Origin of the sequence: Halomonas gemina, from assembly GCF_023554995.1 — a bacterium.
In the GTDB taxonomy this organism is placed as follows: Bacteria; Pseudomonadota; Gammaproteobacteria; order Pseudomonadales; family Halomonadaceae; genus Halomonas; species Halomonas gemina.
In genome coordinates, this window is the sequence record NZ_JAMJPK010000001.1 from 219,448 (window position 1) to 275,979 (window position 56,532).

General features: G+C 68.8%; 50 protein-coding genes (2 of these 50 cut by a window edge). 22 read left to right on the forward strand and 28 right to left on the reverse strand.

Going from position 1 to position 56,532, the window contains the following annotated elements:
• Both M8009_RS01155 and M8009_RS01160 read left to right on the forward strand, forming a co-directional pair.
• Positions 1–351 carry the 3' portion of a MiaE family protein gene (locus tag M8009_RS01155; RefSeq protein WP_250058932.1) on the forward strand. The gene continues 294 nt to the left of window position 1, outside the view, so the window shows 351 of its 645 coding nt (coding positions 295–645); its start codon lies beyond the left edge, outside the window; the stop codon is at positions 349–351.
• A gap of 33 nt (positions 352–384) precedes the next feature.
• Positions 385–4,299: an ATP-binding protein gene (locus M8009_RS01160; RefSeq protein WP_250058933.1), complete on the forward strand. Its 3,915-nt coding sequence runs from the start codon at positions 385–387 to the stop codon at positions 4,297–4,299.
• Between the two features lie 71 nt (positions 4,300–4,370).
• Here M8009_RS01160 and M8009_RS01165 read toward each other — a convergent pair whose 3' ends face one another.
• The 4 genes from M8009_RS01165 to queC are packed head-to-tail and all read right to left on the reverse strand — an operon-like array spanning position 4,371 to position 6,854.
• Positions 4,371–4,646 carry a YkgJ family cysteine cluster protein gene (locus M8009_RS01165; RefSeq protein WP_250058934.1) on the reverse strand — a complete coding sequence of 92 codons (276 nt, stop codon included), beginning with the start codon at positions 4,644–4,646 and terminating at the stop codon, positions 4,371–4,373.
• On the reverse strand, positions 4,643–5,488 hold the full coding sequence (locus tag M8009_RS01170; RefSeq protein WP_250058935.1) for a 6-carboxytetrahydropterin synthase: 846 nt from the start codon (positions 5,486–5,488) through the stop codon (positions 4,643–4,645). The genes M8009_RS01165 and M8009_RS01170 overlap by 4 nt, the downstream gene beginning before the upstream one ends.
• Positions 5,488–6,156 carry a 7-carboxy-7-deazaguanine synthase gene (gene queE, locus M8009_RS01175; protein ID WP_250058936.1) on the reverse strand — a complete coding sequence of 223 codons (669 nt, stop codon included), beginning with the start codon at positions 6,154–6,156 and terminating at the stop codon, positions 5,488–5,490. The genes M8009_RS01170 and queE overlap by 1 nt, the downstream gene beginning before the upstream one ends.
• Positions 6,156–6,854, reverse strand: coding sequence for a 7-cyano-7-deazaguanine synthase QueC (queC, locus tag M8009_RS01180; RefSeq protein WP_250058937.1), 699 nt, complete (start codon positions 6,852–6,854; stop codon positions 6,156–6,158). Before queC ends, queE begins: the two co-directional genes overlap by 1 nt.
• A 216-nt stretch (positions 6,855–7,070) precedes the next feature.
• On the opposite strand from queC, the gene trhP reads away from it, so the two are divergent.
• The 3 genes from trhP (at position 7,071) to M8009_RS01195 (ending at position 9,256) form a co-directional block, all read left to right on the forward strand.
• Positions 7,071–8,507 (forward strand): prephenate-dependent tRNA uridine(34) hydroxylase TrhP, encoded by a 1,437-nt coding sequence (gene trhP, locus M8009_RS01185; protein ID WP_250058938.1) that lies wholly within the window; start codon positions 7,071–7,073, stop codon positions 8,505–8,507.
• A gap of 74 nt (positions 8,508–8,581) precedes the next feature.
• A complete protein-coding gene (locus tag M8009_RS01190) occupies positions 8,582–8,992 on the forward strand; it encodes an SRPBCC family protein (RefSeq protein WP_250058939.1) in 411 nt (136 codons plus the stop codon).
• A 108-nt stretch (positions 8,993–9,100) separates the two neighbouring features.
• The gene (locus tag M8009_RS01195) at positions 9,101–9,256 is read left to right on the forward strand and encodes a hypothetical protein (RefSeq protein ID WP_250058940.1); all 156 of its coding nucleotides are present in this window, start codon (positions 9,101–9,103) and stop codon (positions 9,254–9,256) included.
• Between the two features lie 14 nt (positions 9,257–9,270).
• Here M8009_RS01195 and M8009_RS01200 read toward each other — a convergent pair whose 3' ends face one another.
• The 8 genes from M8009_RS01200 to M8009_RS01235 form a co-directional block, all read right to left on the reverse strand.
• The gene (locus M8009_RS01200) at positions 9,271–9,507 is read right to left on the reverse strand and encodes a DUF2789 domain-containing protein (protein ID WP_250058941.1); all 237 of its coding nucleotides are present in this window, start codon (positions 9,505–9,507) and stop codon (positions 9,271–9,273) included.
• A gap of 91 nt (positions 9,508–9,598) precedes the next feature.
• Positions 9,599–10,651 (reverse strand): asparaginase, encoded by a 1,053-nt coding sequence (locus tag M8009_RS01205; RefSeq protein ID WP_250058942.1) that lies wholly within the window; start codon positions 10,649–10,651, stop codon positions 9,599–9,601.
• 106 nt (positions 10,652–10,757) lie between these two features.
• Positions 10,758–11,981 (reverse strand): MFS transporter, encoded by a 1,224-nt coding sequence (locus M8009_RS01210; protein ID WP_250058943.1) that lies wholly within the window; start codon positions 11,979–11,981, stop codon positions 10,758–10,760.
• Between the two features lie 15 nt (positions 11,982–11,996).
• A complete protein-coding gene (locus M8009_RS01215) occupies positions 11,997–12,494 on the reverse strand; it encodes a hypothetical protein (protein WP_250058944.1) in 498 nt (165 codons plus the stop codon).
• Positions 12,495–12,581: 87 nt separating this feature from the next.
• Positions 12,582–13,892, reverse strand: a complete 1,311-nt coding sequence (locus M8009_RS01220; protein WP_250058945.1) for a DEAD/DEAH box helicase — start codon at positions 13,890–13,892, stop codon at positions 12,582–12,584.
• A gap of 141 nt (positions 13,893–14,033) precedes the next feature.
• Positions 14,034–14,627 (reverse strand): PqiC family protein, encoded by a 594-nt coding sequence (locus tag M8009_RS01225; protein ID WP_250058946.1) that lies wholly within the window; start codon positions 14,625–14,627, stop codon positions 14,034–14,036.
• Entirely contained in the window at positions 14,624–16,312 is a 1,689-nt protein-coding gene (pqiB, locus tag M8009_RS01230) for an intermembrane transport protein PqiB (RefSeq protein ID WP_250058947.1), read from the reverse strand. Before pqiB ends, M8009_RS01225 begins: the two co-directional genes overlap by 4 nt.
• Positions 16,309–17,658, reverse strand: a complete 1,350-nt coding sequence (locus M8009_RS01235; RefSeq protein ID WP_250058948.1) for a PqiA/YebS family transporter subunit — start codon at positions 17,656–17,658, stop codon at positions 16,309–16,311. Before M8009_RS01235 ends, pqiB begins: the two co-directional genes overlap by 4 nt.
• Before the next feature lie 109 nt (positions 17,659–17,767).
• On the opposite strand from M8009_RS01235, the gene M8009_RS01240 reads away from it, so the two are divergent.
• From M8009_RS01240 to M8009_RS01270, 7 genes are all read left to right on the forward strand, one after another.
• Positions 17,768–18,754: a calcium/sodium antiporter gene (locus M8009_RS01240; RefSeq protein ID WP_250058949.1), complete on the forward strand. Its 987-nt coding sequence runs from the start codon at positions 17,768–17,770 to the stop codon at positions 18,752–18,754.
• 314 nt (positions 18,755–19,068) lie between these two features.
• On the forward strand, positions 19,069–20,478 hold the full coding sequence (locus M8009_RS01245; protein WP_250058950.1) for a cytochrome ubiquinol oxidase subunit I: 1,410 nt from the start codon (positions 19,069–19,071) through the stop codon (positions 20,476–20,478).
• A 3-nt stretch (positions 20,479–20,481) separates the two neighbouring features.
• On the forward strand, positions 20,482–21,483 hold the full coding sequence (gene cydB, locus M8009_RS01250; protein ID WP_250058951.1) for a cytochrome d ubiquinol oxidase subunit II: 1,002 nt from the start codon (positions 20,482–20,484) through the stop codon (positions 21,481–21,483).
• A gap of 4 nt (positions 21,484–21,487) precedes the next feature.
• Positions 21,488–23,203, forward strand: a complete 1,716-nt coding sequence (gene cydD / locus M8009_RS01255) for a thiol reductant ABC exporter subunit CydD (protein ID WP_250058952.1) — start codon at positions 21,488–21,490, stop codon at positions 23,201–23,203.
• Positions 23,184–24,926, forward strand: coding sequence for a thiol reductant ABC exporter subunit CydC (cydC, locus tag M8009_RS01260; RefSeq protein WP_250058953.1), 1,743 nt, complete (start codon positions 23,184–23,186; stop codon positions 24,924–24,926). Before cydD ends, cydC begins: the two co-directional genes overlap by 20 nt.
• A gap of 30 nt (positions 24,927–24,956) precedes the next feature.
• The gene (locus M8009_RS01265) at positions 24,957–25,952 is read left to right on the forward strand and encodes an adenosine deaminase (RefSeq protein ID WP_250058954.1); all 996 of its coding nucleotides are present in this window, start codon (positions 24,957–24,959) and stop codon (positions 25,950–25,952) included.
• 160 nt (positions 25,953–26,112) lie between these two features.
• A complete protein-coding gene (locus M8009_RS01270; RefSeq protein ID WP_250058955.1) occupies positions 26,113–27,801 on the forward strand; it encodes a GGDEF domain-containing protein in 1,689 nt (562 codons plus the stop codon).
• A 12-nt stretch (positions 27,802–27,813) separates the two neighbouring features.
• Here the strand turns inward: M8009_RS01270 and guaD are convergent, their stop codons facing one another.
• The 4 genes from guaD to xdhA all read right to left on the reverse strand — a co-directional run bounded on the left by guaD (position 27,814) and on the right by xdhA (position 34,184).
• On the reverse strand, positions 27,814–29,130 hold the full coding sequence (guaD, locus tag M8009_RS01275) for a guanine deaminase (protein WP_250058956.1): 1,317 nt from the start codon (positions 29,128–29,130) through the stop codon (positions 27,814–27,816).
• A gap of 170 nt (positions 29,131–29,300) precedes the next feature.
• Positions 29,301–30,155, reverse strand: coding sequence for a xanthine dehydrogenase accessory protein XdhC (gene xdhC, locus M8009_RS01280; RefSeq protein ID WP_250058957.1), 855 nt, complete (start codon positions 30,153–30,155; stop codon positions 29,301–29,303).
• Positions 30,152–32,704, reverse strand: a complete 2,553-nt coding sequence (gene xdhB, locus M8009_RS01285; RefSeq protein ID WP_250058958.1) for a xanthine dehydrogenase molybdopterin binding subunit — start codon at positions 32,702–32,704, stop codon at positions 30,152–30,154. Before xdhB ends, xdhC begins: the two co-directional genes overlap by 4 nt.
• Entirely contained in the window at positions 32,688–34,184 is a 1,497-nt protein-coding gene (gene xdhA, locus M8009_RS01290) for a xanthine dehydrogenase small subunit (protein ID WP_250058959.1), read from the reverse strand. Before xdhA ends, xdhB begins: the two co-directional genes overlap by 17 nt.
• A 193-nt stretch (positions 34,185–34,377) precedes the next feature.
• Between xdhA and M8009_RS01295 the strand changes: the two genes are divergently transcribed.
• Both M8009_RS01295 and hrpB read left to right on the forward strand, forming a co-directional pair.
• The gene (locus M8009_RS01295) at positions 34,378–35,061 is read left to right on the forward strand and encodes a TetR/AcrR family transcriptional regulator (protein ID WP_250058960.1); all 684 of its coding nucleotides are present in this window, start codon (positions 34,378–34,380) and stop codon (positions 35,059–35,061) included.
• A gap of 7 nt (positions 35,062–35,068) precedes the next feature.
• Complete coding sequence (gene hrpB / locus M8009_RS01300) at positions 35,069–37,504, forward strand: ATP-dependent helicase HrpB (RefSeq protein ID WP_250058961.1); 2,436 nt, start codon at positions 35,069–35,071, stop codon at positions 37,502–37,504.
• Positions 37,505–37,519: 15 nt separating this feature from the next.
• Here the strand turns inward: hrpB and M8009_RS01305 are convergent, their stop codons facing one another.
• Positions 37,520–40,288: a cation-translocating P-type ATPase gene (locus tag M8009_RS01305; protein WP_250058962.1), complete on the reverse strand. Its 2,769-nt coding sequence runs from the start codon at positions 40,286–40,288 to the stop codon at positions 37,520–37,522.
• A 186-nt stretch (positions 40,289–40,474) separates the two neighbouring features.
• On the opposite strand from M8009_RS01305, the gene M8009_RS19295 reads away from it, so the two are divergent.
• The 3 genes from M8009_RS19295 (at position 40,475) to M8009_RS01315 (ending at position 42,286) form a co-directional block, all read left to right on the forward strand.
• Complete coding sequence (locus M8009_RS19295) at positions 40,475–40,552, forward strand: SEC-C metal-binding domain-containing protein (RefSeq protein WP_430886885.1); 78 nt, start codon at positions 40,475–40,477, stop codon at positions 40,550–40,552.
• An 88-nt stretch (positions 40,553–40,640) separates the two neighbouring features.
• Positions 40,641–41,657 (forward strand): 23S rRNA pseudouridine(2604) synthase RluF, encoded by a 1,017-nt coding sequence (gene rluF / locus M8009_RS01310; protein WP_250058963.1) that lies wholly within the window; start codon positions 40,641–40,643, stop codon positions 41,655–41,657.
• Positions 41,658–41,689: 32 nt separating this feature from the next.
• A complete protein-coding gene (locus M8009_RS01315) occupies positions 41,690–42,286 on the forward strand; it encodes a DUF938 domain-containing protein (protein ID WP_250058964.1) in 597 nt (198 codons plus the stop codon).
• Between the two features lie 54 nt (positions 42,287–42,340).
• On the opposite strand, the gene M8009_RS01320 is transcribed toward M8009_RS01315, so the two are convergent.
• The 9 genes from M8009_RS01320 to M8009_RS01360 all read right to left on the reverse strand — a co-directional run bounded on the left by M8009_RS01320 (position 42,341) and on the right by M8009_RS01360 (position 48,592).
• Positions 42,341–43,162 carry a TlpA disulfide reductase family protein gene (locus M8009_RS01320; RefSeq protein WP_250058965.1) on the reverse strand — a complete coding sequence of 274 codons (822 nt, stop codon included), beginning with the start codon at positions 43,160–43,162 and terminating at the stop codon, positions 42,341–42,343.
• A gap of 71 nt (positions 43,163–43,233) precedes the next feature.
• On the reverse strand, positions 43,234–43,425 hold the full coding sequence (locus M8009_RS01325; RefSeq protein WP_250058966.1) for a hypothetical protein: 192 nt from the start codon (positions 43,423–43,425) through the stop codon (positions 43,234–43,236).
• A gap of 59 nt (positions 43,426–43,484) precedes the next feature.
• Positions 43,485–44,744 (reverse strand): TRAP transporter large permease, encoded by a 1,260-nt coding sequence (locus M8009_RS01330; protein WP_250058967.1) that lies wholly within the window; start codon positions 44,742–44,744, stop codon positions 43,485–43,487.
• Entirely contained in the window at positions 44,741–45,265 is a 525-nt protein-coding gene (locus M8009_RS01335; RefSeq protein WP_250058968.1) for a TRAP transporter small permease, read from the reverse strand. The genes M8009_RS01330 and M8009_RS01335 overlap by 4 nt, the downstream gene beginning before the upstream one ends.
• On the reverse strand, positions 45,266–46,261 hold the full coding sequence (locus M8009_RS01340) for a TRAP transporter substrate-binding protein (RefSeq protein WP_250058969.1): 996 nt from the start codon (positions 46,259–46,261) through the stop codon (positions 45,266–45,268).
• 82 nt (positions 46,262–46,343) lie between these two features.
• Positions 46,344–46,832: a GNAT family N-acetyltransferase gene (locus tag M8009_RS01345; protein WP_250058970.1), complete on the reverse strand. Its 489-nt coding sequence runs from the start codon at positions 46,830–46,832 to the stop codon at positions 46,344–46,346.
• Positions 46,833–46,856: 24 nt separating this feature from the next.
• Positions 46,857–47,702: a deoxyribonuclease IV gene (nfo, locus tag M8009_RS01350; protein ID WP_250058971.1), complete on the reverse strand. Its 846-nt coding sequence runs from the start codon at positions 47,700–47,702 to the stop codon at positions 46,857–46,859.
• 260 nt (positions 47,703–47,962) lie between these two features.
• Positions 47,963–48,157, reverse strand: coding sequence for a DUF2188 domain-containing protein (locus tag M8009_RS01355; RefSeq protein WP_250058972.1), 195 nt, complete (start codon positions 48,155–48,157; stop codon positions 47,963–47,965).
• Positions 48,158–48,343: 186 nt separating this feature from the next.
• Positions 48,344–48,592 (reverse strand): hypothetical protein, encoded by a 249-nt coding sequence (locus M8009_RS01360; RefSeq protein WP_250058973.1) that lies wholly within the window; start codon positions 48,590–48,592, stop codon positions 48,344–48,346.
• Positions 48,593–48,850: 258 nt separating this feature from the next.
• Between M8009_RS01360 and M8009_RS01365 the strand changes: the two genes are divergently transcribed.
• The gene (locus M8009_RS01365) at positions 48,851–49,813 is read left to right on the forward strand and encodes a GlxA family transcriptional regulator (RefSeq protein ID WP_250058974.1); all 963 of its coding nucleotides are present in this window, start codon (positions 48,851–48,853) and stop codon (positions 49,811–49,813) included.
• A 2-nt stretch (positions 49,814–49,815) separates the two neighbouring features.
• On the opposite strand, the gene M8009_RS01370 is transcribed toward M8009_RS01365, so the two are convergent.
• Positions 49,816–50,490: a Fe2+-dependent dioxygenase gene (locus tag M8009_RS01370; protein WP_250058975.1), complete on the reverse strand. Its 675-nt coding sequence runs from the start codon at positions 50,488–50,490 to the stop codon at positions 49,816–49,818.
• A 150-nt stretch (positions 50,491–50,640) separates the two neighbouring features.
• Between M8009_RS01370 and M8009_RS01375 the strand changes: the two genes are divergently transcribed.
• Complete coding sequence (locus tag M8009_RS01375; RefSeq protein ID WP_250058976.1) at positions 50,641–51,636, forward strand: hypothetical protein; 996 nt, start codon at positions 50,641–50,643, stop codon at positions 51,634–51,636.
• A 161-nt stretch (positions 51,637–51,797) separates the two neighbouring features.
• Here the strand turns inward: M8009_RS01375 and M8009_RS01380 are convergent, their stop codons facing one another.
• Complete coding sequence (locus M8009_RS01380; protein WP_250058977.1) at positions 51,798–53,186, reverse strand: CHAD domain-containing protein; 1,389 nt, start codon at positions 53,184–53,186, stop codon at positions 51,798–51,800.
• A gap of 285 nt (positions 53,187–53,471) precedes the next feature.
• Here M8009_RS01380 and M8009_RS01385 point away from each other — a divergent pair, with 285 nt between their 5' ends.
• The 3 genes from M8009_RS01385 to M8009_RS01395 form a co-directional block, all read left to right on the forward strand.
• Entirely contained in the window at positions 53,472–53,732 is a 261-nt protein-coding gene (locus M8009_RS01385; RefSeq protein ID WP_250058978.1) for a hypothetical protein, read from the forward strand.
• Positions 53,733–54,189: 457 nt separating this feature from the next.
• Positions 54,190–56,160: a phage tail sheath family protein gene (locus M8009_RS01390; protein WP_250058979.1), complete on the forward strand. Its 1,971-nt coding sequence runs from the start codon at positions 54,190–54,192 to the stop codon at positions 56,158–56,160.
• 37 nt (positions 56,161–56,197) lie between these two features.
• Positions 56,198–56,532: the 5' portion of a phage tail protein gene (locus M8009_RS01395; RefSeq protein WP_250058980.1), read on the forward strand. It continues 178 nt past the right edge of the window; the window shows 335 of its 513 coding nt (coding positions 1–335); it begins with the start codon at positions 56,198–56,200; its stop codon lies off the right edge, out of view.

Consider the following 56,532-nt stretch of genomic DNA (forward strand, 5'->3'; position numbering starts at 1 on the left):
ATCGTCTATCGCCACATCAGTGCCTCGCGCTATGCCGAGGGGCTGCGTCGCCACGTCCGGAAACAGGAACCGGAGCGCCTGGTGGATATCCTGATCATCGGGGCGCTGATCGAGGCACGCAGCTGCGAGCGCTTTGCCCGCCTGATTCCGCATCTGGATGATGAACTTGCCAAGTTCTATCGCAGTCTGGTTAAGTCTGAAGGTCGTCATTTCGAGGATTACCTGATGCTGGCCCGCCGCCTGGCCACGGCGCCCATCGATGCGCGTATCGCCTTCTTCTCCGATCGCGAGGCCGAGCTGGTCACCATGCCGGACACGGCCTTTCGTTTTCACAGCGGCGTGCCGGCCTGAGGCCATCACTTCCGCCACGCAGGAATGATCACCATGCGGGATGCTGCCGACGACGTACACGACAATGACCGGGACCACCTGGCACTCTTCGGCCACTTTTCACTGAGTCTGGGCGATGATGTCCTGACCCAGTTCAGTTACGACAAGGTCAAGGCGCTGCTCGTCTACCTGCTGCTCCACGACAAGCCGGTCAGCCGCGCCACCCTGGCCGAACTGCTGTGGCCCGATCAGGGTCTGTCATCGGGGCGCACCAACCTGCGCCATGCCCTGCATTGCCTGCGTCAGTCCCTGGGCGACGAGGCCGAGCGGGTGCTGTCGGTATCCCGCCAGACCATTGCCTTCCGGCTGCCGGAGCGCTGGCACTTCGACATGCACCGGCTGCAGGCGCTGCTCGAGGGGCCCGCCGACGTGGCCACGCTCGAGGCGGTGCTGGCCTGCTACCGAGGCGATCTCGCCGAGGAGCTGCACCTCTCCAGCTGTGCCGAGTACCAGCGCTGGCTGGTCCAGGTGCGCAACGAGTGGCGCCAGCGGGTGATCCGCTTCGCCGAAAGCGTCCTGGAGCGCCAGGAGCCGCTGCCGGATGGCGTGCTGGAGTCACTGGCCAGCCGCTTTTCCGGCTATGGGCCCTTCCATGAACGCCTGGTGCGCCAGCTGGCCGAGCAGGGCCAGCTGGCCGCCGCCCACGAGCAGTACAACGCCTACCTGCAGCTGCTGGCGCTCTCCGGCCAGCAGCCGGAGCCCTCTTTCCTGCAACTGGCCCGCTACTGGTCCGATGCCCAGGCCGAGGGCGCGCACCTCGGCCCCAGCGGTGCCTTCTCGCGCACCCTGGCCATGGACAGCGCCCCCCTGCGCGAGGACGAGATCGAGCAGCGCCAGCTCTCGGTGATGGCCATTCGCCTGCGGCTCAAGGCCGACCTCTCGGCCCGCGCCGATGCCCGTGCCTGCTTGGCGCTGCAGGTCGAGCTGATGCGCTGGCTCGAGCAGCAGTGCCACCACCTCGGCGGCTTCTGGCTCCCCGGGGCGACCGGGGGCCTGGGCCTGGCGTGCTTCGGCACCCATGGTCCGGCGCACCAGCTGGCCGAGCTGGTGGCGCTCTACGAGCACTGTCGCCGGGTGCTGCCCGACGAGTCCCAGCGCCACTGGAGCGGCGAGGGCGAGCCGCCGCGCATCGAGCTGGCCGCCGGCCTTGACAGCGGCCGGGTGGTCTATCTCCCCGAGCGCCACCTGGTCGACCCGCTCGGCCAGGTGACCCAGGGCTCCCTCGACCTGATGAGCGCCGCCGAGGGCAGCGAGCTGGTCATCTCCCAGGATGCCAGCCAGCATATGCCGCCGGCGCTGGACCTCCAGCCACGGCTCTCCACGCGACTGGTGGCCAGCGACGGCCGGGTGCGCCTGCGCGCGCTCGTGCTCGGCACCAACGAGGGCGGGCGCGAGGCGCCGCCGCCCAGCCTGGTGGGTCGCGAGGGCTCCCTGCGCACCCTGCGCGATGCGCTGGCCCGGGCCGGCATCGGCCTGCGCCAGAGCGTGCTGGTGCGGGGCCCCTCGGGGCTCGGCAAGTCGGCGCTGCTGGTGGGTTTCCGCCAGCTCGAGCAGAGCCGCGAGGCGGCGATCTGCTGGCAGCCCACCACGCGACTCTCTGTCCAGGAGCCCTATGGGGTGGCGCGCCAACTGCTGCGCTGGCACCTGGGAGGGCGCATCGAGGCCGAGGCGCTGTCGCGCCTGCTGACCGCCGACGATGCCGTGGCGCCCGAGGCCGACCACCGCCTGCTGCTGGAGGAGGCCCTTGGCGTGCGCGAGCCCCGCGAGATGGCGGTGCTCGCCCAGAGCGGGGAGGCCGTCGAGCTGGTCGTGGGATTGATCCATCGCCTGATCCGCGAGTTGTCCAGCGAGCGCACCCTGGTGCTGATGATCGATGACCTGCAGTGGCTCGACGAGCCCTCCTTCAAGGTACTGGCGGGCCTCCAGGCGCGGCTGCCGATCAACACTCCCTTCCTGCTGGTGGCCAGCCACCACGGTCGCGAGGCGCTGCCGGCCAAGCTGCACTGGGACCAGCAGATCTCCCTGGGCCGGCTGGATGCGATGCAGTCCTCCCGGCTGCTCTCCCAGCTGGCGCGCCGCTACCGCATCCACCTGAGCCCGCGGCTGCGTGGCCAGATCATCGAGCGTTGCGATGGCGTCCCGCTCTACCTTCAGGAGATCTGCCGCCGGGTCGACATGGATCGCCGCGAAGGGCGCAGCGTGCAGCTCGACGAACTGCCCCGCGGCCTGCTGGGGCTGCTGGCCAGCCGCATCGACCAGCTCGACGCCGACCGCGAGGTGGCCCATGTGGCGGCGGTGCTCGGGCGCCGCTTCCGCCTCGACTTCCTGGCCGAGTGCAGTGGCTGGGAGATGAGCCGCCTGGGACCGGCGCTGGAGCAGATGCGCCGGCTGGAGATCATCGAGCCGGCCGAGGGCGAGGAGGGCGAGCGCGAATACCAGTTTACCCACCAGCTGCTGCAGGAAGCCGCCTACCTCTCCTGCCCCCGTGACGTGCGGGTGAGCATCCATCGTCAGGTGGTCAGCCTGATCGAGGAGCACTTCCCGATGTGGATCAGCCGCCACCCCGGCGACTTCGCCACCCACCTGCGGCGCAGCGGCCACTATGCCCGTGGCGCCCGCTACTTCGAGCTGGCCGCGCGGGAGGCTCTCAAGGTCAGCGCCAACCGCACGGCGCTGAAGATGGCCGACTTCGGCCTGGCCAGCCTGCGCCACGTCGAGGGGCAGGCCGAGCGCGAGATCAGCCTGCTCACCGTGCGTGGCCAAGCCGCCTTCGCCCTGGAGGGGCACGGCTCGCCCACCGCCCACGAGAGCTTCGTGCGGGCCCGGGAGCTTCTGGCCGAGGAGGAGGCCGGCCCGGATGACGCCGGGGACCTGGAGCAGGCCTTCCTGGTCCAGTGGGGGCTGTGGGTGGGCTGCAGCCAGCGCCATGCCCATGCCGACGCCTTCTCGCTGGCCTCGCGCCTGGCGGGCCTCGCCGACCGCCTCGAGGATCCGCGCTACCGGCGCCTGGCCGACTTCGCCCGGGCCAGCTGCGAGTACTGGGCCGGGCGCATCTCCCAGGCCTATGACCATCTGGAGGAGATCGACCCGCTCAACGCCCCGATGATGATCGAGTGGCTACCGTTCTCCGACCACCCCCAGGTCGCGGCCGCCTGCTTCCAGGGCTGGACGCTCTGCCTGCGCGGCGACTACCAGCGTGCCGAGCGGCAGGTAGAGTCGGCCATCCGGCTCGCCGAGCGGATCGGTCACCCCGGGAGCCTGGCCATGGCGCTGATGTATGCCGCGGCCCTCTATCGCCAGCTGGGACACGTGCACCTGGCCACCATGCGCGCCGAGCGCGCCTTCGAGCTGACCGGCACCCCCGACCTGCACCTCTGGCAGGTGGCCTCGCGCAGCGTGCTGGGCTGGCAGCGGGCCCTGGCCGGCGACCGCGATGGCCTGGGCCAGATCGAGTCGGCCCAGGAGGAGCTGGCCGAGGTGACCGGGCGCGACCCCTACCAGCGCCCGGCCCTGTGGTACGTGGATGCCTGCCTGGCCCTGGGGGAGCTCTCCCGGGCCGAGGACTACCTCGACCAGTGCCTGATGATCGCCCGCGAGCGCACCACCCTGTTCGTCCCCGAACTGGCCGTGCACCTGGCGCGCGTCCGACATCGCCTCGGGCACTCCCGCGAGGAGGTCAAGAGCCTCGCCGAGCAGGCCCTGCGCCAGGCCCAGGAGGACGGCAACCTCCACCAGCAGCTCGCCGCCCTGGAGCTCTGGCTGACCCTGATCGATCCCCGTGACGAGGTCTCCCGCGACGAATTCCGCACCCTGCTGGGCGAGGTGAGCCACAGCGATGCGCCGGTGCTGACGCGCTGGCGCACCCTGCTCGACCGGCGCCTGCCCCATGCGGCGGACCTCTCCTCCTGAGTCCCCGGTAGCCGACCCGCAGTGAACTGCGGTGCGCCCAGGGGGCGCCGTTGCCGTCGGGAAGGCAGGGCTCAGGTGGCCAGTTCCAGGGCCTCGATGCGCCTGAGCGCCTCGTCGCGTCGCGTGCCGCACAGCTCAGGGTCGTAGTCGAAACGCGCGCACACCATGGGGCGGCGCGGATCCCCGAACAGCCGGCAGAGGTTGGCGTCATCGAGCTGCACGCAGCGCACGCCCGCCGGCTTGCCGTCGGGCATGCCGGGAATCGGCGAGCTGATCGAGGGCGCGATGCAGCAGGCGCCGCACCCCGGACGGCAGCCGCCGTCCGGGGGCGCGGGGGTATCCGTCATGGCCGGGCCTCGGCGATGGCACCCTTGTCGATGCCCTCATAGGCCTGGACCCGCGTGGCCTGGCCGCTCTCCCGGGCGATGGTCCCGGCCAGCCAGGCGGCGATGTGTTCCACCGTGGTTGGCGTCGGCAGCACCGCGCAGCGGCTGCGCGGAAGCCGGAGGAAGAAGTGGCCCTGCTCGGCGCGGTAGCGGCAGGCCAGCAGGTCGCGGAAGCCCGGCGTGTCGTCGGCGACGACGTCTGCCTCGTCCACCAGGTAGCGGTCGGCCAGCCAATCGGCCCAGTGCTGCTCGAGGGCCGGAACGCGCTGCCCCTGCTGCCAGACCTCCAGGCGCGAACGATGACCATGGGCGATGCGCTGACAGTTGCCGGCATGCTGCTTCAGGCCATGGCTGTAGGTGTAGGCGGCCCCCTCGATGGCCTCCTCGCGCAGCCTCAGGCGGATGTCGCTGACCCGCGGCGGCGGTCGGCGCATCAGCTCGGCGGCCAGGTGGTCGGCCAGTCGCTCCGGGGTGATCTCGCGCCAGGGCAGCAGGCTTAGTGCCTGGCGCGGGGCACGCACCTCCAGCGGATAGGGCCGCTCGCTGCGCACGCAGAGCCCTTCCCGGCAGTCGTGGAGCTCCACCCCCGGTGCCTGGATGGGCACCAGCAGGGTGTGGTCGAGGCCGCCATCGAGCCGCGACTTGATCCAGGGCTTCACCTCGCCGAAGTCGAACAGCATGCCGTCCTCGCCGAGCTCGCCGTCGAGCTCTACATCGACCTGCCAGCTGGCACCGACCAGGCCCCGCTGCGGGCACCAGAGCGAGACGTCGAGGTGGGTGAGGCGGTTGACGAAGAGCGTCATCAGTCGATCCCCGCGATCTTGTGGGTCTGCAGCGACAGCCGCCACCGGGGATGGGCCAGGCAGTAGGCCACGGTCTCGGCCAGGGTGTCGGCAATGGCGTCGGCCGAGCCTCCGGCTGGCCCGGTAGCCATCGGCTGCAGGTAGAAATGGTCGAAGTCGAGCCGGGTGAAGCGCTCGGGCGGCGCGTCGGCTTGCGGATGGACCAGCTTCAGCTCGTCGCCTCCGGTAATGGCCAGGCGATTCTCGCCCTTGGGGCTGACGCAGAGCCAGTCAATGCCGGCGGGGGCGGGCAGGGTGCCGTTGGTCTCCACGGCGACCTCGAAGCCGCGGGCGTGCATCTCGCGGATCACTCCTTCGTCGAGCTGCAGCAGTGGCTCGCCCCCGGTGAAGACCACATAGGGGGTGGCGGCTCTCCCATTCAGGCCGTCCTGGTCGGGCCAGAGCGCGGTCAGATGCTCGGCCAGCGCCTCGGCCCTGTCGAAGCGCCCGCCGTTCTGGCCATCGGTGCCGATGAAGTCGGTGTCGCAGAAGCGACAGGCCGCCGCAGCGCGGTCCTGCTCGCGGCCGGACCAGAGGTTGCAGCCCGAGAAGCGGCAGAAGACGCTGGCGCGCCCCGCCTGGCCACCCTCGCCCTGCAGGGTGTAGAAGGCCTCCTTGACGTGATACATCAGAGGCCCCCTTCGTCATAGGCAAGGGGGTCGACGGCGCCGTTGGCAGCGAAGGCGGCCAGGCGCTCGCGGCAGCTGCCGCACCCCCCGCAGGCGAGTTCTTCACCCCGATAACAGGTCCAGGTGTCGGCGTAGTCGAGCCCCATGGCCAGCCCCTCGGCGAGGATCCGCGCCTTGCTGGCGCGCAGGTAGGGCGCATGGATCTCGACGGCCTGGAAGTTGGCGATGCCGGACACGGCGTTCATCGCCTCGACGAACTCGGGGCGGCAGTCGGGGTAGAGCACGTGGTCGCCGCCGTGGGCGCCATAGTCGACCCGTCCGGCGCCGATGTTCACCGCCTTGGCGATGGAAAGCGCAAGCAGGATCATGTTGCGATTCGGCACCACGGTGGCCGTGAGGTTGTCTTCCGCGTAGTCGCCCTCTGGCATCTCGCGGCTGGCGTCGGTCAGCGCGGAATTGTCGATCAGCCCGCGAATGGCGCGGATGTCCACCACCTGGTGGGGGACGCCGAGCGTGCGGCAGACGCGCGTGGCTACCTCGAGCTCGCGAGCGTGGCGCTGGCCGTAGTCGAAGGAGAGGGCGTGGACCTCGTTCCCCTCGCGCAGGGCGCGGTGCAGCAGGGTGTAGGAATCCATGCCGCCGGAGTAGATCACCACGGCGCCGGGGTTGGTCGCCGTGGGGGAATAAGAAAGGGTCATGAGTCGGCTCTGGTCGGAGAATTTGTCGGGCCGCTTGCGCGGCGTTCCGGGGTCCGGTCCGGAAGGGGGCATAGTCTACGTGAGCGGTGGGAGTGGAGAAAGCCTTCCCGTGGCGCAGCCGGAGCGGTCCTCGGCCCCTGGCCCTTGTCCTGCTATAATCTCGCCCCCTTCACACCATGCGCCATCGCGCGCCATCGTCCTGACAACGGTGACTCCATGAAAGCCCCCGAACTGCTCTCCCCCGCGGGAACGTTCAAGAACATGCGCTACGCCTTCGCCTACGGCGCGGACGCGGTCTATGCCGGCCAGCCGCGCTACTCGCTGCGCGTGCGCAACAACGACTTCAAGATCGACAACCTTCACCGCGGCATCGCCTACGCCCACGAGCGCGGCAAGCAGTTCTACGTGGCCTCGAACATCGCGCCGCACAACAGCAAGCTGAAGACCTACCTGCGCGACATGGAGCCGGTGATCGAGGCCGGCCCGGATGCGCTGATCATGTCCGACCCGGGCCTGATCATGATGATTCGCGAGCGCTGGCCGGAGCAGGTGATCCACCTGTCGGTGCAGTCCAACGTGGTCAATTGGGCGGCGGCCCGGTTCTGGCAGCAGCAGGGCATCAGCCGCATCATCCTGTCGCGCGAGCTGTCGCTCGCCGAGATCGCCGAAATCCGCGCCCAGTGCCCGGCGCTGGAGATCGAGACCTTCGTGCACGGCGCGCTGTGCATCGCCTACTCCGGGCGCTGTCTGCTCTCCGGCTACTTCAACCACCGCGACCCCAACCAGGGCACCTGTACCAACGCCTGTCGCTGGAAGTACAACACCGTGGCCGCCGCCCACGACGAGACCGGCGACCTGGTGCCGGCCAACTCGGCGGCCGCCCATGCCGGCAGCGGCATCTGGACGCCGGGCCAGGGCGGCGCGCAGGGTGGCCTGATCGCCTCCGGTGGCGGCAGCGCCTCGGTGGTCGAGCCGATGGAGAGCACCGCCATCGCCGGCGGGGTGGAGGGCCAGGATGAACTCTCGGCGCTGATCGAGGACCGCACCCGCCCGGGCGAGATGATGCCGGTGTTCGAGGACGAGCACGGCACCTACATCATGAACTCCAAGGACTTGCGCGCCGTGCAGCATGTGCCGCGCCTCACCGAGATGGGCGTCACCTCGCTGAAGATCGAGGGGCGCACCAAGTCCCACTACTATGTGGCACGCACCGCCCAGGTCTATCGTCGGGCCATCGACGACGCCGTGGCCGGGCGCCCCTTCGACATGCGCCTGATGGATGAGCTCGATAACCTGGCCAACCGTGGCTATACGGAGGGCTTCTACCGCCGCCACGTCCACGACGAGTACCAGAACTACGAGCAGGGCAACTCGGTGGGTGTGCACCAGCAGTTCGTCGGCGAGGTGATCGGCTACGACCCGGACCGCGGCGTGCTCGAGGTCGACGTCAAGAACCGCTTCGAGGTGAAGGACTCCATGGAGCTGATGCTGCCCGGCGGCAACCGCCGCTTCGTGCTCGAGCATATCGAGAACCGCCGCGGGGAATCCGTGGGTGCCGCCCCGGGCTCGGGCCATGTGGTGCGTATTCCGGTGCCCGGGGAGGCGATCGCCCCGGAGCGGATCGAGTTCGCGCTGCTGATGCGCGATCTCTGAGCCGGGCGGCGGCTGGACATCCACGGCCACCGGCGACATGGTAGGCATCGATTGTTCGTCGAACAGGGAGCGGCATGGCCACCATCGAACACAGCGCGATTCTCAAGGCATCCCCCGAGCGGGTCTTTGCCCTGCTCGAGCGGGTCGAGGACTTTGCCGACTACTCCGACCTGATCCAGGCCATCGAGCCGCTGGGGGAGGACCGCTATCGCTGGCATGTCCATGCGGTGGGCATGGACTGGACCTTCGACGTGGCGATCACCGAGGCGCGAGCTCCGGAGGTGCTGGCCTGGGAATCGCTGGACGGGGTGCACAATCGGGGCTGCTATCGCCTCACGCCCGTGGCGGGGGGCACCGAGGTGGCCCTGACCCTGACCTACGCCATTCGCAATCGCCTGCTGGAGAAGGCCGTCAACCGCGCGGCGCGGCCGCTGGTCGGCAAGGTCAGCCGGCAGATCCTGGAGCGGGTCGAGGCGCGGCTATGAATCCAGCGGCAGTGATCGATAAAATCAATTAGCGGCCTATCTTACTGCCGCCCGGCGGCAGCGCTATGCTGGGGTAAACAGGCCGTGGGCCTGTGCGAGGATCTCCCCATGATCAATGGACTGCTCTGGTGTCTTGCCGTCCTGGCGGGACAGCTCTGGCTGCTGCACCTGGTGGATCGACGCGTGGCGTCCATGTCACGCCTGCCGCCGGAAGATCTCACTCCCCCCGATGATCCCCTGGGCGGGGCCTCCCCGCCTGCCTGACGGTCACCGCCGACTCAGCCCTTGCGCAGCGAGGTGTTGAGATGGTCGACCACCTCGGCCCAGTCGGCGTCTTCCTCCAGGGCCTCGCGCAGGAACTCCGCCTGGCCTTCGTTCCAGCAGGGTGCATCGGGCAGGGCGACGTCTTCGGGAATGGGGGCATGGCGATCGATGAAGCGCTTGATGGCCGCCGGATCAGAGGCGAGGCCGAGCTGCTCGAAGAGTTCGGTGAAGGGGTGGTCGGGGTGTTCCATGGCGTGACTCCTGCTGTCCTGTCGGGATACCCCCACCTTAGCGACTTCCGGGGTGTCGTGCTTGACGCCCGTCAACGCTGCCGTCGACGCCTCATCGCTCGCCGACGAGGGGGGTGAGAAATCGCCGTCGCCGTTCGCTTTCCGGGAGCGGCAGGGCCAGCAGGTGGACCAGCTTGGTGAAGGTGGCCTCCGGGGTCATGTCATCCGCCGAGAGCACCCCCGCATCGGCCAGGCCCTGTCCCGCGGCGTAGCCGCCGAAGGCCACCGGGCCATGGGGACACTGGCTGAGGGCCGCCAGCAGCTTGCCCTCGCCGCTCGCCCGGGCAAGCGCACCGGCCAGCGCCGGGTCGTCGGGCAGGTTGCCGCCGCCCCATACCTCCAGCATGGCGCCCTTGACCCGGTCGTCGCACAACCAGGCCTCCAGTTGCCAGGCCTGGATGCCCGGCCAGAGGGCCAGGCGAACGACACCCCCTTCAGTGATCGCCGAATAGTCGGCCAGCTCGAAGCGCGGGGCGCCACGCTGGTGATCCGCCAGGCCGCGCCCCGGGTAGAGCACGACCTCGTCGTCGACTCGCTCGCCGAGCAGCGGCTGGTTGGGGCTGGTGAAGGCGTCGGCCTCCCGTGTGCACCACTTGCGGGTACGGCAGCCTCTCAGCAGGCGCCCGGCGAAGCAGATCGCCACCTCCTGCAGGCGCGGGGTGACCGCGAAGCGCAGGGCGTCCTCGACGTTGGCCGCGGCATCGCTGTCCTCGGCCTCCAGGGGGTGCATGGCCCCGGTGAGGATCACCGGGCGATCCAGCCCCGCCAGCTGGAAGGCCAGGCTCGAGGCCGTCCAGGCCAGGGTGTCGGTGCCGTGGAGGATGACGATGCCGGCATGCTGCCGGCAGTGCCGCGCCACCAGGGCGGCGAGCCGCTGCCAGTCCTCGGCGGTGGCACCGCTGGAATCGATGGGGCGGTCGGTCTCGAGCACCTCGAAGGCCGGCAGGCTCGCCTGGCGGCCCGGGGGCAGGGTGGCCAGGGCGCGCCGCAGGCGCTCCTCGATGTGGCCGCCCGGGGCCAGGCCGCGGTCGGTCTCGACCATGCCCAGGGTGCCGCCGGTGTAGATCACCAGCACGGGGGAGTCTGCGGAAACCGGGTCGGGCATGGGGGCTCCTGTCGAAGGGGAGGGGCATCTAGATATGAGCGCAGACCGAGACAAGAGGTGCGTCCGGCCTAGCCGTCGGGCGTCCCTCAACCTGCTTGCTGCGAGTCTAGCGGGTGACCAGGCTTCCCGCGTCGTCGACCTCCAGGCGGCGGTTGCGGCCGGCGAGCAGGGCGAAACCCATGCTGACGGCGATGATGCCCAGCAGGACCCGGGTCAGGGTCGCCAGCCCCACCTCGAACTGCAGCATCACGCCGACCGCCAGCGGTCCCATGGCGGCCAGGGTGTAGCCGCCCCCCTGGACCAGCCCCGAGAGCTTGCCGGCCAGGCGTGAGGTGGCGGTTCGCAGCACGATCAGGGTGAGGGCGAGGCTGAAGCCGCCGCCCTGGCCGAGCCCCAGCAGCACCACGCCGGGCCAGCGCCAGATCGCCGGGGCCTGCAGCAGCAGCCAGAAGCCGGCGGCGACCATGCCCAGCACGATCAGCAGGGCAGGCCGCTGGTCGCTGCCCAGTCGTGCCAGCCAGGGTGCCGAGAGGGCCGAGACCAGCTGCACCATCACCGAGGCGCCCATCATCCAGCCGGCCTCGACCTCGCTGTAGCCGCGGGCCACCAGCAGGGTGGGCAGCCAGCCGAAGACGATGTAGGCCAGCGACGACTGGCTGCCCATGAACAGCATCACCTGCCAGGCCAGCGGCTGGCTCAGCAGCTCCCGGGTTGAGCCGCCGCCCCCGGGCAGGGCCGTGGCGGCGTCATGGCGCGGCATCAGTACCTGCCAGGCCACCAGGGCCACCAGTGCCAGCAGGGCCCAGCTGGCCAGCCCTGCCGGCCAGCCCCCCAGGGCATCGGCCAGGGGAATGCTCAGCCCCGCGCCCAGGGCGCCGCCGAGGCAGAGGGCCATGGTGTAGACACCGGTCATCAGGTCGGCCCCGGCAGGCAGCTCGCGCTTGACCAGGGCCGGCAGCAGGGTGCCGCCCACGCCGATTGCGGCGCCGACCATCAGGGTGCCGGCGAACAGCGCGACGACGGCCGGCACGCCGCGCAGCAGCAGGCCGCCGGCCAGCAACAGCAGGGCGGCGGACAGAGTGTTCTCGGGGCCGAAGCGCTTGGCCAGCCAGGGGGCCAGCGGAGCGAAGATCCCCAGGCAGAGCACCGGCAGGGTGGTCAGGGCACCGATGGCCAGTGCCGAGAGCCCGGTCTCCTGCTGGATGCGGGTGAGCACCGGGGCCAGGGTGGAGAGGGCGGGGCGCAGGTTGAGCCCCACCAGCACCATCAGGCCGATGAACAGCGCCAGTGGGCCGGCGCGGGTCGGCTGAGCCTCAGTGCCGTTCGTCATGTTGCGCTGCGCTCACTACATGTGGCGACGCAGGTCGCCTCGCACCGCGTCGAGCAGGGTGATGAATCGGGTGTCGTGGTCGCCGTCGATGCGATCGACCCGCACCACGCTGCTCATGCCGCGGTCGATGTTCAGCTGGTCGAAGATCTCCAGGGTGACCTTCTCGGCCGGCTGGGTGCCGGGCTCGATGCGGCCCTCCTCGAGGGTGAAGGTGGTCAGTAGGGTGGCACGCACGCGCGTCGAGCCGCCCTCCGCCAGCACCCGGCGCACGAACAGCCAGCCCTCGCAGGCCAGTGCGGTGTCGCCGTGGTCACGCAGGAAGAGGGTGCGATAACTGGCACCCTCGCTGGCGCCCTTGGCGGCCATGCTGCGGTAGGCCTCGGTCATGCGGGTTGCCGAGACCTTCGACTCCTCGAGTCGCTGGCGAGCGCCGTGGTGTTCACGGTCCAGCCGGGCCTGCTGCTGAAAGGTCAGCCAGCGCCGGTAGCAGGTGACGAGATTCTTTTCATCCATGGAAGCGTTGTGCCTTGGACGGTGGAACAGGCAAGGGGGTGGCGGGCTACATTCGCACATTCCGATGCAGCCCGCCAGTCATGCGTCTCAGGCCTGGCGTGAGCCGGAGCCGCCGCCGCGACGACGGCGCGGGGCACGGGCCTCGTCGCCACTGCGGCGCTGGCCCGCGGCCTGGCCCTGGCGTCGCTGGCCCTGGCCGCCGTTGCGGCCACCGCCGCCGGCACGCTTGCCGCGGCCGTTCTCGATGGGCTCCGGCTTGGCGTTGGGGTCCGGCTCGAAGCCCGGCTCGATGCGCTTCTCCAGGTCGCGCTTGATCAGCCGCTCGATGCCCTTGAGCAGGCCGTGCTCGTCGACGCAGACCAGCGAGACCGCCTTGCCTTCGCTGCCGGCGCGGCCGGTGCGGCCGATGCGGTGGACATAGTCCTCCGCCACGTTGGGCAGCTCGAAGTTGACCACGTGGGGCAGCTCCTCGATGTCGAGGCCGCGGGCCGCGATGTCGGTGGCCACCAGCACCTGCAGGTCACCGGTCTTGAAGGCGGCCAGTGCCTTGGTGCGCGCCGACTGGCTCTTGTTGCCATGGATCGCCATGGCCGGGATGTCCTGCTTTGAGAGCTGCTCGGCGAGGCGGTTGGCGCCGTGCTTGGTGCGGGTGAAGACCAGCACCTGCTGCCAGTCGTGCCGGGTGATCAGGTGGGCCAGCAGCTCGCGCTTCTTCTCGCGGTCGACGCGGTAGATCGCCTGGTCGACGAGCTCGGCGGTGGTGTTGCGGCGGGCGACCTCGATCATGGCCGGATCGTCGAGCAGCTTGTTCGCCAGCGCCTGGATCTCGTTGGAGAAGGTCGCCGAGAACAGCAGGTTCTGGCGCTTCTCGGGTAGCACCCGCAGGATCTTCTTGATGTCGTGGATGAAGCCCATGTCGAGCATGCGGTCGGCCTCGTCGAGCACCAGGATTTCGACCCTCGACAGGTCCACGTGCTTCTGCTGCTGAAGGTCCAGCAGGCGGCCGGGGGTAGCGACCAGCACGTCGAGGCCGCCACGGATGGCGTCCACCTGGGGCTGCTGGCCGACGCCGCCGAAGATCACGTGGCTCTTCAGGGTCAGGTGGCGGCCGTAGTCGGCGACGCTCTCGCCGACCTGGGCGGCGAGCTCGCGGGTCGGGGTCAGCACCAGGGCACGCACTTGGCGCTTGGCCGGGCGCGGGCCGTCGGCCAGGCGCTGCAGCATCGGCAGGGTGAAGCCGGCGGTCTTGCCGGTGCCGGTCTGGGCACTGGCCAGCAGGTCACCGCCCTTGAGGACGGCGGGAATCGCCTTGAGCTGGATCGGGGTCGGGGTGGTGTAGCCCTGTGCCTCGACGGCACGCAGCAGTTCGGCACGCAGGCCGAGGTCGGAAAAGGTCATGCGGTCTCCGCAGAGACGCCTCAGTCGCGCCGCGTCGATATGTGACGTGGTCAGTCCCGGGCCGAGGCGTGTAAAAGGAATCTGGCGCGGCAGGAGGGACCAGCGATCGCCGCGTGCGGGCAGTATGCCATAGTGCGTGGCTCAGCGCAGCCGTTTGATTTCCGCGGCGATCTGGTCGGCCACCCGATCCCAGCCCCGGCCCAGGGCGCGCACCAGGGCGGGGTAGCCGTCCTGCGCCAGCTCGACCTCCACCGCGAAGGGGGCCATGGCCAGCAGTTCGCCGCCGTCGTCGCGCAGTTGCCACTGGCCCCCGGCCACGGCCTGGCCGTCGAAGCGCCCATGGAAGCGGTCCACCTCCAGGCGCAGGACGTTGGCGGCGCTGCGACGGCTGTCGGCATCGTCCTGCATGACGCGGGTGTCGGGCAGGCGAGCGGCCAGGCGAGCGCGCAGGCCGCGCTCGAGCTGCAGGCCGAGCGGCTCCGCCCACTGGTGGTGGTTGGCCTCGTTGAGGGTGATGTCGTCGAGCTGCAGCACCAGGCCGTCGACGTCGAGGAAGCGGGCCAGTCGGGGCTGGCCGACGACCAGCCGATGCGTGGCATCTGCCCCGGCGATGCGTGGCGGGTCACCGCTGGCGTCCCCGGGCAGGGTGTACTGGCTCGGCGCCGGCCCGCTGGCGGCACAGCCGGCCAGCCACAGTGACAGGCCGGCGGCGATCAGGGCCTTGATGGGCGTCATGGTGAGCTCCCTTGGGGTTGGCGTTGCGGTGCCCTGGGCAGCGGGTCTTCGCCGTCCAGGCTGTCGAAGAGCAGGGCGCGGGGGTTGTCACGCAGGGTGCGCGCGGTGGGCTGCAGGTCGCGCAGCAGACGCTCGAGCTGCTGCAGGGTCCCGGTGAAGTCGCCGTAGGCGGCGGAATCCGGCGAGACGCCCTCGAGGGTGGCGCGCAGCTCCTCAAGGGTCTGGTTGAGGTTGCCGGGGAGCGCACGGGTGCCGGGGGCGTCGACCAGGGTGCGCACGCTGGCGGTGAGCTCGCGGACCTCGACGAGCATCGCCTCGGAGGTCGCCAGGTTGCTGTCGAGTCCCTCCAGCAGCGGTTCGAGCTCCAGGCCGTTGAGCTTGTCGAGCAGTGCGGTCACCTGGGCCTCGATCTGGGCGAAGCCGCTCGAGGTGGTGGGGAAGACGCTGCGCTCGGCGAAGGTCTCCGCGACATAGTCGCCGGCCTGGTCGCGCTGGAAGTTGAGGTCGACGAACAGCGCGCCGGTGAGCAGGCTGCCGCTCTTCAGCGAGGCCTTGAGCCCCAGCCCGAAGAGGCGCTCGAAGCGCGTGCGCCACTCCTCGAGGTCGAGTTCCTGGGAGTCGATGCCCAGGCGCTGGGGCTCGATGCGGATCAGCACCGGGATGGCGAAGTTCGAGCGGGAGTCCGGCTGGGGGGCGGTGAAGTTCCAGGGCACCGCCGCTACCGTGCCGATGCGCACGCCGCGGAACTCCACCGGGGCGCCCCGCGAGAGGCCGCGCACCGTGTCCTCCACCAGCAGCACGTATTCCAGGTAGCGATTGAAGGTCCCCTGGCGGGCGCTCTCCTCGTCGGGGTAGAGGCTGAAGGTAGCGTCGGCCTCCACCGCCATGCCGCGGGGCAGGTCCTCCGGCACGCCGAAGGTCACGCCGCCGCCGAGCAGCGTCTCCAGGGAGTCGATGTTGACCCGGAAGCCCTCGGAGTCCAGGCGCAGGTCGAAACCGCTGGCCGACCAGAAGCGGGTGCTGTCGGTCACCAGGTCGTGGTAGGGGCTCTCGATGAAGATGCGGTGGTGCATGCGTTGGGTCGCGGCATCGAAGCGGGCCTCCTCGACCCGGCCGACGATGAGGCCCTGGTAGGTGACCGGGTCGCCCACGTTCAGCGAGTTGCCCAGCTGGCTGACCAGGTTGATGCGCAGCCCCTCCGCCCCGGCCGGCGAGACCGGCGGCTGGTCGCTGACCTCGAACTCCCGCGTGTCGATCTCGCTCTGGCCCGGCTCGAGCTGGATGTAGGCGCCGGAAAGCACGGTGCCCAGGCCGCTGATGCCCTCGCGGCCGATGCGTGGCTTGACCACCCAGAAACGGCTGTCCTCGACCAGCATGGCGTCGGTGTCGGGGCTCATGCGCGCGGTGATCACCGCCCGGGAGAGGTCATCCGAGAGATGGACCCGCTCGACCCGTCCGACCTCGACGTTGCGGGTCTTGATCAGGGTGCTGCCCGCCTCGATGCCCTCGGCGCTGTCCATGACCAGGGTGATCTGCGGGCCGCGACTGCGGTAGTTGTCGTAGACCAGCCAGGCGCCGATCAGGAGCGCCACCAGGGGCACGATCCAGATCGGCGAGAGCCGGGCCTGGGGCGTGGCACGGGCGCGGTGGCTGTCCCGGTCGGGCGCATCGGGGGTCTCGGTCATCGCGGGCTTCCTTGTGCGGGGCGGGACTCACGCGGCAGGGGCGTGTCCCAGAGCAGTCTCGGGTCGAAGGTCATGGCGGCGAGCATGGTACTGACCACCACGGCCCCGAAGGCCAGGGCGGCGGGGCCCGGGGTGATCGACATCAGCGCACCGGCGCGGATCAGCGCCACCAGGATCGCCACCACGAAGACATCGACCATCGACCAGCGGCCGATGAACTCGGTGAGACGGTAGAGGCGGGTGCGGGTCGCGGCATTGAGCTCATCGCTGCGCTTGACCACCAGGCACAGCCAGGCCAAGGCCACCAGCTTGCCCACCGGCACGATCACGCTGGCCACGAAGATCACCACGGCCACCGGCCAGGAACCCATCTGGATCAGCTCCACGACCCCGCCGATGATGGTGGAGGGGCTGGCATGCCCCAGGCTGGTGGTGGTCATGATCGGGTAGAGGTTGGCCGGCAGGTACATCACCGTGGCGGCGGCCAGCAGCGCCCAGGTGCGCTGCAGGCTGTGGGGCAGGCGCGCATGCAGGCCCTCGCCGCAGCGTCGGCAGCGCCCGTGACCGTCGCTCTCCAGGCGGTTGACCAGCCCGCAGGTGGCGCAGCCGGCCAGGCCCTGGGGGGCGGCGGGTTCGCCGGTGCGTGCACCCGTCGGGGCGAGGGGCTCACCGGCCAGCGAGAACCACAGCCAGTCGGCGTCCAGCGACTGGGTGGTGGCCAGCAGCAGCAGGGCGAAGGCACAGAAGGCCCAGAAGGAGGTGCCCAGCTCGATTTCGGCCATGCCGGCGATCTTGATCAGGCTCACCAGGGCGCCGACGATGAAGACGTCGGCCATCATCCAGGGGTGCAGGTGGGACAGCGAACGGGCGATGCTGCGGCTGGCCGCCAGCGGGACCTGGCGCAGCAGGCCGAGCTGCAGCCAGACCACCCCGGCGAGGTAGACGGCGGGCAGCACGGCGATGGTCAGCAGCACGGCGATGGCCACCAGCGGCTGGTCGAAGCCGATCAGGGTGGTGGCGGTCTGGGAGAGCTCGATGCGGTTGCCGATGCCGCCGACGCTGAAGCTGACGAAGGGAAAGGAGACCGCCAGTGCCAGCGCTACCAGGGCGGCCAGGGCCAGCGCCATGCTGCGCTGGGCCGGGCGGTGATGGCGGCTGGCCAGGGTATGGCCGCAGCGCGGACAGTCGGCCTTCTCACCGGGGTGCAGCGGCGGCAGCGCCACCAGCCAGTCGCACTCGTGACAGGCCCGCAAGCGCCGCCGCGAGGTGCGCGTCTCCGGTGGCGAGCGATCCACCAGCGGTTCTCCCCGGGGCAGGGCGGGGGCGCGAAAGGCGAGCCTGGGCACCGCGATGGGGTCTCCTCATGACGGCAATATCAGAAAAGCCAGTGTGGCACGTTGACGCAAGCGACACCATATACAAACATGCGGGCCTGAATGTTCCCGAGGAGACGACATGTTACTTCCCGCCGTGGCAGTGTTGGCAGGCCTGGTCCTGCTGGTGTGGAGCGCCGAGCGCTTCGTCGACGGGGCGGCGGCGACCTCCGCCCGGTTGGGGCTGTCGCCGCTGCTGATCGGCATGCTGGTGATCGGCTTCGGCACCTCGGCCCCTGAGCTGGTGGTCTCCGCCCTGGCGGCCGGGCAGGGCAACCCCGGTCTGGCGCTGGGCAACGCCTATGGCTCCAACATCGCCAACATCGGCCTGATCCTGGGCCTGGTGGCGCTGATCTCGCCACTGGCGGTGCACTCCGGGGTGGTGCGTCGCGAGCTGCCGGTGCTGGGTGGCGTGACCCTGCTCTCCGCCCTGCTGCTGTGGGGCGGCGTGATCAGTCGCCTCGAGGCCATCCTTCTGCTGGTGCTGCTGGCCGCCTTCATCGGCGTCTCCATCTATCTGGGGCTGCGCGATGGCAGCGATCCCCTCTCCGGCGATACCGAGGAGAGCCTGGCGGTGCACCCCATGTCGCTGAAGACCGGCCTGGCGTGGACGGGTATCGGCCTCGTACTGTTGGTGGTCAGCTCGCGCATCCTGGTGTGGGGCGCGGTGGCCATCGCCGAGGGCTTCGGCGTCAGCGACCTGGTGATCGGGCTGACCGTGGTGGCGGTGGGCACCTCGCTGCCAGAGCTGGCCTCCTCGATCAGTGCCCTGCGTCGCCGCGAGCATGACCTGGTGCTGGGCAACGTGGTCGGCTCCAACCTCTTCAACACCCTGGGCGTGGTGGGCCTGGCCGGGGTGATCGCGCCCATCGAGGCCGGTCGCGAGGTGCTGCTGCGCGACTGGAGCCTGATGATGGCGATGACGGTGATCATGGCGGTCTTCGCCATGGGCTGGCGGGGCCGCGAGGGCCGCATCAACCGGGCCGAGGGCGCCGCCCTGCTGGCCATGTTCCTCGGCTATACCGCCTACATGGTCAGCATGGTCATCCGGGGCGGCATGGCGGGGTGAGCCCGGCGCGAAAGTGTGCCCCCTCTGCGACACTGCGACACAGGATGTCGGTCCAACTTTCCTGCCGTTACCGGGTCATTAAGAGTAGGATTATGAAAAGTACAGAATAAGTTTAAGCCTAAAAGTTCTTGCCGGCGCATTTCCTATGCGCGAATCGATGATCTGGCGGGCAAGCTTATACTGTCACTGGTGTCCAGGTGGAATGCGTCACGGCAGGCCCGAGAGGGGCCGGCCGAAGGCACAACACGCACCGGAGCGTGCACCCGCATCCCTTGCGACGTATCTGAGTCCATCGCTGTCATGAGGCTTGCGTCATGGAACTGGATCCTCTCCTGCTGTCACGACTGCAGTTCGCCTTCGTGGTCGCCTTCCACGCCATCTTCCCGGTGTTCACCATCGGTCTGGCGTCCTATATCGCCCTGCTCAATGGGCTGTTCTTCAAGACCGACAATCCGGCATGGGACCGCCTGGCGCTGTTCTGGACCAAGGTCTTTGCCGTGGTATTCGGCATGGGCGTGGTCTCCGGAATCGTGATGTCGTTCCAGTTCGGTACCAACTGGAGCAACTTCTCCCAGGCGGCATCGAACTTCCTCGGTCCTGTGCTCAGCTACGAGGTGGTCACCGCCTTCTTCCTCGAGGCCGCCTTCCTCGGGGTGCTGCTCTTCGGGCGCGGCAAGGTGCCCCAGGGCGTCCATCTCTTCGCCGCCATCATGGTGGCCACCGGGACCTTCATCTCCTCGTTCTGGATCCTCTCGGCCAACAGCTGGATGCAGACCCCGGCCGGCGTCGAGCTGATCGACGGCCGCTTCCACGTCACCTCCTGGAGCGAGGCGATCTTCAATCCCTCCTTCTGGTATCGCTTCTGGCACATGGTGCTGGCCTCGTTCCTGACCGGCGGCTTCGTGGTGGCCGGGGTCAGCGCCTGGTACCTGCTCATCCGGCGCGACGTCGAGGCCAATCGCAAGGCGCTCTCCATGTGCCTGTGGCTGTTGCTGGTACTGACGCCGGCCCAGGCGGTGCTGGGGGACTTCCACGGCCTCAATACCCTGGAGCACCAGCCGACCAAGGTCGCCGCCATGGAGGGCAACTGGGAGCGCAGCACCAACGTGCCGCTGCTGCTCTTCGCCTGGCCCGACCAGGAGGCACAGCAGAACCGCTTCGAGGTCGGTATCCCGAGCCTCGCCAGCCTGATCCTCACCCACCATGCCGACGGCGAGGTGCCGGGCATCAGCGAGGTGCCGCCCGAGGAGCAGCCGCCAGTATGGCTGGTGTTCTGGTCCTTCCGGGTGATGGTCGGCATCGGGCTCGCCATGATCGTCGTCTCCCTGGCGGGGCTCTGGTTGCGCCGCGGCGGACGGGTCTTCGCGCATCGCGGCTTCCTGCAGCTGATGAGGGTGATGACGGTGACGCCCTTCATCGCGGTGCTCGCGGGCTGGGTCGTCACCGAGGCCGGCCGGGCGCCCTGGGTGGTCTACGGCATGATGACCCATGCCGAGGGGCTGACGCCGTCGCTCACCGGCGGCATGGCGCTGTTCACCCTGGTCGGCTATATCGCCGTCTATGCGGTGGTGTTCTGGGCCGGGGTCTACTACCTGACCCGTGTGGTACGCCAGGGCATGCTGCCCGAAGCGCCGCATGACCACGAGGTGGAGCGGCCCAAGCGTCCGCTGTCGGCCGCCCATGTGCCCTTCGACGACGCCTCTCGCCAACCGGGAAGGAGCTGAACCATGGAAGCATTCGACCTGACCCTGATCTGGGCCCTGATCATCGGCTTCGGGGTGATCATGTACGTGCTGATGGACGGCTTCGACCTGGGCGTGGGGATCCTCTTCCCCTTCGCCCCGGACGAGGAGGCCCGGGATGTCATGATGAACTCGGTAGCGCCGGTGTGGGACGGCAACGAGACCTGGCTGGTGCTCGGTGGCGCGGGCCTGCTGGGGGCCTTCCCGCTGGTCTACTCGGTGTTCCTGCCGGCGCTCTACATCGGGGTCTTCCTGATGTTGGCCGGCCTGATCTTCCGCGGCATCGCCTTCGAGTTCCGCTTCAAGTCCCACCGCAACCGCCGCTGGTGGAACCGCGCCTTCTGCTGGGGCTCAGCCGTGGCGTCCTTCGCCCAGGGGGTGGTGGTGGGCGCCTACATTCAGGGCTTCGCCGTGGAGGACTTCGTCTACGTGGGGGGACCGCTGGACTGGCTGACGCCCTTCAGCGTGCTCACCGGCCTGGGGCTGATGGCCGGCTACGCCCTGCTCGGGGCCACCTGGCTGATCATGAAGACCGAGGGGGCGGTCCAGGCCTGGTCCTACCGGCTCGCGCCGCGCCTGCTGCTGGCGGTGCTGGGGGTGTTCGCGATCATCAGCGTCTGGACCCCGTTCGTCGATGCCGGTGTCCGCGAGCGCTGGTTCGGCCACCTGCATCTGATCTGGGTCTTCCCGGTACTGGCGCTGGCCTGTGCGGCGCTGCTGTGGCGTGCCGTCAGCCAGCGCCGGGAGGGGCAGCCCTTCATCGCCACCCTGGGCCTGTTCCTCTTCACCTACCTGGGGCTGTTGGTGAGCAAGTGGCCGGTGATCGTGCCGCCCGACTACACGATCTGGGATGCCGCCTCGGATCCGGGCTCGCAGCTCTTCCTCCTGATCGGGGTGCTGTTCGTGATCCCCATCGTGCTGGCCTATACCGCCTGGACCTACTGGGTGTTCCGCGGCAAGGTGCGACCCGGCGAGGGGTACCACTAAGCCGATGGGTGCGCCCGACGCGGCCACAGGCGAGCTGACCGCGCGCCGCTACCTCAAGCAACTGGCCGCCGGCGAACGCCGGCGGCTACGTCTTGCGGTAATGGCCGGTACCCTGGCGGGCGGGCTGACCCTGGTTCAGCTGGCGCTGTTGGCGACCTTCATCAGCGGCCTGCTGGTCGAGTCACAGGGGTTGGCGGGCCTGCTGCCGCTGCTGGGCGGCATCCTCCTCACGGCGATCTTCCGATCCCTGATGCTCTATGTACAGGAGACGCTGGGCCAGGCGGCGAGCCTGGAGATCCGCCACCGCGTCCGTCTTGCGCTGCTCGATCACCTGGCGCGGCTGGGGCCGGTACGCCTGGCGTCCCGACACTCGGCATCCGTGGCCAGTGAGCTGGTGGAGCAGGTGGAGGCACTGGATGGCTATTTTGCGCGCTTCCAGCCCCAGCTCTGGCTCTCCGTGACGGTGCCACTGATGATCCTGGTGGCCACGTTCTGGCTTGACTGGCTGGCCGCGCTCTTCCTGCTGATCTCGGCACCGTTGATTCCTGCCTTCATGGCGCTGGTCGGCATGGGCGCCGAACGGCTCAATCGCGAGCAGTTCGCCGCCGTGGCGCGTCTCTCCGGGCACTTCATCGATCGGGTCCGGGGCATCACGACCCTGCAGCTGTTCGGTCGTACCCGGTCCGCGACGGGGGAGGTACATGCCGCCGCGGACGATTACCGCCGCCGCAGCATGCGTACCCTGCGTCTGGCCTTTCTCTCCTCGGCGGTGCTGGAGTTCTTCGCCTCGGTGGCCATTGCCGTGGTGGCGATCTATGTCGGCTTCGGTCTGCTGGGCTACATCGACTATGGCCCGTCGGATCAGCTGACCCTGTTCAGCGGTCTGCTGGTGCTGCTGTTGGCACCGGAATTCTTCCAGCCGTTGCGCACCCTCTCACAGCACTATCATGATCGGGCGGCGGCCCTGGGGGCTGCCGAGGCCCTGGTGACGCTGCTCGAGGAGGTGCCCGACATCGGCCGTCGTATCGACGACGGTGGGCGTGGAGACCAGGTATCGGCCGACAGCGACGCCTTGATCGTGCTCAAGCAGGCCAGCGTCGCCCATCAGGGGCGTGGCTGCGTGCTGCAGCCGATCAGCCTGACGGTGACGCGGGGGGAGGTCATTGCCGTGACCGGCCCTTCCGGGGTGGGCAAATCGTCATTGCTGCAGCTGCTGGCCGGCTTCGTGGCGCCCGATTCAGGCGAACGTCATCCCGGTCGGGACATGAGCCTGGCGTGGATGGACCAGCGGCCGCTGCTGATCCAGGGGAGCCTGGCGGACAATCTGCGCCTGGCGGCCCCGGACGCCAGCGACGAGGCCATGCGCGAGGCCTTGCTGCGTGCCGGCCTCGAGCCGCTGCTGATCTCGCTGCCTCGGGGACTGGCGACCCCGCTGGGTGAGCGTGGCGTCGGCCTGTCCGGTGGTCAGGCTCAGCGCCTGGCGTTGGCTCGGGTGTTCCTGTCCGAGGCCCCGCTGGTTCTGCTGGATGAACCCACGGCCAGCCTGGATGCCGAGACCGAGGCCGGCGTGATCCGGGCGCTGCAGGCGCTGGCCGACGAGGGGCGTGCCCTGGTCATTGCCACTCACCACCCGGCGCTGATGGCCATGGCCAGCCGACAGCTGATGCTTTCCGGGGCAGGGCTCAACGAGGAGGGCCAGCATGTCGCTGACAACGCATGACGGCTCGTGGTGGCGGGTCCTGAGGCCCTGGCTGCGATTGCTGGACCAGCGCCGAGGCCGCCTGGTGCGCGGCGCGGTTCTGATGGCACTGACCCTGATCTCGGCCATCGGGTTGCTGGCCTTGTCGGGCTGGTTCATTACCGCCACGGCGCTGGCCGGGCTGTCGTTGGCGGCGGGCCTGGCCATCACCCTGGATGTCTATGTGCCCGGTGGGGGCATTCGCTTCTTCGCGGTGAGCCGGACAGCGTCTCGCTATGTGGAGCGCCTCTACAATCACGATACCGTGCTGCGCCTGCTCGCCGACCTTCGCGCTCGACTCTTTGGCGTGCTGTCCGGCCTCGACGGACAGGCGCTGAGCCGGCGGCGGGCAAGCGACTGGCTTAATCGTCTGACCGCGGATATCGACACCCTGGACAGCCTCTACCTGCGCCTCCTGGCGCCGGCGCTGGTGGCGCTGGTGGCGATCCTGCTGCTGGCTGGCTTTCTGGCGGTCTTCTCCTTGCCGGTCGCGGCCAGCGTGCTGGTGGTGCTGCTGACAGGGTGGCTATGGCTGACCCTGGGACAGGCGCGACGGGGGATGGTGTCCAGCCGTCGTCAGGTCGAGGATCTGGAGCAGCTGCGAGGAAGGTTGATCGAGCAGCTCCAGGGGCTCGCGGAACTGGAAGCCTACGGTAGCCTGGCGACCCATCGCGCCCGGCTGTTCGACATCGAGGCGCGTCTCTATCGCGATCAGCGATTACTCGGACGCCTTGTCGCGCTGGGCAATGCCCTGGTGGTGCTGCTGGTGAGTCTGGGGGCCCTGGTGGCGCTGTGGATGGCCGCTCGAGCCTGGACAGCCGGGCTGATCGATGGGCCGCTGATGGTCATGATGCCCCTGGCGGTGCTGGCCATTAACGAGGCATTGGCCGCCCTGCCCGCGGCCTTTACCTGGTTCGGGGCGACCTTCGGGGCGGCCGAGCGACTCAATGGCCTGGAAGCGCAGTCCGGTTCGGACGAAATGCCGGCGCCGTCCTGCGGTCAGGAAATGGTCGGCGCGCTGGCGGTCGAGCTGCGGGATGCGACACTGCACTATCCGGGAGCGCCTCGTCCGGCCCTGCAGCATCTGACCCTGTCGGTATCGCCCGGGGAGCGGCTGGCACTGTGCGGTGCTTCCGGTTCTGGCAAATCCAGCGTGGCCGGACTGCTGACGCGACAGCTCAAGCCCGGGTCGGGTGAGTGCGACCTGGGAGGCGTGTCGGTGGCGCGTTGGGACGAGGATACCCTGCATCGACGTGTAGCCCTGCTGACTCAGCAGACAGATCTGTTCGACGATACGCTTGCCACCAATCTGCGTCTGGCGGACCCCGAGGCGGATGAGGCGCAGCTGTGGCAGGTGCTGGCGATGGTCGATCTGGCGGACTGGGCCAGGAGCTTGCCTCAGGCGCTTGCGACCCGTGTCGGGGAAGGGGGCCGTCAGGTTTCCGGCGGTCAGGCCCGCCGCATCAGCCTAGCCCGTGTATTGCTGCGCGACCCGGATCTGGTGATCCTTGACGAGCCCTTTGCCGGGCTCGACGCCGATACCGCGGCACGCCTTGCCGGGCGGCTCGACCCGTGGCTCGCCGGGCGCACCGTCATCTACCTGGTGCACCAGCTTGGCGAGGTCGTCGACCCGCCGGGCATCGACCGCTGCCTGACCCTGCGCGACGGACGACTTTGCACGAATGGTCAGGATGTTTCAGGATGAGACCCACGATTCTCCCGGACGAGGTGTGCCATGCGTGATTTCCTCAGACGCCTGCCCAAGGCCGAACTCCACCTGCATATCGAGGGCTCGCTGGAGCCCGAGCTGATGTTCTCCCTGGCCGAGCGCAACAACGTCCGCCTGCCCTATGCCTCCGTGGAGGAGGTGCGGGCGGCCTATGACTTCTCCGACCTGCAGTCGTTTCTCGACCTCTACTACCGGGGCATGAGCGTGCTGCACACCGCCGAGGACTTCCATGACCTAGCCATGGACTACTTCCGCCGGGCCAGCACCGAGGGAGTGGTGCACGTCGAGATGCACTTCGACCCCCAGGCCCACCTAGTGCGCGGCATCGAGCTGCCGGTAGTGATGGAGGGGCTCTCCCTGGCGCGACGCCTTGCGCAGCGCGAGCTGGGCATGTCCACGGCGCTGATCATGGCGTTCCTGCGCGACCGTCCGGCCGAGGAGGCGATGGCGGTGATGGAGAGCGCATCCCCCTACTGGGAGATGCTCGATGCCGTGGGGCTGGACAGTGCCGAGCAGGGCAATCCGCCGTCGAAGTTCGTCGAGGTGTTCGAGCGGGCGCGACAGCTCGGCATCCCCCGGGTGGCCCACGCCGGCGAGGAGGGGCCGCCCGCTTATATTCGCGAGGCACTGGACCTGCTGGATGTCTGTCGGATCGACCATGGCGTGCGCTGCCTGGAGGACCCGGAGCTGGTGGCCCGGCTGCGCGACGAGGGCGTGGTGCTCACCGTCTGCCCGCTCTCCAACGTGCGCCTGCGGGTCGTGCCGCGGATGGCCGACCACCCCCTGCCGCAGCTGCTCGATACCGGCCTGCGCCTGACCCTCAACTCCGACGACCCGGCCTACTTCGGTGGCGGCATGCTGGCCAATTTCGAGGCCTGCCATGAGGCCTTCGGCTGGTCGGAGGAGGTCTTCATCCAGCTGGCCGGTACTGCCATCGAGGCCGCCTTCATCGGCGAATCGCGCCGCCTCGACCTGCATCGCCAGCTGGCGGCGTGCCTATAGCGTCCCGCCAGCGGGTGGCCCAGGGCCGGGCTGGGCGGCGTCAATGACCCATGGGCGTGCGGGCACCGCAGCGTTGAGGGGCCGGTGTGCAACGGCTTGTAAGATCGTGTAAAAGAGAGGCTCTCATCCTGTCACCGGGGCCGTTCGGGGAGAGCCGTGCTTGAGCCTTAAGACCCGTTTCCTGCTGCTTGCTGCCTGCCTCGTGCTCGTGGCGTCGGCGGCCGCCTGGACCGTCTTCCATCGCATCACCGAGGGCATCATCGAGCAGTGGGGCGAGCGTGTCGCGGCCATCCAGGTGCAGTACGACGGCGGGCGCCTGCTGCAGCCCCTGGAGCGGGAAATTGCCCTGGCGCGCCAGATGGCCGACTCCATCGTGCTGCAGCGCTGGGCGCGAGACCACGACGACCCGGCGCTCAAGGCCCAGGCCTTCGCCGAGATGGAAAGCTTCCGTCGCAACTTCAGCGACAACAGCTACTTCGTCGTTCTGAGAAACAGCGGGGGCTACTACCACAACAATGCCGCCAACGACTATGTCGAGGCGCGCCTTCGCTACCGGCTGAGGGCGGACCGGCCGGCCGATGCCTGGTTCTTTCGGCTGATCGAGGAGGGCCGGGACTTCCATCTCAACGTCAATCCGGACGTGGAGCTCGGCGTCACCAAACTGTGGATCGATGTCCTGATGCGGGACGCTGATGGCGAGATCCTGGGGGTGGTGGGTACCGGCATGGAACTCGAGGGCTTCCTGCAGGAGGTCGTGGATATCCATCAGCCCGGCATCACCACCCTGTTCGTCGACTACAACGGCGCCATCCAGCTCTACCGCGACCGTCGCCTCATCGACTACGCCAGTTTCGTCAAGCCGGAGGGTCAGAAGCGTACCCTGGACCTGCTGGTGGACCTGCCCCGTGACGCCGAGGCGCTGTTCGGCATGATGCGCGAGCTTCGCGAGGCCCCGGACTCGCCGACGAACGTGCGCACCGAGTTCGTGACCGTGGAGGGCAAGCGCCACCTGGCCGGCGTGGCCTTCCTACCGGCTCTCGGCTGGTTCGAGGTGACGCTGCTCGACCTGGAGAAGTTGATGCCACTGGACGGTTTCACGCCGGTGGCGGTGGTGTTCGTGCTCACCCTGCTGGTCACGCTGCTGGTCTTCCACCTGGCGTTGCGCCGCCAGCTGCTGGCCCCCATCGCGGCATTGGAAGCCGCCATGCAGCGTGTCCAGCAAGGGAACATTTCGCCCGCCGAGCTGCCTCGGGGGCGGGGTGAGATGGGCCGGCTGATGCACCATTTCCATTCCATGGCCGAGGCCATTCAGCGCCACACCCGCGACCTTGAGGAGCGGGTCCGCGAGCGCACCGAGGAGCTTGAGGCGGTGGCCATCCGCGATGTGCTGACCGGCCTCATGAACCGTCGCGGCATGCAGCAGTGGCTGGAGGAGCAGATCCTGCGCGCGTCCCGGGAGGGGAGTCACTTCGGCCTGATCTGGCTGGATCTCGATCGCTTCAAGGAGCTCAATGATGGCTTCGGCCATGCGGCAGGGGATAAGGCACTGGTCCGCGTCGCCGAGGCGCTGCGAGATGGGCTGCGTCCCTACGACCGGGCCTCGCGCTGGGGGGGCGACGAGTTCCTGGTGCTGCTCTCGCCCTGCGACGAGCCGACCCTGACCCGGGTGGCCGAGCGCCTGCGCCAGGCGGTTGCCTCGATCGAGGTAGACGGCACCGCGGTCACCATCAGCGTGGGGGCCTGCCTGGCCGTTCCCGGCGAGGATCTCGACAGTCTCTTGAAGCGTGCCGACGAGGCGCTCTACGAGGCCAAGGCCGAGGGGCGCAACCGCGCCAGGGTGGCCGTCTAGCCTCTTTCCGGGTCATGCCCTGCTGTGCACCCGGCGCCCGCCGGCCCAGGTCTCGGCCACGCAGCGATCGTCCCCCAGCATCATCAGCGCGAAGAGCGTCTCGGAGAGCGACCGGCTGCGGGCCGTGCGCCGTGCCAGCAGTGGGGTGGCGGCCGGGTCGAGCACCACGACGTCGGCCTCCATTCCCGGGGCCAGCCGGCCGACCTGACCATGGAGCGACAGCGCCTGTGCATTGCCCAGCGTCAACCCGTAGAAGCCCTGCCAGGCGGTGAGCGGCTGGCCACGCAGCTGACCCACCTGGTAGGCGGCCTTCAGCGTCGCCAGGCCGGAGAGGTCGGTGCCGCCGCCCACATCGCTGGCGTAGCTGATGTTGAGGCCCGCCTCGCGGGCCGCCAGGCGGTCGAAGAGGCCGCTGCCGAGAAAGAGGTTGGAGCTGGGGCAGAAGGCGAGGTTCGCCCCCCGTTCGGCCAGCCGGCCGCGCATTTCCTGGTCGAGGTGGATGCCGTGGGCGAAGGTGCTGCGCGGGCCGACCAGCCCCGACTGCTCGTAGACCGCCAGGTAGTCGCGGCTGCCGGGAAAGAGCTCGGCCACCCAGTCGAGCTCGCCGGTGTTCTCGGCCAGGTGGGTCTGCAGCCACAGGCTCGGGTCGTTGCGCACCAGCCCCCCGGTGGCGTCCAGCTGGGCCCGGCTGGAGGTGGGGGCGAAGCGCGGCGTCAGGCTGTAACCCAGCCGCCCCTTGCCGTGCCAGTCGCCGATCAGCCTCTCGGTGTCGCGGATGCCGCCCAGGGTGTCGTCGCAGAGCGCGTCGGGGGCATGGCGGTCCATCAGTACCTTGCCGGCCAGCATGCGCAGGTCACGCCGGTGGCAGGCGGAGAAGAAGGCATCGACGGAGACGGGGTGGCTGGAGCAGAACACCTGGGCGGTGGTGGTGCCGACTCGCAGCATCTCACCCAGGAAGGCCGCCGACAGCAGCTCCGCATGCTCCCGCGCCGCGAACCGGCACTCCTCGGGAAAGGTGTAGTCATTCAGCCAGTCGAGCAGCTGTCGGCCGTAGGAGGCCATGATCTCCAGCTGTACGTAGTGCACATGGCTGTCGATAAAGCCGGGCATGATCAACTTTTCCCGATGATCGACCACCTCGATGCCCGCGGGCAGCTCGGGGGCCAGGCGGGAAAAGTCGTCCACGGCGCGGATGCGACCGTTCTCGATCCATAGTGCGCCATCTGCGATATGGCGCACGCTGCCCGCGGCGGGGGTGTCCGCTTCGCCGGGGTCGGCATCGAAGCTCAGCAGTTCGGCGCGCAGCACGCGCGAGTCGTTGTTGGTCATCTCTCGTCGGGGCTCATCGAATTATCGTGGGAGCGCACGGTCCGGCGTTCCGGCTTGCAGCGCGAAGGCGGTGGGTACTGCACCGAATGGCAACCGCCGGGCGACTGCGTCGCCCATCGCGCAATGAATTGCGCTCCCACCGGTGGCTGATGCAACTAGTGTCAGCGGTATCATGAAAACACGCGTCTCAGCTCGGCCGGGTCGAGGCCGCGCTGGTCGCCTCGTTCGGGCGTCTCGACCAGCGGCAGCAGCTCGGCGATGGCGGATATGGCGATGGCATAGGGGGTCTTGTCGCCTCCCGAGTGGCCGATGGGACAGCGTACCGTCGCCAGGGCCTCGTTCGTATGGCCGGTATCCGTCAGGCGCGTGCGGAAACTGGCCCACTTGCTCCGCGAGCCGATCAGGCCCAGCGAGGCCGTGTCACCGCGGGTGAGCAGGGCATCCACCAGGGCGCGATCCTCGGCGTGGTCGTGGGTCAGCACCAGGGCGTGTACGCCAGGCGGCAGGGCGGCCACGGCGGCGGCCGGGTCGGGCGCGTGATGGCATTCGAGTCGCGGCTGGCGACTCGCCCAGTCGGGGAAGGCGTCTGTCCGGCTGTCGTGCCACAGCACTCGCCAGGGCAGCGGTGCGGCCAGACGCACGATCTCGCGGCCGACGTGGCCGGCGCCGAAGATTGTCAGCGTGGTGGTGCTGCCGGGGAAGACCTCGAGCAGCACATTGACGAAGCCGCCACAGCACTGGCCGCTGCGTCCGCCCAGCGAGAAGGCCTCCAGGCTCATCCTCGCCGTGCCCTCGCTCAGGCGCCGGCGGGCCGCCGCGATGGTCTGCCATTCGAAGGTGCCGCCGCCCAGGGTGTCATAGACCGCATCGGCGGTGATCACCATCCGCGCCCCGGGCTCCCGGGGCGTGGACCCGGCGCTGGTCACCTGGGTGGCCAGGGCATGGGGCACGCCCTCGCGCTGCAGGCGGTGCAGGGCGGCGTGCCAGCTCTCGGCACGCCAGTCCCGGGGGGCCGCGGGCGTCATCCTGGCTCACCCCTGCCGGTTGGCCGGTCATCGTGACGCGAGCGCAGCGCCTCGGCGGCCAGCAGTACCCGCTCCGGCGTGGCCGGGGTGTCGAGCCGCGGCGCCTCGCGGTAGTCGGCCAGGCTCGAGAGGGCATCGCGCAGCGCCGCCCACACCGAGATGCCGAGCATGAAGGGCGGCTCGCCCACCGCCTTGGAGCGGTAGATGCTGGCCATGGAGTTGGGGTGCCCCTGGAGCAGCTCGACGTTGAAGTGAGCGGGCAGGTCGCCGTAGGTGGTAATCTTGTAGGTGGCCGGGCCGTCGGAGATCAGTTGGCCACTGTCGTTCCACCTGAGCTCCTCGCTGGTCAGCCAGCCCATGCCCTGGATGAAGCCGCCCTCCACCTGGCCGATGTCGATGGCCGGGTTCAGGGAGTCACCCACGTCATGCAGGATGTCGACCCGGTCCACCTGGTACTCGCCGGTCAGGGTGTCGACGCTGACCTCGGCGACGGCCGCGCCATGGGCAAAGTAGTAGAAGGGGCGTCCCTGGCCGGTCGTGCGGTCGTAGTGGATGAGCGGGGTGGCGTAGAAGCCCTTCTCGGAGAGCGACACCCGACCGAGGTAGGCGGACTGCACCAGCTCGCCCCAGGGGATGCGTCGCTCGCTCTCGCCAACGCCTGCCACCAGTGCCCCGGCTTCCAGGCGCATACCCTCGCGGTCCAGGGCGTAGTGCTCGCTGGCGAAGTCGAACAGCCGCGCCTTGAGGCTCAGGCAGGCGTCGCGGGCGGCCATGCCGTTGAGGTCGGTGCCGCTGGAGGCGGCGGTGGGCGAGGTGTTGGGCACCTTGTCGGTGCGGGTGGCGGTAATGCGCACCCCGTCGAGGTCTAGGGCCAGCTCGCGGGCCACCACCTGGCAGATCTTGGTGTGCAGGCCCTGGCCCATCTCGGTGCCGCCGTGGTTGATCTGTACGCTGCCGTCGGTATAGACGTGCAGCAGGGCGCCGGCCTGGTTGAGGTGCTTGGCGGTGAAGGAGATGCCGAACTTCACCGGGGTCAGGGCCAGCCCCTTGCGAATCACGGGGCTCGTGGCATTGAAGGCGCTGATCTCCCGGCGGCGTGCCCAGTAGTCGCTGTCGGCCTCGAGCCGCTCGACGACATGGTGGAGCAGGGCGACCTGCTCCACGGTCTGGCCGTAGTGGGTGGTCTCGCGTCCGGGACGATAGAGGTTGCGCTTGCGGATCGTCAGCGGGTCCTCGCCGAGGCATCTGGCGATGTCATCCATCGCCGCCTCGATCACCATCATGCCCTGGGGGCCACCGAAGCCGCGGAAGGCGGTGTTGGAGGCGGTGTGGGTACGCGCCCGGTGACCAGTGACCCGCGCCTCGCCCAGGGAGTAGGCGTTGTCGGCGTGGAACATCGCGCGGTCGACGATGGCGTCGGACAGATCCGGGGAGTAGCCGCAGTCGCCGATCAGGGTCAGCTCACCGCCCTGGATCACGCCTGCCTGGTCCACGCCCAGCCGGTAGCGGTTATGGAAGGGGTGTCGCTTGCCGGTGACGCGCATGTCCTCGGCACGGGGCAGGCGTAGGCGCGCGCTGCGCCCGGTGCGCCGGGCCACCAGCGCGGCGATGCAGGCCCAGGGCGAGGCCTGGGTCTCCTTGCCGCCGAAGCCGCCGCCCATCCGGCGCACCTCCACGGTCACCGCATGGAAGGGGATGCCCAGCACCTCGGCGACTAGCTTCTGAGTCTCGCTGGGGTGCTGGTTGGAGGTATGGACGACTACCCCCTCGTCCTCGGTGGGCTGGACCAGACAGGCCTGCCCCTCCAGGTAGAAGTGCTCCTGGCCGCCGACGAACTGCTCGCCCTCGATGACATGGGCCGCGCTCGCCAGCGAGCGCTGCCAGTCGCCGCTCTGCTGGACATGGGTGGGGCGCACGAACTCGTCGCGCTCGGCGGCGGTCACCGGGTCGAGGCTCGCCGGCCGCTCGTCAATCTCGGCCAGCCCTTCCGCCCAGGCGGCCCTGACCGCTTCGCGGGCGGCGCGATGGCTCTCGGCGGCCACCGCGAACAGCACCTGGCCGGCGTAGCTGATCTCGTCCTCGACGAAGAGCGGGTCGCCGGGAAAGACCGGGCCGATATCGGTATGGCCGGGCACATCGGAAAAGGCGACCACGTCCACCACGCCGGGCAGGGCGCGGATCGCCGTAAGGTCGAGGCGGGTCAGGCGACCGTGGGCCACCGGCGAGAGTCCCAGGGCCAGGTGCAGGGTATCGGCGGGGGCGGCGATATCGTCGATATAGGCGGCGCGGCCGGTGACATGCTTGACCGCACTCTCATGGGCGCTGGCACTGCCGGCAGCACCGCGGGTCGCGGCGGCCTTATGGGGCTCCGTTCCCCGTGCCAGGGGGCCGTCGCCCTTGATGCGCCCTTCCAGCTCCTGGCGGGCGATGGCGGAGTCAGAGTCGACGTCGGTGTTGAGTATGTTGTCGGAAGACCGGGCCGCCGTAGCGTCGGGCGCGGCAGTCCGCGTGGTATCGGACGCGCTAGAAAGCCTAGTGAGCGTACGCATGGAGCATCACCTCCCGGTCAGTGTGGTCGCCCGGCTGCGCCTGATTTTCACCAAGAAGGACCAGACGCAACCGCTCGAGCAGGTTGGCGGCGGAGAGCCGGCGGTAGTGGGCGCTGCCTCGCACATCGCTCATCGGCTGGAAGTCCTCTGCCAGCGCCAGCCTCGCGGCCTGGAAGGCGGCGGGGGACGGTGCCTTTCCCTCGAGGGCGGCCTCGGCCGCGGCGGCCCGCTTGGGGATCGCCGCCATGCCCCCGAACGCCAGTCGCACCTCGCGCAGCACGCCATCCTCCAGGCGCCAGCCGAAGGCGCCGAGCACGGCGGAGATGTCGTCCTCACGGCGCTTGGACAGTTTCCAGACCCTGAGGTGTCGACCCGCCTCGGGCCGGGGCAGGAAGACGGCGCGGATCACCTCGCCCTCGCGCAGCGCGGTCTGCTTGTAGTCGAGGAAAAAGTCGTCGAGCGGCAATTGCCGCTCGCCCTCCGGGCCGGCCAGCCACAGCCGGGCGCCCAGGGCCAGCAGTACCGGCGGGGTGTCGCCGATGGGCGAGGCGTTGGCGATGTTGCCGCCCAGGGTGCCGCGGTTGCGCACCTGGGCCGAGCCCAGGCGGTGCAGCAGGTGGGCGAAGGCCTCATGGTGTTCCTCGAGCAGTGGTTTCAGGCGCGAGTAGGTCACGGCGCCGCCGATCCACCAGCCATTGCGGTCGTCCTCCAGGGTGGTCGCCTCGATGGCCTGGAGCTCGGCGACGCGCGTGACGTCGACCACCCGCTGGTAGCGGGCCAGGCGCTGGGTGACCTCGAGCCAGAGGTCGGTGCCTCCGGCGACGATCGGCGCCTCGGGATGGCGGCTGCGTTCGTCGACCAGCTCGGCGAGGGTCCGTGGCTGGGCGAAGGCGCTGTCGTCATGGCGCTCGACGGGAGATGACGGCGACGGTCCCGCGGCGTCGGTGCACTTCTCCAGCCATGCCGGACGTTCATGGGGATAGTCGCCCATGGAGAGCGCGGCGTCGCGAATCGGCCGATAGCCGGTGCAGCGGCAGAGGTTGCCGCCCAGTGCCGCCTCCAGGCGCTCTGGCGTCAGCGGCGCCGGGGGCGCTGCTCCGTCCTCCTGCTGATCTTCATAGAGCGTGAACAACGACATCACGATGCCCGGGGTGCAGAAGCCGCACTGGCTGCCGTGGTACGCGACCATGGCTGCCTGGGCGGGGTGCAGCGCCTCGCCCTGGGCCAGGCCCTCCACGGTGACCAGTGCCCGCCCCTGAAGCTGGTGAGCCGGGGTGATGCAGGCGTTGGCGCTGTGGTAGTGAACGCTGCCGTCGGGGCCGGCCTCGCCGATGGCCACCGTGCAGGCACCGCAGTCACCGGAGGCGCAGCCCTCCTTGGTGCCGGTCTGGCCGAGCGAGTCGCGCAGCAGCTCGAGCACGCTGGTGTCGGGCGAGGCCTCGCAGTGGCGGGGCTGCCCGTTGAGCAGGAAGTCGATCATCGCCTTGTCTCTGTTGTTGGCGTGGAAGCCTTGGCGCGTGAGCGCCCGGGGTCAGGTGATTCGATATTGACCATTCGGTCAGGATGTTTCCAGCTTGGTCCAGATTCGACCGCTTTGCAAGCCCGTTTGCACCTTGCAAAGGGGTGGGGCACTATCCTTGGCTTTGATCCGCCATGGGGCAGTGAGGTGGCCGATGACACAGGGGAGCGCGCCCGCCGAGCGAGGGGCGAGAGAGCAGGGCGAGGCCAACGGAGTGACCCGCCAGCGTAACGAGCGCGAGATCCTGGCTGCGGCCGAACGGGTCTTCGCCCGGCACGGCTATCGCGGGGCGAGCCTCCAGGCCATCGCCGAACAGGCCGGCCTGCCCAAGTCCAACGTGCTCTATTACATGGGCAGCAAGCGCGGCCTCTACGTGCGCCTGCTGGAGCGGATGATGGAGCGCTGGAACGCGCTGCTCGATGACATCTCGGTGGAGGATGATCCCGCCGAGGTGCTGGAGGCCTTCATCCGCAGCAAGATGCAGCTGTCGCGGCGTCACCCGGAGGGCTCGCGCCTGTTCGCCGCCGAGATCCTCGGCGGTGCCCCCTTCCTGCAGGAGTACCTGCGCGGCGAACTGCGCGACTGGGTCGAGGCCCGGGCGCGGATCCTCGAGCAGTGGGCCGAGCGCGGGTTGATGGATCCCGTCGAGCCGGTATGGCTGATCTTCCTGATCTGGTCGGCCACCCAGCACTACGCCGACTTCGAGGCCCAGGTGCTGGGCATCACCGGCCGGGACGCGCTCAGCGATGCCGACGTCGAAGAGATCACGACCTTCCTCACCCGGGTGATCCTCAAGGGGTGCGGCGTCCGCTCTCGGGCCGACACGCCGGCCGGCTGATTCTTCCATGACGCTGCCCATCGATTCGCGATTGGACGCCATTCGCGATGCCCTCGAGAGGCATCCGCGCGCCCTGCTGGTCGCCGAGCCCGGAGCGGGCAAGACCACCCGGGTCCCCTTGGCACTGCTCGAGACACCCTGGGCGCGGGAGGGCAGGCTGCTGCTGCTGGAGCCGCGGCGTGTGGCGGCGCGCCTGGCCGCCGGCTTCATGGCCGAGAGCCTGGGCGAGACGGTGGGCGAGACCGTCGGCTACCGGATGCGCGGCGAGAGCCGTGTCGGGCCTTCGACCCGACTCGAGGTGGTCACTCAGGGGGTGCTGACCCGCATGCTCCAGGATGACCCCATGCTCGAGGGCGTGGCCGGGGTGATCTTCGACGAGTTCCACGAGCGCAGCCTGGAGGCGGACCTGGGCCTGGCGCTGGCGCTTGATGCCCAGCAGGGGCTGCGCGAGGAGCTGCGCCTGTTGGTGATGTCGGCGACCCTGGACGTGGACGCCCTGCTGGGCGTGCTGGGTGCGGCCACGCCGGTGATCGACTGTCCGGGGCGGAGCTTTCCCGTCGAGACCCGCTACCGGGCCCTCAACAGCCGGGAGGAGGTTCCGCGCCAGCAGGCCACGGCATTGCTGGAAGCTCTCGAGGCGCAGGCCGGCGATGCCCTGGTGATCCTGCCCGGGGTGGCGGAGATCCGTCGGCTGGCCCGGGAGCTCGCCGGGCGGGCGCCGGCCCTGGTCGTCATGGAACTGCATGGGCGCCTGCCCCTCGACGCCCAGCGGCGCGCCCTGCGCCCCGATGTCGAGGGGCGACGCCGGGTGGTGCTGGCCACCGCCATCGCCGAGTCCAGCGTGACAGTGGACGGCGTGCGGCTGGTGGTGGATGCCGGCCAGGAGCGGGTGCCGGTCTTCCAGCCGCGCAGCGGGCTGACCCGGCTGGAGACGCGCCGGGTCAACCGCGCCAGCGCCGACCAGCGTCGCGGCCGCGCCGGTCGCCAGGGGCCTGGCCTGTGCGTGCGGCTCTGGGCCGAGGAGCAGCCACTCATTCCCCACGGCGAGCCGGAGATCATGCAGGCAGACCTGTCACCGCTGGCCTTCGAGCTGGCGCGCTGGGGCATCCGTGAGCCTGACCGGCTGGCCTGGGTGACGCCGCCCCCCGCCGCGGCTCTGGCCGCCGGTCGTGAGCTGCTGGTCCGTCTCGGCGTGCTGGACGAGGCTTTCCTCCTCACCGAGCGGGGGCGTGCCAGTGTGCGCTGGCCGACCCATCCGCGCCTGGCGGCGATGCTCGAGGGTGCCGCCGAGCTCGAGGCGCGCCCCCTGGCCTGCGCCCTGGTGGCGCTGCTGGAGGGGCGAGCCCTGGACGAGGAGCGCGACCTCGAGCAGGCACTCAAGGTGCGGCTCGAGGCTCCCCGGGCGCATCGCCAGTGGCAGCGTGACGCCGAGCGCCTGGCACGACTCGCCGGCGTGGCACTCAGGGTGGCCAGCCTGGCTCCGCTGGGTGAGCTGCTGGCCCTGGCCTATCCGGAGCGCATTGCGCAGCAGCTGGCGCCGGGGCGCTTCCGCCTGGCCAGCGGAGGCCTGGCGATCCTTCCCGAGAGCCACCCCCTGGCCCATGTCGAACTGCTGGTGGCCGCCGAGCTCGACGGCCAGGCCAGCGGTGCGCGCATCTTCCGCGCCGTGGCGCTTTCTCGAGCGCGGATCGAGGCGCTCTATCCCGGATGCCGCGAGTGGCGGGCGAGCCTGGAATGGTCGGACGAGCAGGGCCGCCTGGTGGGCGAGCAGGTGCGTGGCCTGGGGGCGGTGGTGCTGGCGCGCAGGCCGCTGGCCCGGCTGCCCCCCGAGGCGGTGCGTGCTGCCTTGGTCGAGGCGCTACGCCGTCGAGGCCTGCCGCCGGATGACGACCTGCTGCAGCTGCGCGGTCGGGTGGCGCTGCTGCGCCGCACCTTGGGAGACGAGTGGCCCGACTGGTCCGAGGCGTCGCTGCTCGAGATCCTGGAGGACTGGCTGGGCCCGCATCTCGACGGCATCACCCGGCTGGAGGTGGTGGAGCGCCTGCCGCTGGCGCGCCTGTTGCTCGACAGCCTGGCTTGGCCGCTGCGCTCGCGCCTCGATGCGCTGGTACCGGTGCGCCTGGCGGTGCCCAGCGGGGCCAGCCACCGCCTGGACTACTCGCCCTGCCTGGAGGACGACAAGCCGCCGGTGCTGGCCGTCAAGCTGCAGGAGTGCTTCGGCTGGCAGGCCTCGCCGTGCGTGGCCGACGGGCGGGTGGCGGTGCTGCTGCACCTGCTCTCACCGGCGCGTCGCCCGCTGCAGGTCACCGCCGACCTGGCCAGCTTCTGGGCCAATGGCTACCCGGCGGTGCGCCGCGAGATGCGCGGCCGCTATCCGAAGCACCCCTGGCCCGAGGACCCCATGACCGCCGAGGCCACCGCCCGCACCAAGCGGCGGCCGTGAGCGGCTAGCCAGGGATCAGCGCGCCTCGGCCTCGTCGCGGCCGGTGGCATGGTCGCGCGGCCTGCCGCTACCGCTCTTGCCACGTCCCCGCAGTATCTTCTTCTCCGCTTCCACGACCAGGTAGATGGCCAGGCTGCCGGCCAGGATCACGCCCCAGTGGCCCGCTGAGAGCCCCTCGCTGCCGAAGATCAGCTGCATGAAGGGCAGGTAGGTCCAGCCGAGCTGCAGCACGACGATCAGGCCGATCGAGATCCATACCGGGCGGCTGCCGAAGATGCCCGAGAGCGACAGGGTGCTGCCGACCAGGAAGCGGCTGTTGATCAGGTAGGCGGCGCTGCCCATCACCAGCATGTTGACCGCGCCGGTGCGGGCCAGCATCTCGCTGCCGCCGTGCTGGAGGATCCAGCTGAACATGCCGAACACGCCGGCCAGCAGCAGCAGCGAGACGAACACCACCCGCCACAGCAGGAAGAGGTCGAGCAGCGAGGCGTCGGGGTCGCGGGGCTGGCGGGCCATGATGTCCTTCTCGGCCCCCTCGAAGGCCAGCGCCAGGCCCAAGGTCACCGCCACCACCATGTTGACCCACAGCGCCTGCAGCGGCGTTACCGGCAGGGTGGTGCCGGCCAGCACGGCGAGCATGATGGCCAGCCCCTGGCCGCCGTTGGTGGGCAGCAGGAAGGTGATGGTCTTGCGGATGTTGTCATAGACCTTGCGGCCCTCGCGGATGGCTCCGACGATGGTGGCGAAGTTGTCATCGGCCAGCACCATCTCGGCGGCCTCCTTGGCGGCCTCGGTGCCCTGGATGCCCATCGCCACGCCGACGTCGGCGCGCTTGAGTGCCGGGCCGTCGTTGACCCCGTCACCGGTCATGGCGCAGATCCCGCCCCGGGCCTGCATGGCCTGCACCAGCCGTAGCTTGTGCTCCGGGGCGGCGCGGGCGAAGACATCCACCTCGAGGATGATGGCCTCGAGGTCCGCATCGCTCATTGCCTCGATCTCGCGCCCGCTGAGGGCGCGGTCGGTATGGGCGAATCCCAGCTGCCTGGCGATCGCCTGGGCGGTGACGGCGTGATCGCCGGTGATCATCACCGGGCGGATGCCGGCAGCCAGGCAATCCTTCACCGCCGCGATGGCCTCTTCCCGGGGTGGGTCGAGCAGCCCGACCAGCCCCAGCAGCACGAGCTCCTCCTCGGCGTGCTCGTCGGTCAGCTCATGGACGTCCCGGACCGGCTTCTCGGCCAGGGCCAGCACCCGCAGACCGCGCGAGGAGAGGGCATGGATGCGCTCTTCCCAGGTCTCGACATCCAGCTCCTGGTCCCCTTCCTCGGTGCGCACGCGGTGGCACATCTCCAGCAGGCGGTCCGGGGCGCCCTTGACCAGCAGGTACTGTTCACCCTCCAGCTGGTGGAGGGTCGCCATGTACTTGCGCTCGGACTCGAAGGGGATGGCGTCATGGCGGTCGTGGTCGTCGCGCAGCCTCGCGGCGGACAGGCCGGCCTTGGCCGCGGCCACCACCAGGGCGCCCTCGGTGGGGTCGCCGTGGATCTTCCAGCGGCCATCCTCTTCCGCCAGCTCGGCGTCGTTGCACAGCACGCCGACCTTGAGGAAGTGGCGCAGTGCATGGTGGTCATCCATGTCCAGTGCCGCCGGGTCGGCCTCGCCGTCGCGCACGGCATGGAAGTCGCCCTCGGGGGAGAAGCCGGTGCCGTCGATGCGGATCTCGCCGTCGGGCAGCCAGATTGCCTGGGCGGTCATCTCGTTGCGGGTCAGGGTGCCGGTCTTGTCGGAGAAGATGGTGGAGATGGAGCCCAGGGTCTCCACGGCGGGCAGCCGGCGGATGATGGCGTTGCGCCTGGCCATGGTCTGGACGCCTAGGGCCAGGCCGATGGTGACGATGGCCGGCAGGCCCTCGGGGATGGCGGCCACGGCGAGGCCCACCGCAGCCATGAACATCTCGCTCAGGGGCTGGCCATGGACCAGTACGCCGAAGGCCGCGGTGAGCGCCGCGGCCCCCAGGATGAAGATCGCCAGCACCCGGCCGGCGCGGTCGATCTGGCGCAGCAGCGGGGTCTTGAGCTGCTCGACCCCGCGCAGCATCTCCGAGATGCGACCGATCTCGGTGCGGGCACCGGTCTCGACCACCAGGCCCCGGGCGTTGCCCTGGACGACGATGGTGCTGGCGTAGGCCATCCCGGTACGATCGCCCAGGTCCGCCTCGGCCTCCACGGCGGCCGTTTGCTTGTCCACGGGGGTGGACTCCCCGGTCAGCGAGGCCTCCTCGGTGCGAAAGCGCCGCGCCTCCAGCAGGCGCAGGTCGGCCGGGACCCGGTCGCCGCTCTCCACCAGCACGATGTCGCCCGGCACCAGCTGCTCGGCGGGCAGGGTCTCGCGCCTGCCGTCGCGCAGCACCTTGGCCTGGGGCGAGAGCATCTGGCGAATGCTCTCCAGGGCCTGCTCCGCCTTGCCCTCTTGAATGAAGCCAATCAGCGCGATGATCAGCACCACGCCGAAGATGGCCGCCGCGTCCAGGGTGTGGCCGAGGCCCAGGCTGGCGATGGCGGCCACGATCAGCACCATCATCAGGATGTTGTTGAACTGCTCCAGCAGGCGTTTCCACCAGGGGCGGGACTCGGCCTGCTGCAGCTGGTTGGGCCCATGGTCGGCCAGGCGGTGCTCGGCCTCCACGCGTTGCAGTCCGTCGGGGCGGCTCTCGAGGCGCTCCAGGGCCTGCTCGGGCGAGAGGGCGTGCCAGTCGACGGGCCCGTTCTGGGGACGATCGGTCATCCTGTTCCTCCGGTGGGGAGCGAGAAAACTAGGTCTAGCACACAGCATGTTGCAGTGCAGTGATCCAGCGCAAGGGTTTCCCACCAAGCCCCTGCCGCCAGGAGCTGGAGGCCGAAAAATGGCGTGCCGTGGCGCCCCTCGCCCCGGGGTATGTCAGGATGGGGCCGACGCACCTGGAGAGATGCCATGTCCCCATCCCGGACCTGTCCCTGCGGAAGCGGGCGCAAGTTCAAGGGGTGCTGCGGGGCTGGAGTGTCGCCATGATGCCGGCTGGCCGCCGAGCGGACCACCCCTTACACTGCCCGGCAACGTGCCCACTCGGCCCCTTCATTCCTCGTCCCGGATGCGTCCCATGGCCCAGACCCTCTCGAAACGGATCAACAAGTACATCAGCGAGAGCGGGATCTGCTCGAGGCGGGAGGCGGACCGTTACATCGAGCAGGGCAACGTGCGGATCGACGGCCGGCGCGCCACCCCCGGTGACCAGGTCTTCCCCGGCAGCGTGGTGAAGGTCAACGGCCGGGTCGTCGAGCCGCTGGCACTGGACGAAGAGGACCTGGTGTTCGTCGCCCTCAACAAGCCGGTGGGCATCGTCAGCACCACGGAGCCGGGCGAGAAGGCCAACATCGTCGACTTCATCAAGCACGGCGCGCGGATCTTTCCCATCGGCCGGCTGGACAAGGATTCCCAGGGGCTGATCTTCCTGACCAACAATGGCGACCTGGTCAACCGCATCCTGCGGGCGAGCAACCAGCACGAGAAGGAGTATCGGGTCACCGTCAACAAGCCGATCACCGATGACTTCATCGCCGGCATGGGCGCGGGCGTGCCGATCCTCGGCGAGGTCACCCGCAAGTGCCGGGTGGTCAGGGAGTCACGGTTCGTCTTCAACATTACCCTGGTGCAGGGGCTCAACCGCCAGATCCGCCGCATGTGCGAGGTGTTCGGCTACGAGGTGGTGAAACTCGAGCGTATCCGCATCATGAACGTGACGCTCAAGGGGCTGGCCCCGGGAGACTGGCGGGACCTGACGGCAAAGGAGGTGGCGACGATCCTCGCCCTGACCGAGCACTCCGCCTCCGAGGCTCGGGCGGACTCTCGCAAGTCGGCCCGGCGCCAGGGGGGCAAGGGTGCCAGGGCCGGCACCGGCAAGTCCGGTGCGCCGCCCCGTCGGGCTGGTAGCGGCAAGCCCGCCAGCGGGAAGAGAGCCGGGCACAAGGCGGGCGGCAAGGCCACGCCTGGCAAGTCCCACGGCGCCAAGCCGGCGTCGGCCGGCAAGACATCCGGGTCCCGTAAGCCGGGGGGCAAGCCGGCGAAGGGGGGCCGCGCCAAGGCGGTTCCGTCCGGCAAGCCCAGGGGCAGGAAGTAGCCGCCTTCGACGCGCCGACCATGAGGAGCACCATGAACGACCCACGGCTGCAGAGCCCCGCCGCTGCGCGCAATCGACAGCCGATCTTCGAGGTCCTTCGCGAGGTGCTGCCCGAGAGCGCGCACGTGCTGGAGGTGGCCAGCGGTAGCGGCGAGCATGCCATCTACCTTGCCGGCACCGCGCCTGGCTGGACCTGGCAGCCCAGCGATCCCAGTCATCGCGCACTGGCCTCTGTCGCCGCCTGGCGCGAGGCCGCTGGCCTGCCCAACCTGCGCGAGCCCCTGCAACTGGACGTGACCGGTGGCTGGCCGGTGGCGCCCTTCGATGCCGTGGTGGCCATCAACCTGCTGCATATCTCGCCCTGGGCGGTCACCGAGGCACTGCTGGCAGGCGCCGGCGCGGCCCTGGTGCCCGGTGGGGTGCTCTACCTCTATGGCCCGTTCAGGCGGGAGGGACGCCATACGGCGCCCAGCAATGCGGCCTTCGATGCGGACCTCCGTGCCCGCGACCCGCGCTGGGGGATCCGCGACCTGGAGGCGGTGACGGCCGAGGCCGGGCGTCATGGATTGAGGCTCGACAAGGTGGTGGAGATGCCGGCCAACAACCTCAGCGTGGTGTTTCGCCAGTAGCCAGCGGGCCCGGGCTTTGAAGGGGGAGGGCTCCAGGTCTCTTCCGCGCGTGGCTCAGCGCAGCCGGTCGAGTTCACGGTTGAGCGTTGCCCGGGAGAGCTCGCCGAAGTGGGTATCGAGCAGCTGTCCGTCGGCATCGTAGAAGAGAGTGGTGGGCATGGCCCTGGCACCGACGCTTTCGCCGAAGGCCAGTTGGGCATCGAGCAGCAGGTTGTCGAGCGCGAGGGACTCGTGGTCCAGGAAGCGTTTGATCTGGGCCCGGTCCTCTCCCTGGTTGAGGAATACGAAGGTGATGTCGGTCTCTTCCCGCTGGGCCTCGGCGAGTACCGGCATCTCACGACGGCAGGGCGGGCACCAGGTCGCCCACAGGTTCACCACCATGGGCTGGCCCTCGGCGGCCTGCAGCTCGGTCAGGCGGATTGCCTCGCCGGCCAGGGTGGCGACTTCGGTCTCGGGCACCGGGCGGCTCTGCCCGGCCATCAGGCCGAGGGTGCCGGCAGTCACGCCCCAGGTGAGGATCCCGGCGGCCAGCGCACCGCCCAGGGCCTTGCGTTGAGCGGGCTGCCGCCACAGGCGCCAGCCCGCATAGGCGACCCCGGCGGCGAGGCCGCCGAGGAGATCGAAGCCACCGTCGCGGATGTCGAGCATCGCCAGTGGCCCCGCGTAGTCCTGGTGGTAGCGCGCCACGAAGACCAGCCGAGCGCCGACCAGTGCGACCAGGACGAGGGTCGAGAGGGTGTCGCCGATGCCCAGGCGCTGGCGTCTGCCCAGCATCAGGCCGGTGATGAGGGCGACTCCCAGGGCGAAGACGATCAGCAGCTGCCCCAGGCTCAGGCCCAGCGGGCCGATGGCGATACTCTGGTCGAGGAGGTTCATGGTCTGTCACGTCCACGGGGAATGCGGGGCCAGCATGCCTGGTCGCGGTTAGCGCCGTATTAAGTGGCCCCTCATTCCGGAACCTCGCCTGGCTTGCGGTACTCGACGCCGTCGGCCTGGCGCTCCTCGCGGGTCCTGGTCTCGTCCTCGGCGGGCACGCCCCACACGGTCTCCCGGCGGCCATCCTCCCAGGTGTAGGTGGTGCAGCCGGCCAGCAGGGCCAGGGTCAGCCCGCCGGCGATAAGTGGCATCGATCGAAGCATCGGAAACGTCTCCTGTTTGTTTGGTGATCCAGCGGGTGGTCTCGCCACTGGTAGGTGACCTAGCCGGAGAGGCCGAGCAGGATCGGCACATAGACCACCAGCAGCAGCACGGCGACCAGCCCCAGCAGGTAGGGGATGATGGCGCGGGTGATGCGTTCCAGCGGCAGCTGGGTGACCGAGGAGGCCACGTAGAGATTGATCGCCACCGGCGGGGTGATCATGCCGATGGCCAGCCCGACCACGATGATCAGCCCGAAGTGGATGGGGTCGATACCCAACTGGGTCACCAGCGGCAGCAGTACCGGGGTGAGGATGATCAGGGCGCTGGCCGTCTCGATGAACACCCCGGTGAGCAGGATCACCGCCACCACCAGCAGCATGATCACCAGGGGGTCGGTCGAGAGTGACAGCACCGCCTGGGCGATGGCGCCTGGTACCTGCCAGCTGGAGAGCGTCCAGCTCAGCACCGCCGAGGTGGCGATCACCAGCATGATCACCGAGGTGGTGATCGCCGAGCGGATCAGGATGCGGTAGACGTCGGCGAGGGTCAGGTCGCGGTAGACGAACAGCGACACCAGCAGCGCGTAGTTGACCGCCACCACGGCCGCCTCGCTGGGGGTGAACACGCCGGAGAAGATGCCGCCGAGGATGATTATCGGTGTCATGAGACCCCAGCTGGCGCTCCTGAAGGTGCGCCAGATGGTGGCCGGCGAGAGGGCCGTGCCGCGGGGATAGTTGCGCCGGTAGGCCTGGACGATGGCGATGGTGCCCAGTCCCACGCCCATGGCGATGCCGGGCAGGATGCCGCTGAGAAACAGCCTGGAGACCGACTGCTGGGCGATCACCGCATAGATGATCATCGGCACCGAGGGCGGGATCACCACCCCGATGGTGCCGCTGGCGGCGATCAGGCTGGCCGCCGAGGCGGGCTCGTAGCCCTTCTTGCGCAGTTCGGGCACCAGGCTCGAGCCCACCGCGGCGGTGGTGGCCGCCCCCGAGCCGGAGATGGCGGCGAAGAACATGCCGGCACCCACCGAGACCAGGGAGAGCCCGCCCTTGAGGAAGCCGAACAGCGAGTCGGCGAAGGCCACCAGCTTCTCGCTCACCTTGCCCTGGGCCATCAGGTCGCCGGCGAGGATGAACATCGGCACCGCCACCAGGGCGAAGGAGTTGATGCCCTGGAACATCTGCTGGGTCACCACCATCAGCGGTACGCCCTGGGCATGGAGCGCTACCAGGGTGCTGGCACCAATGGCCAGGGCGATGGGCACGCCCAGCAGCATGAAGACGAAGAACAGCACGAAGAGCAGGGCGGTCATTTACCGGCTCCCTCGACGTCCGCACGGGGCTCGCCCAGCGCCAGGGCAACGATATCCACCAGCGCATACCAGGCCATGATCGCCGCGGCCAGGGGGATCACGGCGTAGACCCAGGTCATGGAGAGACGCAGCGAGGCGGACTTCTGGAAGCTCTGCACCTGCATGTACTCCATGCCGATGGTGACCAGGGCAGCCAGGAAGCCCAGCGCCACCAGCAGGGCGACGATGCGCGCCAGCCGTCGGGGCAGGCCGGGCAGGGCGTCGACCACGAAGGTCACGGCGATATGGCGACCCCGCCGGAAGGCCAGGGTGGCGGCGAGGAAGGTGATCCACACCAGCAGGAAACGGGCCACCTCCTCGGTCCAGCCCACGGCGGTGAAGAAGACCCGCGAGACGACCTGCAGGGTGATCACACCGATCAACGCCGCCATCGCCGTGAAGACCACGGGGGCGATGACGGCGTCGAGGGTGCGCTCACTCCACCGCAGCGTTCGCAGCAGGGAATGGGCGAGCGGGGACACTTACTCGAGCGCCTCCTGGATGCGCGGCAGGTAGTCGCCGAACTGCTCACCGTACTTCTCGTAGACCGGAGCCACGGCCTCCTGGAAGGCGGCGATGTCGGGCTCCTCGACGATCTGCATGCCCGCCTCGCGCAGCTCGGCCAGCTGCTCGGCCTGCATCTCGGCGTTCATCCGGCGCTCGTGCTCGGCGGCCTCCTGAGCCGCCTGCTCGAGCACCGACTGGGCGGCCTCTGGCAGCTGGTTCCAGGCGGGCATGCCCATCACGAAGATCGCCGGGGCATAGGTATGGCGCGACAGCGTCATGTGGTCCTGGGTCTCGAAGAGCTTGAAGGAGTGGATGACGTTGACCGGATTCTCCTGGCCGTCGATCGTGCCCTGTTGCATGGCGGTCAGTGCCTCGGTCCAGGCCATCGGCACCGCGTTGGCGCCCAGCTCACGGAAGGTGTCGACGTAGACCGGGTTCTCCATCACGCGGATGCGCAGGCCGTCGATGTCTGCCGGGCTCTCCACCGCGCGCTCGCTGTTGGTGAGGTTGCGGAAACCGCGCTCGGCGTAGGCCAGGCCCTTGAGGTTGACCTCCGCCAGCCTGTCGAGAAGCTCCTGGCCGATCGGGCCATCGAGCACCTCGTAGGCCGCCTCCGGGGAGGGGAAGAGGAAGGGCAGCTCGAAGACCGCCATCTCCTCGACGAAGTTGGCCACCGGCCCGTTGGTGATCACGCCCATGTCGACGGTGCCGATCTGCATGCCCTCGAGCAGGGTGCGCTCGTCGCCGAGGCTGGCGTTGGGGTAGAGCTCGATGTCCACCTTGCCCTCGGTACGTTCTTCCACGAGTTCCTCGAACTTCTCGGCGGCGATATGGAAGCCGTCCTGCTCGTTGACCACATGGGCCAGGCGCAGGGTGACGGGGTCCATGTCGGCGAACTCGGAAGCCTGGGCGCCGGCGGCCATGGCCAGCGAGACGGCGAGTGTCAGCGTGCTGCGTGCATAACCTTTCATTATCATTTTCCTTCGGTGAGTCAGTCACTTGGTGAGCATGCCCGAAGCCAGTGCCGGCGGTCAAACGGGGCGTCGGCGCGCCTCACAACAGCCGGTACATCACATGGGCGTCGGTCAGGCCCAGTGCGGGGTGACGAAAGGCCCGGGGCAGGGTGCCGATGATCATGAAGCCGTGCTTCTGCCACAGCCGGATGGCTACCGCATTGCTCGCGACCACCAGGTTGTACTGCATGGCGACGAAACCGAGCTCCCGGGCCAGGGCCAGGGAGTGCTCGCACATCTCGCCGGCGATGCCCTTGCCGCGGGCGCTGTCGGCGACCAGGTAGCCGCAGTTGCAGACATGGTCGCCGGGGCCGGGCTGGTTGGCCTTGAGGGTGTAGCTGCCGGTGACTCGGCCCGCGTCATCGACGGCCACGCGCACGGCCCGGGGCAACTCGACCCAGGTGCGATGGGCGTCCTGCTCGCTGATGTCGCGGGGCACCGCATAGGTCTCGCCGGCACGGAAGACCGGCTCGAGAATGGCCCACAGGGCTGGCCAGTCGTCTGGCTGGTAGGGTCGGATGCGGATCATTCGGTGGCTCCTTGCCGAAAGGGGTCAGGCGGCTTGCTGTGCACGCAGCCAGGCGATCTCCTCGGTCCAGATTGTCGGGTCGATGGTCTCGAGAATCATGGGGATGTCATCGAGGCGCGGGTCGTGCATCAGCGTGGTGAAGGCGTCGAGCCCGATGTTGCCCTGGCCCAGGCTGTGGTGGCGATCCACCCGGCTGCCGAGTTCGCTCTTGGCGTCGTTGAGGTGCATCCCGCGCAGGAAGGCAAGGCCGACCACCCGGTCGAACTCGTCGAGGGTGGCGGTGGTGGCCTCGGGCGTGCGCAGGTCGTAGCCGGCCGCGAAGGCGTGGCAGGTGTCGAGGCACACGCCGACGCGGGACTTGTCCTCCACCTGCGCGATGATCTCGGCCAGTTGCTCGAAGCGCCAGCCCAGGTTGCTGCCCTGGCCCGCGGTGTTCTCGATCACGGCGGTGACGCCGCGAGTCTCGGCGAGCACCCCGTTGATCGACTCGGCGATGCGCGCCAGGCAGTCGCTCTCGTCGATCTTCCTGAGGTGGCTCCCCGGATGGAAGTTGAGGCGGTCGATGCCCAGCTGCTCGCAGCGCTGGAACTCGTCGAGGAAGGCGGCTCGGGACTTGGTGAGCCCCTCCGCCTCGGGATGACCCAGGTTGATCAGGTAGCTGTCGTGGGGAAGAACCTGTCCCGGGCCGAAGCCGTGCTGGTGACAGGCGGATCGGAAGGCTTCGATGACCGTGTCGGTGAGTGGCCTGGCCTGCCATTGACGCTGGTTCTTGGTGAACAGCGCGAAGGCGTCGGCCCCGATCTCCACGGCACGCAGCACGGCCTGGTCGACACCGCCTGCCGCGCTGACATGGGCACCGAGGTATTTCATGGGCTTCCCCCGCCGGATAGATCAGTGATGCATGGTGCAGGGAAGTCTACACCAGCGCGGCGGGAGGGTGTGACGACCATGGCGATGACCCCGTTTAGGGGGGCCGAGCGGGATCCGCTAGGCTTTGTCCGAAAACTGGCTACGCTCGGCCATACGGCGTTAAAAATCGACTCAAAGTACTCATTTACACCCCGTAAACTCCGTCTTTTCGGCGATTTTTGCCTTGTCTGACCTTCGCTCGCCGACTTTTCAGACGAAGCCTAGTCCTGATCGTCGGAGGTTCCGTCCTTGCGGTGGATCACCAGGACGGTCTTCTGGTTGAAGCTGACCTGCCGGCCGTAGGCCTCGGCCGCCTTCTTGGTGGCAAAATGCCGGCTGGCTCGTCGGGAGCCGCCCTTCTGCACGCTCCAGCCACCCTTGGCGTTCGGCACTACGTGATGCGTCGACCGGTTCATCGTTGTCGTCCCTCCTGTGCGGTGGGCGTTGCCGGGATGGCGCATCCTGAAGTATAGCGATCACGCCGAAAGGCGAAGGCGGTATCACTGCCGGCCATGATCCCGGTCATGCAACGGCGACGCCCCCGAGAGGCCTGGCCACCGCCGGTCATGACCCGGGCCATCGCCGGGGTCAACGGGTGCTCCCTATACGAACTCGGGATCCTCGGTCCTGACGGTGATCGCCTCCTCCTCGCCGGGCACCATCACGGCGAACTCGCCCCCACCGAGGTGAGTGACCGAGTGGCCCTCACGGGTCCGGAAGGCGGGAAGGCCACTGCGGGTGGCGCCGGCGTGCTGCAGGTCACTGAGATCCCGGACGCTGACGAACATGTCGATGAAGTACTCGTTGCCGGCCGGGTCGAAGGCCAGGATGGTTCTCTCGTTGCGGGACACGGTACACCTCGGATCGGGATGGATAAGCCTGAGTCCATTCTAGCCGCGGCCGGCGCCCGTCTTCCATCGTCTTCGGCCAGCATTCTGGATGACGCCGGGCGGCGACCACGCGGGCCTCGCCGGCGCCGAGGGTGGTGCTCCTCCCGGTGACAGCGGGTATCCTCACGGCGATGAATCAGGAGGCGGCCGTCGCCCGCCGGCCTGGGGCGAGCTGACCGCCCAGGGACTGACTGGATGATAGAGCGAAGGAGATGCGCCTTGCGCCTGGACTATCAGGGGTTGTTGCCCGAAGTCGTCGGGTTCCTGCTGCTGCCGCGCTTCTCGATGATGGCGTTCTTCTCGGCGGTGGAGCCGCTGAGGATCGCCAACCGGATCACGGGGCGGATACTGTTCGACTGGACGCTGATCAGCGAGGACGGCGGGCCGGTCACGGCCTCCAACGGCATGACGCTGCTGGCCGACCGCGCCATCGGGGAGGTGCATCAGCTGCCCTCCCTCGCGGTATGCAGCGGCTTCGGTCCCGAGGACAGCCTGAGCCGGCCGCTGATGGCCTGGCTGCATCGCCTGGATCAGGCCGGCTGCGTGCTTGGCGGGCTCGACACCGGCGGCTTCCTGTTGGCGGAGGCGGGCCTGCTGGCGGGCGAGCGCGTCACCCTGCATTGGGAAAGCCTGCCGGCCTTCCAGGAGCGCTTCCCGGGTATCGAGACCTCCGACGAGCTCTTCGAACTGGGGCGGCGGCGCTTCTCCTGTGCCGGTGGCACCGCGGCCATGGACATGGCCCTGGAGGTGATCGCCCGTCGCCACGGGTCGCGACTGGCGGTCGATGTCTCGGAGCAGCTGATCCACGAGCGGATCCGCACCCGCAGCGACCAGCAGCGCATGTCGCTGGCCAGGCGCCTGGGGATTCATAACCGCCGCCTGGTGGAGGCAGTTTCCCTGATGGAGCGGCACCAGCAGGCGCCTCTCTCGCTGGAGGCAGTGGCCAGCCGCAGCGGGGTCTCCCTCCGCCAGCTGCAACGCCTCTTCGAACAGCATCTCGGCACGTCCCCCCGGGCGTGGTACCTGAACCTGCGGCTGGAGCGTGCCCGGCACCTGCTCGCCGAAACGGACAGTGATGTCCTCTCGGTGGGGCTGTCCTGCGGCTTCTCGTCAGGCTCCACCTTCGCGCGGGCCTTCAAGGCCCGCTATGGCCTGTCGCCGCGGGAGGCGCGGCGGGAGTGAGCTTATACCTCCGCCCACATGCGCAGCAGGTTGGCCAGGCTCTTCGACAGCATGTCAAAGGTGCGGGTCTTGCCGTTGGCCCCGAATTCCTGGCGACGCGTGGTATCCAGGTCGAAGAGGATCTCCCGCTGCTGTGGTTCGCGCACCTGGCTCTGGGCCCAACCCACGGCGGCCAGCCTTTCGCCTTGAGTGACGGGCTCGACACGATGCAGGGTCGAGGAGGGATAGAGGACCAGGGCGCCGGCGGGCAACTTGTAGGTCTGCTCCCCGGCGGTCGAGTCGATCAGCAGCTCCCCGCCCTCGTAGCTGGCCGGGTCATTCAGGAAGAGAGTGAAGGACAGGTCGGTGCGCATGGCGCCCTGGGGCGTGGACATGATCGCATCGTCGACATGATTGCCGTAGCTCATGCCCTCCTTATAGCGGCTGAACATCAGCGGTTTCATGTGTCGGGGGCGAGCGGCCATCTGGAACAGTGGGTGGCGCTGTAGCGCCGATGCCAGTTCCTCACGCAGGGCGATCACCTCGGGTTGGCGGCCATCGGCCTGCTCGTTCTGCTTGACGGTGCGGGCGTGCCAGCCGGCCGTTTCCCGCCCGTCCCGGTAAGCGGCGTCGGCCAGGGCCGACTGAACCCGTGACAGCAGCTCCGTCGGGATGACCTGATCGATGCAGAGAATCACAATAGGCGCTCCAGTTGAGAAGGAGATTGCCAATTATAAGCATCTGTGAACCATTTGCATTAACCTTCTGCCCACGTCAATAATGGGGCGTCGATCCTCAGGCCTGCACGGCCGAGGCTTCTGTCAATCGTGATTCATAAGGAAGTTTGCATGTCTAACAGCACCCGCACCAAGCTTTGGGTCGGCGTCGGCGCCTCTGTTCTGCTTGGCTCCGGCGCGACCAGTTGGGCCGATACCCCGGTCGCGGACGACCTCACCCAAGGGCCCGATAGCCTGATGCTCGCCCATGCCGACCAGGGTGGCGAGGGCGGTGAAGCCGGCCACCAGGAAGGCGGCGAGGGCGGTGAAGCCGGCCACCAGGCAGGTGGCGAGGGCAGTGAAGGCAGCGCCGCGGCGGATCCCTTCTCGGTATTTGCCTACCTGAATGCCTCCGCTGGCGGTGAAGGCGGTGAAGGTGGTGAAGGCGGTGAAGGCGGTGAAGGTGGTGAAGCGGGGCAGGGCATCGACGCCAACAACCCCGGTATCTACTACACCAATCTGGCCATGATGAAGGGTCACCTGGCCATCGCCCGAGAGCTCTATCAGGAAGGGGCACAGACCTCCTCCCAGCCGCATTTCGGCCATCCCCTCCAGGAGCACTACGAGCCGCTGGAGTCGGCCTTCGAGACCCGTGGCGTTACGCCGTTTGAGGACACGCTCCAGGCTCTGGTCGATCAGGCGAGAGAGGGCGGGGAATGGCGTGAGCATGCCGACGCCTATCAGGTTGCCCTCCAGGCCATCGATGTCGCCATGCAGGATGTCGACGCCGAGCTGCGTGACGATGTCGCGTTCCAGAGTCGTGTCCAACTGGCCCTGCTGCGCCAGGCGAAGCACGAGTACGAGGAAGCCGTAGAAAACGGCCAGTTCGTCAACGTCCCGGAGTACCAGGATGGACGCGGCTTCATGCTGACTGCCAGGTCGCTGCTCGAACAGCAGGCTGAACTCTTCAGGGCCAGCGACGAGGCGACCCTTGAGGAGCTGATGGCGGCCTATGATGAAGCGATGGAGGCCTGGCCCTCAGCCGAGGCGCCCCAGACTCCGGTGATGAGCCACGGCGAGCTCTCCTCCAGCACTTTCAGGCTGGAATCGCTGCTCGGTCGTTACTGAGCCATCGGCGCCGCTGGAAGACGCCAGCAGGGGCCTCCCTCATAATAGGCCCGCCGCGGAGGCTTTCCGTGCGGGCCTCTCTGTACCTATCTCGGTGACCGGCAGGTTAGCTCCTGGCGTCGATTGCCGGGTGACATCCGATGAGCGCCGGGCAGACTGCCTCATGACAGTGGCGGGGCTTCTTGTAGCGGGTCGAGCGCTATGACGGCCCGGTGGAGCTTCGCCTTGCGCGCCTCGAGGGAGTCGAGCCAGTCGAGGCACTCCTTCTCCACGCCTCCGGGAGGGCCGGTATCGGGCATCGAGGCGCTAAAGGCCCGGATCCAGGTCTGCCGGGTGCAGAGATCCTGAAACTCACCGAGCAGCGACTGGCGCTGTTTCAGCCCGGCGAGGAAGGTGCGGTGTCGCTCGGGATCCAGTTCCGCCAGATAGCGAATGCGCTTGACGGTCTTGCGCAGTTCATGGAGTGACGCATCGGGCGAATCGTCGGTGAGGGCCGCCAGGTCAGCGTCATGCCGCAGGACCCGCTCGGTCAGTACCGCCTCGACCTCTTCCGGCGTCACTTCCCTGAGCGCCCGGCGCAACCCCTTGTTCGAGAGGAAGCGTTGCCACTTCGCCATGTCGCGGGCATAGCACGGCTGTGCCATGGCGTGGCAGAGGGCCGCGTGCCGCTCGCGACCCTGATGCTCCAGCCAGTCGTGCACCGTCTTGAGGGTCTGCTCCGATAGCGAAGGTGGCTCCTGGCCCAGGGTCTCGAGAAACACGTCGAGGTCCCGCAGATCGCTGGTGGCCCGTGCGCGATGTTTCAGGCGCTTGAGGACCTTGCCGAGGCCGGGTACCCGGATGATGGCCCCCACGGACTCGACGATGGCGCGGCTGCGCCGCAGGTTGACGCGGTACTGATGCAGGAATTCGGGGTCGAAGCCGGCAACCACCCCGGGCTCCAGGGCCCTCACCATACGGTATTGATGGATCAGCAGTCCGAGGACCCGCTTGTCCGTGCGTGCCCGGTCGAGGTCGGGTGCGCGGGGGGCCTGTTTCCTGAACAGCGCGTGGCTCGTCTCGCTCGGCGTCAGGCGAGCGACTCGATCGGCCCGGTGCTTGCGGAGATCCTGCCAGCCCTCCACGGGCAGGGAGAGGCTAAGCAGCCCCCCGGTGGGCAGGTCGGCGGGCGCCTGCCGGCAGAGCCAGCGGGCGAGCCCGGTCAGTGCCGGGTTGTGGCCGATCAGGATGACGCTGTCGCAATCGGACGGGAGGGCCATCAGCCATTTGCGAAGCTGCTTCCAGTCGAAGGTCTGGAGCGCCTGGGTGTATCGGGTCCGGCCGGCGAGGGACGACGCAGGCAACTGCTCGTCGAGGCCCAGCAGGGTCTGACGGGTGCGGGTCGACGTGCTGACGTGGATTTCGCCGTCCAGGGCACCCAGGCGTTGCAGCGCCTGGGCCATGGCCGCTACCTGGCGTCGTCCGCGTCGGCTCAAGGGCCGGTGGCAATCCTCCATGCCACCGCTGGCTCGCGATGCCTTGGCGTGACGCAGCAGGTAGAGCTCTTTCATTGGCGCCTCCCCGACGATGGCCCTACGGCCCAGCCTAGGCCAGGCTGCCGCCGCTGGCGCTATTCGTCCTTCGGATGACGCGGTCGCGGACGGCGAGCTTCCCTGTCGCGACGCCGTTGGCGGGCCAGGGCGTTGCCGTTGGCCAGGTGCACCAGGAACTCGATTTCATCGTGACTGAGCGGTCGACGCCTTTGCGCGGACATGACATACCCTCCCCGACAGGATGCCGCTAATCGAGGCTAGCGTCGGGAGATGTCAGTCAGATGACGTCCAGGGGGCAGCTTGATGACACGCAACGAAAAACCGCCACCCGGCGTGACCCGTAACGGGCTTTTTCTCATGATGTTTCTGGTTGGCGCGACAGGATTCGAACCTGCGACCTTTGCAACTAAGTGTCAGATCAGATCGCGGCGCAGCGTGGTGGTTTCGCTGAGTTCGGTCGCTGGTGGTGCACTGGCCATCAGGCTCAACGCGGATGGATACGTGATAAACTTTCATGCATTAAGAGCAGTCCTCTTGAATCGTATTCTGGCAAGAACATCTTGATGCTATGAGAAAAACTGCTCGCCATCTCCTTTTCTACCTCAGCCCGGTGAATGAGGCGGGGTAACTCCACTGTTTACTTAGCGGGACATTACACTAGGCCAGTGTCTTGTTGTGAATTGCGGCGGCGTCTAAACCACCTACACTACTGGAACGGTTCGTCACGGGCAGCGGAACCGCCCTCTGCGCAACGTGTTGTCTGTCGCTAAAGGTGGGCCAATGTCCGATTTCACCTCTGTCGAGGTTTTCCTTTTCGCTGCGCTGCATATCAGGATCGACGGGTGACGGAACGGTGACGCGCCGGGAGGCCCGGCAGAGCGCGGCGTAACCTGCGCGCGAGTCGTGGCGCATCCGCCATGATCCCCGGCTGAGCGAGTGCGCCCATACTGGGCGCGGTATCGGTACGGCCTATTCGCGAGCGCGTGGGGTCCCGGCCAGCTTCAGCCGAGGAGAAATCGGCATGTCCAACTACATGCATCCGGGCGTCTATATCGAACATGTGCCATCAGGCCTTCTGTCCATCGAGGCCGCCTCGACCTCCGTCGCGGCCTTCATCGGTCGGGTGAATCGCGGGGCCCTGGTGACCGACGACAAGGAGGACGGCAAGCCGGTCTTCATCACCAGCCAGGCGCAATTCGCCAGCCTCTTCGGTGAGTTGGGCGGTGCGGCGGGGGGCTTGCGCAACATGGGCAGCGCCCCGGACAGTTTCGGTTTCGCGGTGCAGTCCTTCTTCGCCAATGGCGGGACCAAGGCCTATATCGTGCCGGTTGGCGACGGCAATGGCGAGGCCTCCAGCGCCGCCTTCACCGACCCGGTCAATGCGGGGATGGGGTTCTACTTCACCGCCCGTTCCGAAGGTGTCTGGGCCGACGGCATGGTGCTGAGAATCAGGCGCGCGGTGGAGGATACCAACCCCCTTCTGGCGACCTACGATGTCGAGATTGGCGTGCCGGACGGGCGGGGCAGACTCGACCCGGTGCTGGAAACGCATACCGACATGACGCTGGACCCGGCCAGCGGGCAGTTCCTCGCCGCGACCATCGACCAGGCCAGCATGCTGGTCTCCGCCCGGCATGAAACCGTGGCCTCTGGGGGTGGTGGCGCCATCGCGGGGTTCGAGAGCGGCGATCTGTCGGGGCTCGACCCCACGACGATCTCCAGCGGCGACACGATCGAGCTGAGCTTTACCGGCGATACGGTGAGCGGCCAGCCGGTCGTCGTGGCCTTCCCGGGCGGCGCGGCGACGCTGGCCGATCTCGCTGCCGTCATCCAGACGCAGGTACGCGGCGCCGCGACTGTGAGTGCGCGTGCCAATTTCGTCGCCGCCGTGACGCGCGACAACACGATTCTGCTTCTGCCCGGGCAGAGCGCGACCGCCGGGACCGTGAATACCGTCACGGTTTCGGGCGGCTCGGCGGAGACGGCGCTGGCCTTCGCTACCGGATCGGCGGTGCCGTACCCGTCGCCCTGGCCCGACCACCCTACAACGCCACTGGACATCAGTTTCGCGGGCGGCGTCGTTCATGGCGAGCCGGCCAATGCCGATTACACCAAGGCGCTGATCCATCTGCGCGACTACCGCGACATCTCCATCGTCATGCTGCCCGGCAAGGTGTGGACCTCCGGCGGCGACAACGGCGCTCTCGAGGCTGCCATCACCCATGCGGAGTTCATGCAGAACCGCATGGTGCTGATCGATCCCCCCGACCCGGTGGGGGCCGCGCGCCTGCAGAGCCCCACCGACGTCAAGGATCTGGGCGCGCCGACGTCGCCCTATACGGCGCTCTACTACCCGTGGATGGAGGTGGCGAACCCCTATTACGACCCCGATACCGCGGCCAACCTGCCCAAGACATTCCGCATTCCGCCGGGGCCCTTCGCCGCCGGTGTCTGGGCGCGGATCGATGCCCGCCGGGGCGTGTGGAAGGCCCCAGCGGGGCTCGAGGCGACGGTACGCAGCACCGTGGGCCCGACCATCGATATCGGCGCGGACCTTCAGGACAACCTCAACGAGTTCGGGGTCAACTGCTTCCGGGCGATCATCGGGCCGACGGTGGTCTGGGGCGCACGCACGCGAGCGACCAAAACCAAGCCTGAATACCGCTACGTCCCCGTCCGCCGCACGCAGAACATGATCGGCGAGAGCCTCTATGGCGCGCTGCAGGCAGTGGTTTTCGAACCCAACGACCACAAGCTCTGGTCGAGCCTGAGAGCCAATGTCGGCGCGTTCATGGATACGCTGCATCGTGCGGGCGCCTTCCAGGGCGAGAAAGCCTCTGACGCCTACTACGTGAGGTGTGGACTGGGATCGACGATGACGCAGGCCGATATCGACGCGGGCGTCGTGCGGGTGGTTGTGGGCTTCGCACCTCTGAAGCCCGCCGAGTTCGTGGTCGTCCAGATCAAGCAGATCGTCGGTCAGACCCGCTGAGGCCTGACCCGCCGCAACCAGATAGCAGGAGGGCCCAATGCCTGCCCCAACCTTTCCCGCGAACGCGCATCGCTACGATCCGTATCGCACCTTCAAGTTTCAGATCGTCATCAACGGCCAGACCGTCGCCGGTCTGACCAAGATGGGCGCGCTGAAACGTACCACCGAGGCCGTGAAGTGGCGCTCCGCAGGAGATCCCTCCTACCAGAGAGTGATGCCGGGAGGGTCGAGCTTCGAGGCAGTCGCGTTGGAACAGGGCCTGACCCACGACCCCATCTTCGAGGAATGGGCCAATGCCGTGAACAACGTTCGCGACGGGGACGCGGGGATGAGCCTCGTGAACTACCGCCGCGACGTCGTGATCAACGTGCT

Coding starts and splice junctions, on each gene's coding strand:
- M8009_RS01160 (WP_250058933.1), top strand. CDS start 385: ATGCGGGATGCTGCCGACGACGTACACGACAATGACCGGGACCACCTG.
- M8009_RS01165 (WP_250058934.1), bottom strand. CDS start 4,646: ATGACGGATACCCCCGCGCCCCCGGACGGCGGCTGCCGTCCGGGGTGC.
- M8009_RS01170 (WP_250058935.1), bottom strand. CDS start 5,488: ATGACGCTCTTCGTCAACCGCCTCACCCACCTCGACGTCTCGCTCTGG.
- queE (WP_250058936.1), bottom strand. CDS start 6,156: ATGTATCACGTCAAGGAGGCCTTCTACACCCTGCAGGGCGAGGGTGGC.
- queC (WP_250058937.1), bottom strand. CDS start 6,854: ATGACCCTTTCTTATTCCCCCACGGCGACCAACCCCGGCGCCGTGGTG.
- trhP (WP_250058938.1), top strand. CDS start 7,071: ATGAAAGCCCCCGAACTGCTCTCCCCCGCGGGAACGTTCAAGAACATG.
- M8009_RS01190 (WP_250058939.1), top strand. CDS start 8,582: ATGGCCACCATCGAACACAGCGCGATTCTCAAGGCATCCCCCGAGCGG.
- M8009_RS01195 (WP_250058940.1), top strand. CDS start 9,101: ATGATCAATGGACTGCTCTGGTGTCTTGCCGTCCTGGCGGGACAGCTC.
- M8009_RS01200 (WP_250058941.1), bottom strand. CDS start 9,507: ATGGAACACCCCGACCACCCCTTCACCGAACTCTTCGAGCAGCTCGGC.
- M8009_RS01205 (WP_250058942.1), bottom strand. CDS start 10,651: ATGCCCGACCCGGTTTCCGCAGACTCCCCCGTGCTGGTGATCTACACC.
- M8009_RS01210 (WP_250058943.1), bottom strand. CDS start 11,981: ATGACGAACGGCACTGAGGCTCAGCCGACCCGCGCCGGCCCACTGGCG.
- M8009_RS01215 (WP_250058944.1), bottom strand. CDS start 12,494: ATGGATGAAAAGAATCTCGTCACCTGCTACCGGCGCTGGCTGACCTTT.
- M8009_RS01220 (WP_250058945.1), bottom strand. CDS start 13,892: ATGACCTTTTCCGACCTCGGCCTGCGTGCCGAACTGCTGCGTGCCGTC.
- M8009_RS01225 (WP_250058946.1), bottom strand. CDS start 14,627: ATGACGCCCATCAAGGCCCTGATCGCCGCCGGCCTGTCACTGTGGCTG.
- pqiB (WP_250058947.1), bottom strand. CDS start 16,312: ATGACCGAGACCCCCGATGCGCCCGACCGGGACAGCCACCGCGCCCGT.
- M8009_RS01240 (WP_250058949.1), top strand. CDS start 17,768: ATGTTACTTCCCGCCGTGGCAGTGTTGGCAGGCCTGGTCCTGCTGGTG.
- M8009_RS01245 (WP_250058950.1), top strand. CDS start 19,069: ATGGAACTGGATCCTCTCCTGCTGTCACGACTGCAGTTCGCCTTCGTG.
- cydB (WP_250058951.1), top strand. CDS start 20,482: ATGGAAGCATTCGACCTGACCCTGATCTGGGCCCTGATCATCGGCTTC.
- cydD (WP_250058952.1), top strand. CDS start 21,488: ATGGGTGCGCCCGACGCGGCCACAGGCGAGCTGACCGCGCGCCGCTAC.
- cydC (WP_250058953.1), top strand. CDS start 23,184: ATGTCGCTGACAACGCATGACGGCTCGTGGTGGCGGGTCCTGAGGCCC.
- M8009_RS01265 (WP_250058954.1), top strand. CDS start 24,957: ATGCGTGATTTCCTCAGACGCCTGCCCAAGGCCGAACTCCACCTGCAT.
- guaD (WP_250058956.1), bottom strand. CDS start 29,130: ATGACCAACAACGACTCGCGCGTGCTGCGCGCCGAACTGCTGAGCTTC.
- xdhC (WP_250058957.1), bottom strand. CDS start 30,155: ATGACGCCCGCGGCCCCCCGGGACTGGCGTGCCGAGAGCTGGCACGCC.
- xdhB (WP_250058958.1), bottom strand. CDS start 32,704: ATGCGTACGCTCACTAGGCTTTCTAGCGCGTCCGATACCACGCGGACT.
- xdhA (WP_250058959.1), bottom strand. CDS start 34,184: ATGATCGACTTCCTGCTCAACGGGCAGCCCCGCCACTGCGAGGCCTCG.
- M8009_RS01295 (WP_250058960.1), top strand. CDS start 34,378: ATGACACAGGGGAGCGCGCCCGCCGAGCGAGGGGCGAGAGAGCAGGGC.
- hrpB (WP_250058961.1), top strand. CDS start 35,069: ATGACGCTGCCCATCGATTCGCGATTGGACGCCATTCGCGATGCCCTC.
- M8009_RS01305 (WP_250058962.1), bottom strand. CDS start 40,288: ATGACCGATCGTCCCCAGAACGGGCCCGTCGACTGGCACGCCCTCTCG.
- M8009_RS19295 (WP_430886885.1), top strand. CDS start 40,475: ATGTCCCCATCCCGGACCTGTCCCTGCGGAAGCGGGCGCAAGTTCAAG.
- rluF (WP_250058963.1), top strand. CDS start 40,641: ATGGCCCAGACCCTCTCGAAACGGATCAACAAGTACATCAGCGAGAGC.
- M8009_RS01315 (WP_250058964.1), top strand. CDS start 41,690: ATGAACGACCCACGGCTGCAGAGCCCCGCCGCTGCGCGCAATCGACAG.
- M8009_RS01320 (WP_250058965.1), bottom strand. CDS start 43,162: ATGAACCTCCTCGACCAGAGTATCGCCATCGGCCCGCTGGGCCTGAGC.
- M8009_RS01325 (WP_250058966.1), bottom strand. CDS start 43,425: ATGCTTCGATCGATGCCACTTATCGCCGGCGGGCTGACCCTGGCCCTG.
- M8009_RS01330 (WP_250058967.1), bottom strand. CDS start 44,744: ATGACCGCCCTGCTCTTCGTGCTGTTCTTCGTCTTCATGCTGCTGGGC.
- M8009_RS01340 (WP_250058969.1), bottom strand. CDS start 46,261: ATGAAAGGTTATGCACGCAGCACGCTGACACTCGCCGTCTCGCTGGCC.
- M8009_RS01345 (WP_250058970.1), bottom strand. CDS start 46,832: ATGATCCGCATCCGACCCTACCAGCCAGACGACTGGCCAGCCCTGTGG.
- nfo (WP_250058971.1), bottom strand. CDS start 47,702: ATGAAATACCTCGGTGCCCATGTCAGCGCGGCAGGCGGTGTCGACCAG.
- M8009_RS01355 (WP_250058972.1), bottom strand. CDS start 48,157: ATGAACCGGTCGACGCATCACGTAGTGCCGAACGCCAAGGGTGGCTGG.
- M8009_RS01375 (WP_250058976.1), top strand. CDS start 50,641: ATGTCTAACAGCACCCGCACCAAGCTTTGGGTCGGCGTCGGCGCCTCT.
- M8009_RS01380 (WP_250058977.1), bottom strand. CDS start 53,186: ATGAAAGAGCTCTACCTGCTGCGTCACGCCAAGGCATCGCGAGCCAGC.
- M8009_RS01385 (WP_250058978.1), top strand. CDS start 53,472: ATGACACGCAACGAAAAACCGCCACCCGGCGTGACCCGTAACGGGCTT.
- M8009_RS01390 (WP_250058979.1), top strand. CDS start 54,190: ATGTCCAACTACATGCATCCGGGCGTCTATATCGAACATGTGCCATCA.